The sequence below is a fragment of the Nostoc sp. CCY 9925 genome, assembly GCF_963920935.1.
GTDB lineage: Bacteria > Cyanobacteriota > Cyanobacteriia > Cyanobacteriales > Nostocaceae > Nostoc.
On record NZ_CAWUDO010000007.1, the window covers coordinates 1 to 57,671 of the forward strand.

Genomic DNA, 57,671 nt, shown 5'->3' on the forward strand with positions numbered 1-57,671 from the left:
TCCTCTAGAAATAGAGTTTCTAACACCTCTAAAAAAATGTCCAAAAGGTCAATACCCTAGCTTTCACTTGGTAGCTAAAATTTCTGCTAAATGCATACTTCACTGCTATGAACATTTCCCAGAAAAATCTACCACACAACCAGATCACTGCTAACTCGACATTAATTGAAGTGTCATCCTTCCAAGCACCTCTGGCTAGCATTGACTTTGGCAAGTTGTTTCAACAGTATAACAATCCCCAAGGTTGGATGATGGTAGGTGGAATACTGTTCGTTATACTGTTGTTGCAAATCAGTGGTACTGGTAAAGGAAAAATCACCACTGGTAAAGTCTCCGGTATCAGCGAGAAACTAGCAGCAACTAACCTAGCACTCAAGCAAATCAAGGAGTGTAAACACAATAAAGTTACCCTGTGGTCTGGAACTCCTCGCTATTGGGTAAAAGGTAAATGGCGGGGGTTGCTGGCTAACATACAAACTATGCTTGGTGCTGCACCTACAGTTTGGTTTCCCAATGCCGAAAGGGGAACACTGGTAATAGGTGCGCCTGGGTCTGGTAAAACCTACTCAACCATAGACCGGATGTTAGAAAGTGCGATGCAGCAGGGTTTCCCGATTTTACTCTACGACAAGAAGGGCGACCAGCTACGACTCCATGCACCCCTAGCTGCACGTTATGGCTATAAAGTACGAGTATTTGCCCCCGGTGAACCCTTTAGCGGTGTAATTAATCCTTTGGATTATATGCGTGATGCACGCGATGGGGTAATGGCGGGGGAAATTGGACAAGTGATTAACCGCAATGCTTCCAGTGGTGGTAAAAGTGACGAGTTCTTTGCTAAAGCCGGTGACTTGTTAGCTAAAGCACTTTTACAGTTAGTTAAGGGTTCACCTTACCCAGATATGGCGATGCTTTATGCTGTGCTGCGGTTGCCAAAACTGGTGCAACGTCTTGACCATGCGGTACAGTCCAAAAGGTTGGATGAATGGGTGGCGACTTCGTTTATTCAATTTTTGAGTGCCAAGGATGCAGAGAAGACTATTTCGGGGATTTTGACCACAGCAGCAGGTACTTTCTCATCTTTCATCCAAGCTGATTTGCTGAGGGCATTTATAGGGAAATCTGACATTCCCACTAAGCTTGAAGGTAGAGAGATGGTGGTGTTCAAGCTAGATGATGAACGCCGCAGTGTGGTTGGGCCTCTGCTGGCGGCTGCAATGCACTTGATGATTGTCGGTAATTTAAGCCGTCCCCGCAAAGATCCGTTAATTATTTCTTTGGATGAATTGCCATCAATTAAGCTGGACAGATTACCACAGTGGATTAATGAATATCGTTCCAACGGTGCCTGCTTTATTCTGGGTATCCAAAGTTTAGAGCAACTTTACGATATTTATGGGGATAAAATGGGAAGTGCGATCGCTTCTGCTTGTAGTACTCATGTTTTGTTCAATCCTGGTAATTACAAAACGGCTGAGGATTACTCCAAACGTTACGGTGAGAAGGAAGTGCTGATTAAAAATCGTACCACAGGGCGATCGCTTGGCGGACAAATGAGCCGTTCAATTAGCTGGAGTGAGAATTTGCAAAAGATGCCTGTAATCAGTGCTGACGAAATTTTGAAATTTCCTCAAGGCAAGTGCGTAATTACTAGTCCTGGTTACAGTTCAGAGGGACAAGCTTCTATTCCCTATCCTTTAATTATTCCAGTGTCCAAAGCCGATGAAAAACGAGCGTATGATAGTGAGGCTCTTTGGGATACACAAGTTAAACCTGCTTTAGAAAGTCAGGTGATAATTCCTGATATTAAAACGTTAACACAAGCATTACATGAACGGATTGAGTCAGCCGCGCGAATGTTGCCATTACCAGAAGAAGATGTAGCACCTGCACATGAGTCTAGTAGCAGTGAAACTGATGTTTTAGAAAATTTCCCAACACGAGTTTATCAAACACCCGGATTGCAAGGATAAGAGGCTGGTAGCTTTTAAGAAGCGAAATATTGTTGGATATATTGTTGCTCACAGCGTAGAATGTTCAGGGGGTGTATGTTTTCCTGTTGCTAGTAATTTGAGGATAATCTGCGCTTGGTTGAAGTGGTTAAAGCAAGTGCTATTTCTCAACATTATTTTGCCATACCTCTTTGATAAACTTTTTGAACTCTTCTAGAATCAGAGGTAAATCACTATCAATTTCTTGGGTTTGTTGCCCATTTGTAATTGGACGAAAGAGACGACGACCTCGACTATCAAAACCAATTTTATCCGCAACTGCCATAAAGATTGAGTAATCTTCTGGTACTGGTAAATCTCCACCTTTGCGCTGAAGAATCAAAAAGCTGGTGATAATTCCCAATCCACATTCTACCTGAAAGTTCTCTGTAGGTAACTGAATGGAAGCAATTAGCAAAGCCATGTCTTCTAATAGCCATCGGCGAAAGTGTGATTGGTTAGATGAAGAAAGGATTCCATTAGATACCAAGATACAGACTATTTCACCAGATTGCAATTGATTTAAACACTGTTCTACAAATAAACACTCTTGTTCTGCTTGGGTTTTCAACTTGGATGTAATAACGTAGCTTCCATTTCCGTGTTTTATCCATTTATAAGCCATCTCAAATCTGGCTAGTTCGGAATCGGAAGTGAGATTAATTTTGCAATAGGGAGGATTGGCAAGTGCTACAGTAGGCAAGGAAATCGGCAGAGGAGGATTACTGACACAATTTTGAAATAGTTGTTGCCACTCAGTAATTTTAATTTTTATCAAAATAAACTTCCTTGCAACATATTTTCTGCTTTAGTATTCTCATATTTGATACCATTAATTAGCAAACTATTATTTAACTTTGTTTGACGTGTTGATGGGGGAGTTTCATACTTTAAATTTGGTCGGATAAAAGAAATCCCCTTGCCAGTCAGGGTGTCTCCGATGACTAAATCTCCACCCAAACTAGGAATAGGCAATGCCAAGTAGGGAGCGTAAAGCATGAAGTTTAAACTTGCTATTTTTATTAGTAGTGAATCCCACTCCCAGCCTGTTAAACTGATGGCATAATTTGACATTTCCAATGCTAATCTTCCTGTACCAAGTGCTGGTTCATATATATGAAATGGTGCTATTGCAGCAGAACTGTCAACTGATGCAATAGCCATTGTCCTGGCTGTCCAAGTAGGAGTAGGATAGAATTTAGCTTTTGATTGTCCATAACGATTAGCAGCCAACAAATGACCGAAGTAATCGAAGGGACAAGAAATCAAAAGCTTCAGTTCCAGTTCTTGAATAAGACGATTGCTCGCACCGTTACATCCCTCTGGCTCATGAGGCAATTTAGCAATACTGGGATGCCCTAGAGCATAAAGTAACCAATCAGTGAAATAGGGAATAAATCTGGAAGAACTGCCACATCCACCTTTAGGAATAGATTGCAGACAGCTTGAGAGCATCTGTAAAACTTGAGGATGTCCTAAGTCTAAAAACTCAGTTTGTGGTATTTCTTTAGGTAGCTCTCCAGTTTCCATTGTCCATCGCCATTGCTCCCACCTACCTTGATATTCATCATCTAATTTCAGTAGTTTTGATAATAGCCATCCATGTTCAAAAGTTGATTCGAGTACCATTGGTGTTATCTTTAATAAACATTTGCCAATGGCAGAGGCATTAGCCTCTTAAATCTTGACTTCTGGAATAGCTTCTAAATTGACCATTGACGATAACTCAGGAATGACTATATTTGATTGTGATTTGTTATCTGGAGATTGAGTCAGTAGTTTAATTAACCATTTTTCAGTCTGCATCTGATCCTTTTTATTCCAGCGTACATTTAATCTTTGGGCTGGTTTAACAGGATTTAATGCTAAAATTACGAGTTGTATTTGGTTAGGATTAACTGAGTATTGTCTAGCCGTAGTCCACAACTTTACCCGGTCTTGCCAGCTTAAATGTGGATGGCGTATAGCCCATTCATAAAGCCTGGGAATACCTTGTTTAAATGCTATATTTGTTAATACTTGAATAAAGTGCTTGTCGTCATTAATTGCAAGAGGTGCAATAACTGGATTATCGACTAATAACTTCTTGCGATATTTAAAAATTTCCGGTGCAAGTTCCTGTATTTGATCAACCCACTGAGCAATTTGAGGATAGGCATTTAATAAAGGTTTTACAGTCAGTCCTAAAAATAGTTGTTTCATCACCAAAGAGAAGTTATCTGCAACTATAGAGTCAAAGGCAGAGCGATTTGGATGATATTTTTGACTGGGGAATAGGACTTGTTGCTGTGTTTTAGTAATTTGTTGAATATCGGCAAGATTAATTACTGGCATGGTGGAGAGAATATAACATCTCTCCCATGCAGCGGTAAGCTGCAAATTAATTACTTCGATTAATTATGCTTCAATACAGATATACAGCGTATTGCCGGTTGCAGGAAGTCCAGTTGCAGGAAGTAGAAAATTTAGTTACAAAGCTACGCACCAATTGGGTTTTAATGTTGATAGTTGAAGGCTGATGTAATTAGGCAAGATAGCCAGGGCAAGCGTATGTTTAATAGGAGTAAGTTTTTTGATTGAGATTATTAGAGTTCGTGCTACACCGGGGCAAATTGAGCAGATGCTACAAGAGTTAAAGTTTTATATTAAGGTAGCGGTAGATATTGAACATCGGATTCTGGCTGGGGGAGGTGAAATGCACTTTTACTGTGAACAGGCGTTGCTAGAAGATGGTAGTAAGCAGAGTGATATTTGGGCTGCTAGTTTCAGACCTGATACACAACAGATAATCTATGAGTCTATGGTTAATCTCCGTCCCCGACAGAATCGTTCAATGGAAATCATGGACGTTAAAATTAGAGAACAGGTTGCCGCAATTATTATGGAGTTTCTGGGATGAATAGTGGCTTAACTTATGAGCAAGAAACCTTTGTGCAAGATAGTATCCCTGTTAGATTGGGAAAATTGGCAACTAATTTAGCACGGATAAATCAACTTTTCAGTGACTCTACGCATGAGGATGTGGTCAAAAGCCTGATTAGAGAGACTATGTATTTTCTTGAGTGGATAGCCCCAGATATAGATATTGACAATGCTTTTGAGTTAGCAAACTTAGGAAGGTTTCTCACACGCTGGCTGTTTAAGTGGGAACAAGCCTGGAATGACACAGAAGCTAAAAACCAGATTATTCAAGAACTTGGTATTTGGTCAGATAGTGTTTTGCAAATGTCAAAATTACCTGCTGTACAACAATCCTAACTGATAATGACTCAATCCCAACCTCCATTACCACAACCCAAACTAGAATCTGCTGGTATTACCTCTGACCAGTATTTTGAGTTTACTCCAGAAAAACTAGAACTGAGTAACGGATATTTGGGTTACGGTGGACAAGACCAACTTGGGTTTCATTTGTCTGTTCTCACCAATATGGGATTGTTGACAGCAGTTCGACATACAAATTTGTCGCTGTGGCTAGAAGCACTCAAAGGTGTGGTGAGGGAAAAACTACCGACTGTCAACGCCCAACCAGAACTAGCAGAAGCAATGCTCAATCGATTTAATCGGGCGATCGCAGACTTGGAGGCAGTGATTGAGTATCTGGAACAATAAAATCAGGAATTTGAGCGATGTCTACGACGATGCTGTTGTCAAACATCAAGTGTAGCGATAGGCTACGTCCCGGTGGAGGCGATCGCATCTAACAACAGTAATCCCATTTGCTTCAATAAAGCAGTGTTACCATCAGGGCAACCATGTTGAATTATACACTTGGCACAGCCAGTATCGCAATTGCAATCTAGTGCGATCGCTCTCGCAGCACCAGCAAGTTTTGGCAAATGCTTAAACACAGCTTCAGCCGCACCATTACCACCATCACTGGTATCATAGAAATAGCCTGTGTAATTATTATTTTCCCCTAACTCCTTCACTACTGTAAAATTCACCTGTTTTGGGTCAACTCTAGCCACCAGCTGTAACGCTCTCATAATTTGATGCCCAAAGCTGTGGATAGCAATCAAGGTACTGGAATATTCCCACAACTGTTGATAGCCTGGTGGAATCGGTTCTCCACTGCGGGTTAAATTGGTTCTAGTTTCCAAGGCATTGTGCTGGAGGTATTCCCGCGCACTTGAGTTAATCACTACTTTGACCATTGGTGCTGAAAATTGAGTACGGAAAGGCTGCTCAAACTTTTCTTCTGACAGGGTTTTCACAATTACAGCTTTGCGTGTGAGTTTGCTACAAAGCCGACAACGACGTTCTTTAGGTAGCGGCTCTTTGTAGTTAAGACACCGCTTGTTCAAACAAGTCTGCTCATAGATTTGGGTCATTAAACTGTAACCACTGGTAATGTGTTTAACTTCACCAAAACTAAGTTCCAGGGTTAAGTATTCCTGACAGTCATTAACTTCACTGACTTGAGAAAACAGCAATGGTAACTTCACCGGATCTGTCAGCACTGTTAGGCTACTGGTTTCTGATTCTGTAACTGCAACTGTAAACAGTGAGCTATCTGCTGTCTGTTTTAAAATTGCTTGCTTGCTGTTCAAGTCAAGGGAGATGCACTGATAAGTCAGCATTTGTCCATTGGCATCTTGTCGTTTGTAGATGGCTTGGGGATGGACTTCTCGGTGAGCAATATCTTCTGAGATTTCCTCTAGTTCTTCCCCAGATTCTGCATCTACTAGCTTGATGGTAGTTTGGGATAAGCCACCCCGAAAGTTAACATCTTTATGGGGATAACCCTTTGCCCACAGTCCATTACGACCTTTATTTAGATGCCCTTGGGCTAACAGGAGTTTTGCTACCTCGTAAGCTGCTGTGCCAAAGTAGTGCTTGATTTTATTAGTAGGAATACCAGTTTCTGCGGCTGCACACATTAAATGTTTAGCAGCAAAGATGGGATATTCGTCATTAAAGAATACTTCCTCAGCTTCTGGCGATACCAGCATTTCTGGATGTTCTGCTACATAGCAGTCAATGGGATTGAGAGCATTGGGAAGCAGCACTGTCAATCCAGGCTGAGAACGTCCGGCGCGACCACTGCGTTGCTGGTATGCCATTTTGGAACCAGGCCAGCCACGCAAAATGCAACATTCTAATTCTGGTAGGTCAATTCCGGCTTCTAATGCTTCTGTGGCAATAATCCACTTGATCGTGCCAGACTGGAGTTGGTCAACTACTTCTGCCCGACGCTCAGAAGTAATGCCACTGTAGAATGCGGCTACTTGGTTTGATTTGAGTAATTCTGTTAGTTCCCGCACGCTGCGACGGGAGTTACAAAAGGCGATACCTGATTTACCTTGATTGAGCAAAAATTGAATTATCCGAGCGGTGTCACCAGTCAGATTGTAACTGGGCTGAGTGACAATTATTTGTCTAGATGGTGAAGCGGCTCCACTTTTGCGAATCCAAATCAGGGGTTTGGGGTTGAGTTTAGTTGGTTTCAAACCGGAGATTTTCAGAGCCAGTTGTTTAGGATTACCACAAGTGGCACTCAGGAAGATAAATTGCAGTTTCTTGGAGTCACCGCCGTAATGATCTACTGCTAGTTTAATCCGACGAATCAGCCAGGACATATTTGCGCCATAGCTACCTGAGAGGGTATGAGCTTCGTCAAGCAGTACATAGCGTAATCGCTGATAAAAGTTTGCCCAATGCGCGGATTTCCAGGCTTGCTTGAGTTGAAAGTGGATTAATTCTGGTGTGACACCTAATATATGCGGTTCACTCTTGAGGATTTGTTCTCGTTTTTCTGATTTGACATCTCCAGTGATCATTGCCAGTATAGGTCTGGATTGTGTTGGTATGGTAGAGAGTAGTTCAGAGATTTTGTGGAACTGGTCTAGCGCCAATGCTCGTAGTCCATAAAATGCTAATGCTCGATGTTCTTCATTGATACAACCTTCTAGAATGGCGGGATATGTGCTGAGAGTTTTGCCACTGGCTGTGGGAGAGGTGAGGATTAAACTTTTACCTTGTCTAATTGCTTGTAAGGCTTGAAGTTGGTGAGAGTAAAGTTGGGTAATTCCTAATGATTGAAGTGCTTTAATTAATTTAGTTGGCAGGTCATTAGGGATATTTTTCAGATTAGGTTCTTTGGCGGGAATAGTTTGCTGCCATAGTAAATCTTCACCAATAAATTCAGTAATATCTGTTGGTTCATTAGGATGGTTATTTGAATTGGAATTTTCTGTAATGGGTGTACGAGGTGGTGTCCAAAAGCTTTGTAGCAGGGCATTGTAGTTGGGCGTGGTCATAGTCGTAGTCTTCGCTCACTGCCCTAAAAAATCCCCCATTGGGGGAGTGATACCGAGGTAGGGTAAGTCTTTATTGTCATTTTTACAACTCTGGGTTGTTTTAACCTGGGCATAAGAATATTCAGTACACAGTGTAATATACAAAACTTATCTCACGGTTGATGGTTAACAAATAAATTAGTCTGAACTCCGATTGACATTTTGTCTTACCAAGCGTAAGATTATCTTACCAAACGTAATATAGTGTGCTGCACTATGACCCCAGAAAATGTAAAGGTCAAGCTGATAGAAGTGTTTCAAGAAATGCAGACTGATTGCGGGTATCAAGGGCAACCAATTACGGGAACAACCTGTCCTTTCAATGATTTAGGGTGGTTTGACAGTTATCTATGTCTTGCTGCTATTACTATGCTGTCTACTGAACTGAATGTAGACATTCCAAACGATGTAAACATTTTTCTTTCAGAGGATGGCACGCAGCGACTCACTATCAACGAATCAGTTGATGTAGTTTGTGAAATCGTCAGTAAAGGGAATCAAAAGAGATGACTGAACTAAAAGACAAAAAAGCAATTATCGCTTCTCGCATTCGGGAAGCGCGTAAAATGGCTGGTCTCTCTCAGGCACAAGTAGCTAAAATTCTTGGACTGCATCGACCCTCTGTTTCGGAAATAGAGGCCGGGAACAGAAATGCTTCTGCTGAAGAGATAGCAAAACTTGCAGAAATTTTTGATGTAAGTGTGTCATGGCTATTTGCTGAGGGTGTGGATAAAGTCGATATTCATGACAATAAACTTCAGCTTGCTGCTCGGGAACTCCAAAAGCTGAAACCAGAAGATTTAGACCGACTGTTAATATTACTTGCTTCAATGCGAACAGGGAGAGACAACCTGTGATTAGTAATATTAGTTACTTTGATACCAAGTGTAGGAAAAAATCTGTGGCTAATCAGAAGCAAGAATTGGCTAAACAGGCCATGCGTAAATCAATCGAAATTCGGACAAAAGCTGGTTTAGACCTCAAAAGTCCAATTTGTATCTATAACTTATGCGACAAACTTAACGTTAAAGTTCGATTTGTTGACATCAGTATGGAAGGTATGTATCTAAAAGAAAATGAACCACAAATATTACTTTCCGCGTTACGTCCTTTTACTAGGCGTAACTTTACCTGCGGTCATGAACTCGGACATCACGTTTTTGGACACAGTTCAACCATTGATGAACTGATAAAGGATTCGGAAAAATCTAAACCTTTTTATCCTGACGAGTTTCTGGTTGACTCCTTTGCAGGTTTCTTACTCATGCCGACTTTGGGCGTAAGAAAAGCATTTACTTCTCGTGGCTGGGATATTTCTTCAGCAACACCAGTTCAGATTTTCACAATTGCCTGTAGTTTTGGTGTTGGGTACGAGACTCTGATCAATCACATGACTTATGCGCTAGAAATTATTAATCGCACCAAAGCTGAGTTACTTCTCAAATTTACACCCAAATCTATCCGCCAAGAAGTTATTGGTTTTTCATCAACAGAGCCGTTAATTATTGCTGATAAAGATTGGTCAATGACTACACTTGATGCTGAGGTTGGAAGTTATCTTCTTCTACCAAGCACAGCAGAAGCAACGAATGAAACTATTAATTTCCAAGAAAATCACCCACAAGGTCGTCTCTTTCGAGCTAACCGTCCTGGGATTGTGCGTGTCTACTGTCCTGATGCTGATTGGGCAGTTCTTGTGCGGATTTCTCGTTATCAGTTTGTTGGATTAAGTCAATATCGCCACCTTGAGGAGCTGGAAGATGAGTAATAGTAGGCCTCTCCTTATTGATGAAACAAACCTTTCTTATGCTTGGTGTCGTGCATTCCTGCACATTATCGATCATCCTGGCAATGAAATTTCACCACTAATAATAAGCTTAACAGGCTTTAATAAAGGTATTCCCAACGAAGATCAATCTATTCGAGATGCACTAGATAACTGCCTTAAAAATAACAGCGAACAAAGTATCCACACAGTTGCAAATACAATTTTCCCGGGTTCTTTATGGAGGCATTCTAAATATGACCGGAAAAAATTCTTTGAAACTTACATTGATACTTTACCAAGAATTAAGGCTCTTGCTAAGTCTAAAAATAGACGTGGACTTTATTTTGAAAGGTTAATTGCTTTTGGTTCAGAATCACATCATTTCAACCAACTAGAACACATTATTTCTGAGTACACATCGCGCTCAAATGTTAGAAAAAGTATGCTTCAAGCTTCAATTTTTGATCCTGCACAAGATCATGTTTGTGATCCATACCTTCCTTTTCCTTGTTTGCAACACGTCAGTTTTGTACCTAACAATGAAGACAAAACTCTTGTTATCAATGCTTTCTATGCCACTCAACAGCTTATTAATAAAGCCTACGGTAACTACTTGGGGCTATGCAGATTGGGACATTTTATGGCTCATGAAATGGGATTGATACTTGACCGGATGAACTGCTTTGTAGGTGTAGAAAAATTACAGAAAATTGGTACAAAAACAATTGGTAAGAAATCGCCAATTCTCACTCCAGTTATAGATGCTGCTAGAAATACAACTAGCAAGTGGCAAACATAAAAATAGATAAAATATATCTTTTGTTTGCGTAGATAAGCTTAACAAAAGCTTTTTACGGACAAGAGTCATTCACTAATTTAGGGAAACAGAGATGTTTCTTAAGAGAAATAAAATGGTAACAAAACGTCAGAAACAGTCCAGCGAAAATACTGGACAGGACAAACAATTAAGTCTTGATATTGGCAACAGTGGCGAAAAAGCAATCTCATCACCAGTCATTATTTCACATATTTCACCCATAAAGCCTACAGTTGTATTCAATACTTATTGGCAGTTCGCTGCGGAACGACAAAAGATTTTTTTCAAAAAACTAGAAAATGCACCAATGCCTTGGACTGATGATCCAATTCTTTCTACATACAAGTTTACAAACGCTTATCGTGCAAGTGATCGTACAAGCCAGTATTTAATACGCAATGTTATCTATCGGGATGATCTACCATCTTCAATCAATGAAGTATTCTTTAGAATTATCCTCTTCAAGATTTTTAACAAAATTGAAACTTGGGAGCTTCTAGAAAATAATATTGGTCACATTACTTATGCTGACTATTCATTTGAACGCTACGATAAAATTCTCACAGAAACCATGCAGTCAGGTCAGACCATCTATTCTGCGGCCTATATCATGCCATCGGGTGGTAAAACATTTGGATATACTACAAAACATCGCAATAATCTTAAGTTGATTGAGAAGATGATGGCGGATAATCTGCCACAGAAACTCGCAGAGTCACGAAATATGCACCAGGGTTTCGATTTACTACATAGTTATCCAACTATTGGCGATTTTTTAGCATATCAGTTTATAACTGATGTTAACTATAGCGAGATTACTAACTATAGCGAGATGGCATTTGTCGTTCCTGGTCCTGGTGCGCTTGATGGTATCCGCAAATGTTTTCTTGATTTAGGAGGCTTAAACGAACCAGAAATTATTAAATTTATGGCAGAGCGACAAGAATTAGAATTTGAGAGGTTAGGACTCAATTATCAGTCACTTTGGGGACGTAAACTGCAATTAATTGACTGCCAAAATCTATTTTGTGAGGTAGATAAATATTCTCGGATGAAACACCCTGAAATATCAGGAATATCAGGAAGAACTCGTATAAAGCAAAAGTATTCAGTTAACGTACAACCAATTAGTTATTGGTATCCACCAAAATGGAAAATTAACCAAACTATAGAAGAATATACAAAAATTCAAGCTTCTGGACGATCTAAATCTAATTAGAATCTCAGGGTAAGGAGTGAATGATGGATTTTTATGCATATCAACAACAAGCACTGAAAACAGATCAAGTTCCTGCTAAAAATGGAGATGGAATAGTAGTTCCTCTGCTGGGTTTAGTAGGCGAGGCTGGCTCACTCCTGACTGAATATAAAAAACATCTTCGAGATAAAGATGCCCATAAACTTTTCAAAGATTGTGTTGCGGAAGAGTTAGGAGATTTACTTTGGTATGTTGCTAACGTAGCAAGTAAGTTTGATCTGGATTTAACAGAAATTGCACAAAGTAATTTGAATAAATGTCGTGACCGTTGGGGAAGAAGAGATTTAGCACAAACAGATGGTGAAAATACAGCATACCTATTTGATAATGACTTTCCAGAATACGAGCGTTTTCCACGAAAAATTGAAATAAATATTACTGAAGAAACCGAAGATAACTCAGTAAAAGTGAGAGCATTTATCAATGGTAAACAAATTGGAAATTACCTCACTGATAACTCATATTCCAGTGATGGCTACCGCTTTCATGATGTTTTTCATTTGTCGTATGTTGCCGTTTTAGGTTGGTCGCCAGTTATTCGGAGTAGCCTAAAACTTAAGCGAAAAAGCAATCCCCGCACCGACGAAGTTGAAGATGGCGGTCGGGCAGTAGCTATTGAAGAAGGCATATCAGCACTCGCGTTTAGCTATGCCAAAGATCACGGGTTTTTGGAAGGAATTTCAGAGATAGATGAACAACTATTGAAGATCATTAAAAATATGACTCTCGATTTAGAAGTTTCTATGTGTTCACTTGGTGATTGGGAGAAGGCAATTTGTATGGGCTATGAAGTCTGGCGACAAATAGAGAAAAATCGAGGGGGTATAGTCGTTATTGATATGGATGCAAGTTTTATAGGTTATCAAGCAAAATAAATCTAGAAACAGAGTGATAGGAAAAATATCATGTAAGAGGCTGAGGCTTTGGATTTAGAGATTAAAATAGAGTTAGTAAAGGTAGAGTTTACTTGATTAGGAGGTTCTATGATGACTTTACAAGAAATTATTAATTCTATTGAAAGTTTGCGTACAGAAGAACTGGACTATTTGTTTGAGTTTCTCCGTAAAAAAAAGGAGGAATCTAGAGGGGATAATTTTTGGGAGGGATTACAAAAATTTAGAAGCGTAATCCAAAGCGAGGGGATTATCTTTACTGATGATGATTTCGCTGATTTACGAGAGCGCAGTGTGGTCAGAGAAATTGAACTATGAGCTTGAAATACTTACTTGATACCAATATTCTCAAGAGAGCCAGCACGTCCTATTCCTAAAATGAGAAACGTAACTTATGAAAATTATGTTAGATACTAATATCATTATTAGTGAATTTGGATTTTAGATTTAAATCAAATATACAATCCAAAATCCAAAACTCTCAGTCAACTTTATGTTGATTAAGTTAACTTAAATAACCTGCTAACACTAAGAATTATTAGCAGTAAATCCTTACTTGACGCTCGATGACTCGCTACCGCTCCGCTATCAGCACCTCTCTTAATAGACATCTCCAAATCCAGCACCATAGTCACTGCTTTAGCTAAAGCATTGATGCTTGTATTTGCCACCTCCTGACGCAAATAGTAAATGCGATTAGGATTGCTGATACTGCACAGTTGAGCTAATTCACTATCTTTTTTAATCCCAGAAATGATCGCAGATTTAACCCACAGCCAAGTTCTAAACTGCGTTAGGAGAGTAGCAACAATCACCATTAATGGTTCCGAGCGTGACAGTAAATCATCCAGCAGGTGCAAAACTTGATTGCTTTCTCCTTGGCGAATAGCAGATGCCAGTTGTAGGCTATTCTGAGTCTGACATGGCACTAACTCTTTTACTTCTGCAAGCTCCAGTTGTCTGCCATTATTACCATAGATATACAGTTTGCGTAACTCTGTGGCTGCACGAGTCATATCGTTACCAATTGCTTCTGCTAGATATTCCACTGCATCCTTTGACAGCACCAGCTTGATTTTTTTAGCCTGAGTACTGATCGCCTTCTCAATCAAATCAGTACGCCAAGGTGGTATCAATGGAAACTCAAATAACTTGGCATACTTGACAAGATGTTTGTAAATCTTCAGGCGCTTATCTACATTGGTGGCGACAAACAGCAAAATTGTGAATTCAGGCACTTGAATAAGCTGCTGCAAAGTTGACAACTCAGTATCACCCCACTGCTTGAGGTGGCAATTTTCCACAATCACCAGTTTTTTACCACCAGTCAGGGAACGAGTGCGAGCTACGCTGATAGCTCGGTCAAGCTGATCGGCTGGAAATCGGTGATAGCAAAGTGTGAGCCATTGGGAATCAATCTCTGCTTTGTATTGGTTTAGCTGTTCCTGAATAGCGTGTTGGTCGTCACCTGTCAGCAAGACAATCATGCTTTTACCCTCCCATTACTGCTCTTGTTGGCAGTTTTAATTAACACAGTCATTGGTTGTTGACTTTGGGTAGCTCGTTGCAGCATTTTAGCGATCGCCTCTTTACTACTCTCAAACTTCTTGAGGTAAGCTGGTGTAACCTCTAAAATTGCCTTGTCACCTTGCAATTTAACGAGATGAGCATGAGCCAACAGCTTTTGATTGCTGGGTTTAGCTGTATCCATCACCTGCTGCCAAATTTGAGCCAGGTTAGTAGTTTGGGCTGCAACTGCTGGTAACAATTTGTCATCTACAGGTTTAGCTGTCACCTTATTTGTGGTGTATACTCCAACTGTTGGTAGCAACTTGCCGTCATTTACAGGTTTAGTAGTTAGCGTCTTGGTTGCACTGACAGGAAATAAACTGGGCATCAGGTTCAGTAAGCAAACTTCTAGCCACACAGCAGCATTTACTGTGTACCGCAGATAGTTTTCTGCTTTTTGTAACTCTGTTAGAGACAAGTTAAGCGTCTCGAAATTCCAGTGATTTGCTAAAACCTTGAGTTGAGCATAGCTAACACAACCAGTCAGCAAGGATTGCTCTTTGGGTGCAGACTTGATAATCAGTAAATCTCGGTATGTTTGCAGTAAGTTGGAGAGAATCAATTTGGGCGTTTTACCAGAGTCTACTAGAACTCTTGCTACTTGCAGCAAGTTAAAGGTGTTGTTAGTGGATATTGCCTGTAAAATGGACATTAATTCTGTTTCTGTCACACCACCAGCGATTTCCATCACATGATTGGCAGTGATATCTTCATCTAAAAGACTCACCTGACCCAGTAATTGCAGTGCATCCCGCAATCCACCATCGCCCAGGCGTGCGATCGCTGTTAGTGCCTCATCATCAATAGAGATAGATTCTGCATCTGCTACAATACCGAGGTGCTGCACAATTGCCTGAACAGACAAAGTGCGGAAATTAAACACCTGACAACGGCTGACAATGGTAGGTAACACCTTGTGCAGTTCTGTTGTGCAGAGAATGAAAACAACATGAGATGGCGGTTCTTCAATACACTTAAGTAAAGCATTGAAGGCGTTACCAGTTAGACAATGGCACTCATCGAGAATAAAAATTCGGTAACGTCCTGCAACAGGTGCTAAGGTACTGCGCTCAATTAAAGCACGGGCATCATCTACACCATTATTAGAAGCAGCATCAATTTCACTAACATCTAGGCTATTACTGGTTTCAATTGAACGGCAGGATTGACAAATACCACAAGGTTGGTCAGTTGGTTTTTTACTGTTGAGGCAGTTGAGGGATTTAGCAAATATCCGAGCAGTTGAAGTTTTACCTGTGCCTCTAGAACCTGTAAATAAATAAGCTGGTGCAATTTGCAGGTATTTGACAGCATTAGTCAGAGCAGTTTTGATGTAGGGCTGTCCAACTAATTCGGCTATTGTCTGGGGTCGATATTTTTGATGTAGGGCGACTGTAGACATAGGATTCATTAACCTTAATTTGTCGCCCTTACCCCTGTTAAGGGGGTGTAATTTTGACTCCAAAGTAGGCTGATTTGCTCAATTCCAGTAAGATTTACCAATACCAGAAGTTGAGTACACCTAATTATTTAAAAGTTGAAACAGGTGGAGAAGTTTATGGAATTTACAAGCGAGCTATAGCCATTTTAGAATTCATATCCTTGGCTCATAAAACGCTAAACTTCTCTTTTTTATCTGCCTCCTTAAGCAGTAGCGAATTCTGTTAAACCTCGTTTACTGGGATGATGAAAACCCAAAACAATATCGGCTTGGGGTATTCCGGCTGATAGTAAATCATCAACAACGCATAAATTAGTTGCATCTTCTTCCACCCAAACTTTGCCGTTTTTAATGCAGAGATAGATGATAATATACTGTATCTGCTTTTTGTCATCCCAGCCAAATCGAAACCAAAGATATTGATCTCTTGTTTCATCAAAAGCCAAGCGATCGCTTACTTCAACTTCCGCATCTTTTATAACTTGAGCATTAGTAGTTTCGTAATAATCACTTAATATTTTCTTGATAGCATTGCGGTATTGCTCTAGCTTATCCATTGCCGAATTTCCTCCTTTTGTGTATTTACAACTATTAATAACAGGTTATTTTCATTGATGACTGCTTGTACAGATTTACGTTGAAAAAAGTTCTCGTAGACAACATCATCAACAGCTAAATAAAGCTTATATTCTGGCTCTGTAAGTTGAATGAGTTTCCGATAGACTATGTATTGTCCCAGCGCATTATGAAAATCATACATCAGAGATTTGCCCACAAAGCTCTTGATTTCTACAACAATCTTCTGTCCTTGGCGTTCTGCGGCGATTGGTTTTTCTGCTGCTAGGTCGGCGTAGAGTTCAGCATCCTCATATTTGATAAAGTAAGGATCATCTGTGATAGTCCAACCGTCTTTTATCAATGCGTTCTTGACTTCATTATGGTATATGTCTTTTGCTGGCATGGTGGAACTATTGAGTAATACTCTGATTGTAAAGTGTTTACCATATTGGGTAACAATTAGATTCTAAAACATACTTTTCTATCTTTCCTTCTTGCACCCTGCTTTGCTTCCTTTTTTCTTGATAAAACTGGATAAATGTGGCATTTTGGCGGCAAATAGTTGGATATCTACCGCCAAAATGCACAGTTTCTATTTGTCAAAATCGAGGATTTTCGTTCATATTGTCAGTTTTGTCCAGAATTCCTCAAATCCCTGTCTAAAATAAACAGCACTCGTATCCAAAACACCCTACAAAACTTCAAGTTTTCGATTAACATTTATTAAGCATTTAGAGTGTACAGTGGCAATAAGAATTGACGCATTTCCATTTGCAGTTCTGGATTTGGTCTATCTCCATAAGGAACCAACATGGCAGGATGATCTGATTGTTGCAAGTGCATTTTGATAGCGGAACTAGGAATTGCCTTGGCTGCTTCTACTAAATACTTGAGGTTAAACTGGATATTCAATGACATTTCTGATGGTAGATGAGCAGCAATAACCTGATCACCTTTGCCAAACTCCCGTTCAATTGATAATCGTAACTGCTGCAAACTTCCATCAAATTGTAAATAAATACCTTTCTCTTTTTTATCTGTTAACACAGCTAACCGTTCGAGTGCTTTGACTAAGAATGCTTTTTCTAGGATTACTTCTCGGTCAAAGCTAAATCTTGCCAATAGCTGTTCGCAGTCAGGGTAAGTTCCTTCCAAACATTGACATCTGAGGATAATATCTTGCCAAGCAAAACCCAAGCGATTACTTTGGGCATCATACAACAGATTAATGAATTCGACAGAATCATCCAAGTTACGCGCTAGTTCCTTGAGGACTCGACCGGGAATAGTAAATTGGATTATCTCTTCAGATTCTACTTGTTTGCGGGGTTTTCTACCAATTCCTTGAGTTGAAAGTTCAGTGGTTGCGACTCGATGCCCATCAGTACCAATAAACTTTAACTTCTCCTGTGCAAGTTGGATATGAACTCCGGTCAAGATATATTTATTTTCATCAGTGCTGACAGCATAAATTACACCTTTCAAACCATCTTTGAAAACTTTTGTTGGCAGAGGGATGGAAGTAGCATCAATTGTAGAACTAGGTGGAAATTCTTCAGCACTAATGCCTCTAATTTCATATTTTCCATCAGCATCAGATAAACCCAGAGAGCAGATTTTTGTTTGCTTCTCCTCATCAATAAGCTGTATAATCTGAGTCTGACTACTGAGGGTAATATTACCATTAGGGCAATGCTTAACTATCTCAAATAGCATTTCTACTGGCACAGTAATTTCACCCTTGAGCAAAACTTGAGCTTCAAAACTTGCCTGAATTGTTAATGCTAAATCAGTAACAGTTAAATGTATCTGTTGTGTTTCGATATCTGCAATGATTAGAGCATTAGCAAGAATAGGATGGGTAGGTTTAGCTGGGGTAGCACAACTAACTAAAGAGAGTGCATCGTGAAATTTAGTTTGTGAGCAGATTACCTCCATTCCTGATTTTATAAGTGGTTGAGAGTTTAACTCTGATTTGGCAGAACGTTTATTATTACGCTTATTTGAGATAGGCTCAGTTGAAGTATCAGCATCAGGAGATGTAGGTTTTTTCTTTTTACCTGTAGATATTTCTGGGATATTTGCTAATACTTCATTTTCGCCTTTAGGATTAGCTACACTTGTTTGTTTTGTCTGATTTGCAGGCTTTAACCTTTGTTTCGATGCTGTTTGAGTCATGATAATTTATTTCTGGTTGCGTCATTGTTAGAAAGGTGACTGCGATAGCAGAAAATAAAGGCTGTGAAGCTTTGAATCAGATGCTTTTACTCTGTGAGACATACAGAGTTTTACTGATATATCCCATTTAACCGCTCTCAGGTAAGCCTTTATTCTGATCGTAGCTTTGCGAATATCTGGCTCCGCTCCTGAATTATTTCTACAAATGCCTCCAAAAGTTTTTTCCAATGCTTTTTAAACTGGTAAATTTGCTGTTATTAGCAGATTCTTCCGTAGTGTTATCACCCAGCACAGGATCAGTTTCTAACAAAGAGTTCAGCAGTGATAGTTGATGTTCAACATCTGTCACATCGCGGTATATTCGAGACGGGTCTATTTTCATTCCTAAAGGTGTAGGAACAATTTTTAAATATTGGTTTAATGTCTCTAGATAATTTCTATTGGCAAATTGTCTTTGTGCTACATAAGGGCGCAATATCTCCAGTAATTGGATAGCTCTTTTGATTTCTAGAGAATCAGAAGTACTATCAATTTGAGGTTGGCTTTCTCGGTAGCCTTTCATTTTCTTCTCAGCCACGAGATTGTGGAATTTAGAAACTGCTTGTTGATAATTACCAAAAGAGTGTACTTTTTGCTGAGATTTGTAGCCTACCCTACCCCACTCAACAGTTAGATTACCTTGCTCAACTTTTGCACTCCAGAATTTGTTACTGTTCTGAGCCGCATTTACAAATATTAAGTAAACTTCCATATTTTTGACCTGATTCAGAGTAGACTATTCCCATGTCAAATGAACATCTCAACAACAGATATTCATTTGACAAAAGCTTCAAATCATTACTAATTTGGGAATACCTAATTAGTGCGAAACCTCGAAGTACGAAGACCTTTCTTAGACACCTGCACAGGACTGGAAGCTGGTCGCGCAATCTTTGACCAAGACTGCATCCGCTCAACAGCAGCAGCATCTTGAACAGCTAAAGGGGTGATGTTTTGTTGGCAATTTTCTAAATCAGCCAGTGTGACCTGCTGAGGTCTTGCCTCATCGAAAGCCAGTAGTGCTGCTTCTGATGCCAGGGTTTCCAACTCAGCACCACTAAACTTGTCGGTGCTAGCAGCGATCGCCTCTAAATATTCCTGCGGAACTTCTATACCAAACCGTTCTAAGTGAATCTTGAGAATCTGGCAACGTTCCAACTCAGTAGGCAGGTCAACGAAGAAATTCTCATCAAACCGCCCTTTCCTCTTGAACTCAATAGGCAGCGCTGTTGGGTCATTACAGGTTGCCACCACAAACACCCCTGCCGTACACTCAGACATGAAAGTGAGGATATTTCCTAAAATCCTTTGTGAGACTCCAGAGGTATCACCATTAGCTGAAAGTGCTTTCTCAACCTCATCAATCCACAAGATACAGGGTGCGATCGCTTCAGCAGTCTTGAGTGCGCGGCGGACATTGCCCTCAGATTCTCCAACCAGGCTACCAAGCATTGAGGCAATGTCTAATTGCAGCAGTGGAAGATTGAGTATGGTTGCAATGTTCTTTGCTACTATCGATTTACCCGTCCCTGGTGGCCCTGCCAGTAACACACCTTTAGGTTGGGGTAGATTTAGCGATCGCGCTTCTTGGGAAAATAACCGACTCCGGCGTTGCAACCAATCCCGCAATAAATCCAAACCACCAAAGGGTATGGTCGCCAATTTACCCAATTCAATACCCATCTGAGACAGTAGGCGGGTTTTGTATTCGACAACCAAAGGGATGACCGTAGTATCAATTATTATACCTTTAGAAGTTAATCGCTCCTTAACAGTGAGCCGGAGAAAGTCGCTAATTTCCTCCAAGGTTAGCCCTAATGCTGCTCTTGCCAAGGTTTCTTTATCTTCAGTTGTGAGAGATATAGTAAAAGTTACCTCTTGCTCACTGGCAGATTCTTGCAAGTACAGCAAATATGATTCTAAGTGGTCTTGAATTTGCTCAATGCTGGGCAAAGGAACTTCACAGCAAGGAATTAGCCTCAGCAGGGATTCGTGCAGTTGAATGTTTTGACCTAAAAACACAATTCGCTTTTCAGTCGGTTTGAGGCGATGGTACAAGTTTTTTACTCTGGTGAGGACTTCCCAACTCAATTGCAGAGAGTTTTTACCTACAAAAGGGTGAACATCTCCCAGGATAAAAACCCCATTACCGCCGAAATTGTTGATGTACTCGAACACATATATTAAAGGGTCTATATTAGGAGGCTTTTTATAGGTCTCGACTGATTTGAACACCAGCCCACCGTCGTCAGCAATCAGACATTGCTCCAAGCCAGAAACTCCCAAATTCCAGAAGTACACAGGACTGTTAAGTTTGTCCATTACTTCAGTAGTTAACCACTGAATGATAGTGGCTTCTTCGGGGGACAGAACATCTATTGCCACGATGGGTATTTGAGAGTCAATGGTGGTAATCAGGTTTGATAGTTTCATTGTTGCGAATTTGATCGGGTACGGGAGAAAGTTTTTCGTGAGTGGTAACAAGATGCACGGCTACTTCGTAAACTTCGGCATCGCCGTTAAACACTTCAGCAACTCCAGAAGAATTTGGATGAGCAATGGCAGAAATTAGGGCATTGACTAAAGCGCACAGTCCCTCTGCATTTCCTTTGATAATTACTGGTTCCCGCGCTCCTTTTGAGGGATAAATATGCAGCATCGGATAATCTTCAGGTAGTTCGCTCATAGAAAAATTGTGCGGGGGGATTTTCTTCGTCCCCCCATCGAATATTTATTGGTGCAGTCGTTGTTGATGAGTAATGATGCTACGAAGCTGTTGTTGAGATTCTGGTTTGTAAGTGCGATCGCCCTGCACCACACCCAAAGCTTCCTCAAAGGGTTGTGTTGCTTCTAGGCACGACAATCCCTCAAATCCCTCGGCTTCTATTTTCACTTCGCCTGTAACAGTGTCAAAATGTATCAATATTGCCCGTTCCATAAATTATCTCCGAACTTGTTGAGTTTGCTGGTGTGCTGAAAATGCAAGGCGCAGGGTATGTACCTGACCATTGGTTTGTTCTGTGATGGTGCATTCTCCCAGATGTTCTTGTAACTGGGCTGCTTTAGCGCGAACCATCTCCTTGCCGTAGGCTTGTATTAGGGTGTGAGAAAAGAAGTTTTCTCCTAATCGGGGTACAGTTTCATAGGCATCATGGATCAGTTGATACACCCCTGCCTCCTGATCCCACTTAAACCCGATATCTGCACGGACACTTAAACTACGACCAGGGACAACAATCTCAGCACTTTGTCCTTGGGAGTCGTCGTAATAACCTCTCAAGGATTGTGGTTTTTCATAAACTTGGACGGTAAACTGCAAATCTTGTAGAGCTTGTACTAAACATTCACGGTTAGTTAGTTTTGTAGTGACAGTTGAAAAGTGCGACATTTCCTACCTCTAAATACTGTGGACTAGTAAATTAATGCGAACAGTGGTGATAGACAAGGAAGCAAAAAGTTCCTTCCCTTCTCAGTTCCTTAGCAAGCTTGGGAAGTGTGGGCGTATTGTCTTCCTCTACAACGCCACTTGCTTACTGCTGTGGAAACCCGTCCACCGCAGTGGCTCCCCCACACCTCGTTTTTGATCAACGACGATACAGACACGTTCTCGATTGTTTTTTCTAACGAAGTTTGAGAGACATCGCTGTAGCTCTGGTTAATCCCATGCCTTCATCACTTGCTAATCGTTGAAGATGGCGTTGTTCATCCAGAAGCTTGGAGCAAATTTCATCCATTTTTTCCTGCAACTGAGAACGCCCTTGTGAATCCAGCTTTTTAGCATCCACAGAAGCGTTTTCGAGAACATTTTCTAGATGAGCCATCATTTGTCCAAGGCTGCTACCTGCTTCAAAACTGGCGTTAGCCAAAAGCATTTGGACTTTTTTGAAATGGCGTTCCATCTTCTTCTTGAAGTTGACTGGCTTGCGTCCTGGTTCCCAATTGCTCAAATCTTCGAGCAACTGGGCTGCTAGTTGTTCTCCTCCAGCGATCGCTGATTCCCTCAGTGTTTGTTCTAAATTTCTGTCATACTGTTCGATAAACCGACTTATTTGCCCTAAGCATTCAGCTTGTTTCTCTGACAGTTGTTCACTGATGGCGGGAATAATGACAGGACGACCAATTACTACTTGTAAATAGTCCTCTAATTCCTCTAGACAGGGAAAAGCTTTGGCTAAGTTCTGTTTAACTTCTTGTTGTTGTTCTACAGATAACTGCCAAGCATTGAGTGAGAGAAATTTGTCAATACGTTCTTGATAGTCTGTGTACCCCTTTTCATACTCTTCTTTCAGTTGAGTGCGTAGAACAGGTGCAATATTATCTCGAATTCCGATTAGTTGATTCCAGACCAAGGGCGCTAAGTCTATAGGACAAATCCAATCACCATTGTCATAATTCATCCATTCTTGGACTGAAGCAATTTCTTGCCTTAATTGGTTTGCTGCTTCGTCTAAAGCTTTGAAAACTTTGATGCCCTTTAAACCAACTTCTGAGGTTGTAACCTTCACTAAGTCAGATTCTTGTTCATCTTGAGAATATTTGAGAACATCTGTCCATTTTGGAGCATTACTCTTGGTTGTCTTCTTTAATTGAATCTTGAAACGGATGCGAGTTTTATTCAGCTTAGAGAGATTATATCTTTCAACAACAGCGTCTTTTAGAAAGGTTTCATTTGAATTGGTAATCACTGCTTATACCACATTTACTAGGAATGATAATGTTTTCCCATTCAGTAAAATAAAGCGAAAGCTTTAACTTATAGCCACTAAAGCTGACTTAAATATTATTTAAAAAACTCATTTGCTTAACAAGCCTATATAAAATCGATTTAATTTTTTAAAAGATATTGAGATATAAAGCAGTTTATCCAGATTTATATCTAAAAATATTATTATACAAAATAAACAAAATTATTAGAATTGTTAATCGCTTATTAAAATAGTCATAAGTTTAATCAGACATTATCTATTTTTGGAGTTTGGACAAAAAGGGATGTTCGCGGAAAATTTCCGCGAACAAAAACTTAGGCATCATAAATTACCCCAGTTATTTTTCAAATTGAGTGAAACAGAGTTAAACGCATAAATATCTGATACCGTTGGCGAAATATTTCTGGATCTTCAGTACTTAGTATGCTAAATTAATCTGTTAAAAAGCTGAAAATATTGCTGCACCACAAAAGCAGGCATTGTTTTTAACATTTTAGGTCATTCTTGGGACTTAAGCGTTCTAAACTTGATTTTAAAGTCTAGTTTTGATATTTAACTAATAATTTGGCATAACAAGTACTGAAGAACCATATTTCTTAACGCTGGAAATGTTGTATACTCTCGTGGTAACCCCGCAACGAAAGTTTCCAAAAACCACCTCTTTAATGAATGCGTCAACGGTATAGTCATCTCGGTTCAATGCCGAAATGTTTCTTTTTGCCATTCTTTAAAATTCTTACAGATCATTGACACGCAAGCATTTTAAAAAATTGATATCGGCGATCGCATATCACTAAAATACTGTTTAGTTTGCCCCTCATTTAGCTGCACTATATCTATCCCTAATTATGTAGTCTTTAAATATTTTTAGAGAAACGCTTAAAAAGCTCTGCATATTCTTCAAGTTGAATTTCATCAATATTTGAACCTGTACGCTGATAAAATTTCCCATCGTATGGTATGGGAGCTTCAGCTTTTAAGCAAAAGATAACTACACATTTATCATAATAATTAATTATTTTAATTTCTCTACCTATGGTATCTTTAGCTGTTTGAGGAATAGGTTCTAATTTAATTTGTTGAATTATCCAGCGATAAAAACTATCAAGATTTCCCTGTAATCTGTTTGCTTCATGTTCTATTCCTGTTATCTTGAAATTTTTATAATCCACGGGATTAATATTATATAATTTTTTTATCCTTTGTGCTGTCTGATCATTATCTGCTACTCCAACACAAACATAACCAATTGCATTAGGAGAATGATTTGCCATTGCAGTTAAAGTTTGAATTATTTTACTAAAATTTCCTTGATCAAATTCTCCTCTTTGATTTAGTTGTGTAAAACCTTGTTTAAAGTCATATAAAGTTTGTTCTGTTTTCGATTGAGTGAGTAAAGTTTCAAATTCTGTTAACCATGAATCTTTAGCCGGATCGTTATTATCCCTTTTTTTAAAAAACTTTCTAATGATTCCTTTAACCTTGTCTATATTACGCCTTTTATTTTGATAGCTCCATGTCGGGCCGCTAGTAGTAGTTATATCATTATTAATATTTTTTAAAGATTTTACTAATCCATCATAATTAGCTATTTCCATTTGTTCCTGAAATACTAAATCGTAAAAACTTAAAAATATTATTTGAAAAGGGCGCGGCATATAATTGAGATTATTTAAACTTATTAAATCGCAAAAATTCTTATTAGATTCTTTTAATATTTCACGAAGATGGTTATAAATAATCATAAACTGTTTTTTAATAAATTCGGGTTGCTTTAATACTAATAAAGTTTCTATTCTTTCCTGATTTTCACCATTTTTAAAACCATAATATTCATCTAAGACAGAAGCACTACTTTTGGAAATATCGGGGTGTAGTGTAATATATGCGATAATGTTAGCAACAATTTGTTCATCTTCTGATTGCCTCAGCATTTGTTTTGTTAAAATTTTATTTTTTACCCAAAAGATATCGTCAATTTTAATACCATAGTCAAGTTGTTTATTGGTAATACTAATTTTTTTCATCTCATTAAGAAGAATAATGTCTGAAGCTGATACGTCTGATCTTATTTCGCTTGAAATTACTCTAACTAAATTAGCAAATTTAGAAGTCGCCCCTGCTGAACGCAATTCCTGTTTTGATAAATGTTTACCGTTAGAGTTTATTCTTCTAAATATCTCGTCAACTTTATCATTATCATCGAAGGAATAAACAGAGAGTGGAAGAATATAACTGCCTATTATTTCACAATATTTTCTTTCAAGAACAGGTTCTTTTTGCACTAATATTTCTTGATCTAATCTAGATTTTGATTCCACCATTGTTTGCAAATCGAAATATTTACCTTCAATATCAAATTCTCCTTCAATAAAAGCAGTAATAGCATTTAATCTTTGCATTCCATCTATAATTTCAAATACAGACTTTTTTTCTTTTTCTGTTTCCGCTAATAAGATAATAGGAACTGGAAAACCTTGCAAAATTGAGTCTATAAATGCTCGTTTTTCTTCTATAGTCCAAACCAATTTTCTTTGATATCTTCTATTAGCATAAAATAGATTATTTACATAAAAATTATAAATCCGTTGTATACTTTCGCTTCTTATTGAAAGTTCTCTTTGAACAGGAGATGATTGAATGTTTGCTGTACTCATAATTACTATCCCTTCCTTGCTAATAAGTATTATTGCGAAAAATTTTAAAAAATTAAAATGCCCGTATTATTCCTTTATGAACGATGCCCAGCAGCAATAGCGTAACCGCCCACCATAGGCGATCGCAACCATGAGAGGAAGGATCGCCCTTAAAGACGCAACAGAAACTAAATTTCGGCAGCTATCTTGTCTAATCGGTCATTGGTGTCCTTCGCCAGTTGAAGGCAGCCCATCATTGCTAGAGCCATCATTAATCCGAAGGCACTCCAGTCTTCGAGATTGGTAGAGGTGCAATTATAAGCACCGGAAAAGTTCTTGGGTTTGCTTATCCAGTCTGTATTACCCTAAGCCACATTGTCGCCAACGTGACTCGGCTTCAGAACCGTGCGTGATACTTTCGCATCACACGTGCTATACACAATTATCACCGGATAACTAATATCCGTTGTCTAGCCCGTGAGCTAGAAACATAGTACAAACGATTAAACTCTCTAATCTTGGCCAGTACTGCCTTACTGTCATCTCCTCGTTCTGGATAAAGTCGCTTACTCAAATCTTTACCATCAATACCCGCTTCTAAGAAAGTGCTACCTTGGCTATTGTGAACAGTTAATGCAAAGCAGTTTCTGATGTTAGCAAACTGCTCTGAATGTTTGTAGTACTGCTTCCACAGAAAGGGATTACGCTTGGCACTTTTGAGTAAACGTTTGGTTTCTTGGTCAAATTGTTTTTGCTCATCTTCATGCAGAACATAGATTTGACGCACAATCCCTTCATCTGTCTCTACCTTTAACCTCCAAGTATCATAGTTGTTGTAACGATCGCCAAAGACATCTAAAACAGTAAATTCTGTAGATGTAGAAAGAACCGTAGTTTTACCATCAGGAGCCATCACAGGATCTCTGGTGATTAATCTCTCTCCAGGAATAAAGCGATTGATATTTTCACCATATAAATGTGTGCGAATCTGCTGATTGTAAAAGTCAACTTGAGTATTAGTCCATGACAAAATTCGGAAACAATCTGGGTTTTGAGCAAATTCTTTAGACATCTTTTTGCAGGCATAGCGCAGCAAAGTTTGACGTTTAACCATCAGCGCCCCATTACTTTTATCAGGCAGATATTTGGCATAAGGCTCAAAAGGATACTTGCTCTTGGTAACTGCATAGCGAGAAGCGGTGACAAACTCTAACAAAGGACTACCAGTTCCCTGACGCACAACTTGAGTCAATACTGCTTTATCTGGTACTTGAAAACTAGAGGATTTTCCTTCATTAACTGGATTTAACTGTGCTGGATCGCCCATGAGAATAATTTTGATTTTTGTCCAGGTGGATGATTGGTTAGCAACATCCTCAATCCAGCGCCAGAGTTGTTTGCCAATCATGGAACATTCATCAATAAAGACAACATCAAATAGATTGATGTAAGAAGGCCCTGTTTGGTCAAGTACTTTCTCTTTACCTCTAGTTACCATACCCAGTCCTAACAACTGGTGAATGGTGAAGAATTCTACCCCAGTTACGCCATTTTCTGCCGCCATACGTTGCAGCACACCTACAGCTTTATTAGTGGGTGCAGTCAGTACAACTCGCTTACCCGCAGCGACAAGAACTTTAACTAGTTGGAATACAATAGTTGACTTGCCGGTTCCCGCATAGCCAACCAGCAGAAATAAAGCAGCCATCACAGTTGGCTGTATAAATGTCCACATTGCATCTAAAGCTTTTTGCTGCTGTTGGGTGAGTTGAAATGGAAAAGAACTTGTTGCAGCAAAAGTAGGAAGTGTTTGGATCATCATCGCTTCGCTAATTCCATTAATTGATCCACTCAATGCAGCGATAGCTGTTGGTTTTACTTCTCCGAAAAACAATACTCCTTCTGGTTTGAGGAATATATGTTTCTATATCCATTCGGCATCATCAGAAATCAATATATTAAAAGTTTTGGTATTGCTGAATCATGGGATAATTCCGGACAATTTGGAACAAATATTCAATGGTTTCAACCGCCAATTAATGCCGCATTTATGCAACGCCAAAGTTTTTTAAGATTCAGATGATTTAGTTAAATCTGAAATTGCACATATATATTTTTCCATGAAGGTAAACATCTTCAATCTTAAAATTATTGCTACTCGGAAATCCTACTTGAATTCTTGTGATTACAAATTTTCGCGCATGTCACCATACATTAGACCTAATTACGCATTGCTACGTATTTAAATATACTAAATATTTTATTACACTGAAAATAGTTTTTAGTGTAGGCGTGGCCTGCCGTAGACATCGCTCGTTTTTTATCCGGCCTTACAAAATCCCATCCCGTTGCTCCCATCTCTATGTTATTTATCAAACAAAAATACCTGCCTTACAGGATTGCATTTTTCAGTGTGGGAGTAACCTTGCTAGTAAAGCTGGGACTAGAGCATCTAACCGGAATTACAAATTCTTTCAGCTTGTGGCTGATTGCGATCGCTACAAGTACTTGGTACGGTAGCATCATTTCAGGATTGACATCAGTGTTTTTGGCTGCTTTAGCTAGTCATTACTTTTTTACAAATCCATCTTCTACTCTCGATAGTCTGGAATTTGTATTATTTGTTATCGAGGGTCTATTAATCAGTGCGCTAACTGCTAACTTCCAGTCAAGTAAACAGCAGTCAGATACTGATAAAACAGAAGCCCAAATTAATCTAAAAGATTTATTACAGAGTCAGCGTTCACTTCGACAAGGTGAAGAACTATACCGAACATTAACCCAAAATCTACCCAATGGAGTAGTTTTTCTCTTTGATCGAGATATGCGCTTTATGGGTGCTGAGGGTACAGAACTGCAAATTTTTGGTTTACCAAAAGAAGAGTTCCAAGGTAAAACGCTGCACGAAACTGTTCTCCCTGAGACTTACGAACTGATAGAACCAGCTTACCGTAGTACCTTACAGGGTACTCCAATGTGTATTGAAATTCCTTATAACAATCAAGTTTATCTAGTACAAACTTTTCCAGTTAAAGATGAAAATAGCAAAATTCTGACTGGCTTGGCAATCTTCCAAAACGTTACGAACCGTAAACAAGCAGAAGCAAAAATTATCAAGTTAAACCAAGCTTTAAATCGACGAGTTAAAGAACTACAAACTTTGTTAGAGGTGATTCCAACTGGCATTGGCATTGCAGAAGATCCAGAATGCCGAACTATTCGAGCTAATCCGGCTCTTGCCAAACAGCTGGGCATACCTGTTGACGCAAATGCCTCTCTGAGCGCTCCTAATGATGAACGTCCAACTAACTTTAAAGTTTACCAGGATGGCAGAGAACTAGCTCCAGAAGAACTAGCTATGCAATATGCTACCACTCATGGTGTGGAAATACTGGATTCTGAGATTGAGGTGGTTCGTAATGATGGTGTGAGAATTAATCTCTCGCAGTATGCTGCCCCTTTATTTGATGAAGATGGAAAAGTGCGGGGGTGTGTAAGTGTATTTCTAGATATTACCCAGCGCAACCAGGCAGAAAGAAAATTGCAAGCTGCTAGAGATCAGTTGCAGACTGTATTGGAGGCTGTACCTGGAATTGTATCTTGGGTCAGTTCCGATTTGTGCTATCTAGGTGTCAACAAGCACTTAGCTGATAGTTTTAATTTGTCTCCCGAAGCTTTTGTTGGTCAGGATATTGGTTTTTTAGCTAATGGTAATGGGTTTCGTGAGTTCGTACAAAATTTCTTTGCTGGAGATCAATCTGAAGCATTATATGAGTTGAAATCCATAAGCGCAGATCGTAGCTATTTAATTGTGGCTCAAAAATATGACCAAAACAGAGCTGCATTTTTAATCGGCATTGATATCACCGAACAAAAGCGTGTAGAGGAAGAACTGAGACAAAAGACTGAGGAACTGGCAGAAATAAATCGAGTAAAGGATGAATTCGTTGCTGTCTTGTCTCATGAGTTACGTACTCCCATGCATAATCTCCACGGCTGGGCGCAACTATTGCTAACTGAATCTGAGATGGATGAAGCACTGAAAATTGAGGGACTGGAAACGATTGAGCGGAATGCCCGTCTCCAAGTTCGCTTAATTGACGATTTGTTGGATCTGGCTAGGATGCAGAAGGGCGAGATGAATTTGGAAATCGAACCTGTTGACCTAGCAAGTGTAATTCGGTCAGCAGCAGATACTATTCGATTGTCAGCCCAAACAAAGGGCATTCAAATTCAGTTACATCTTGATACTGGTGTGTCCAAGGTTTTAGGTGATGCCATTCGTTTACAACAAGTGGTTTGGAATTTGCTTTCAAATGCAATCAAGTTTAGTTCCAAGAATGAAAGTGTAGAGGTGAGGTTGGAACAAGTTGAGTCTCAGGCTCAGATTACTGTTATTGATCGAGGGAGGGGCATAGAAGCAGAATTTCTACCATTCGTCTTTGAACGGTTTAGTCAGCGTGACGCTTCAACTACTCGTTCTGCTGGTGGATTAGGGTTAGGACTTGCGATCGCTCTGACAATTGTAGAACTCCACAATGGCAAGATCACAGCAGCCAGTGCGGGATTCGGCAAGGGTTCGACATTCACGGTGAGGCTACCTATCGTAACAATGACAAAGCAGTTGAGTAATGATGAACTAGTAGTAGGAGAATTGCTGTATGGGAATAAGGAAATTGCCCAATTGCAGAACTTGTGCATTCTGGTTGTAGATGACGATGCAGATGCTCGGATGTTAATGCAGACTGTTCTCCAAAGCGCCGGGGCAGATGTATTAGTGGCAGCATCAGTAAAAGAAGCGTTGGCACTTTTAGAACAGCAATCGCCCGCTCTACTGATTAGTGATATCAGTATGCCAGATGAGGATGGCTTTACCTTGATTCGTCAGATTCGCTCCCGTACTATAAAGCAAGGGGGACAAATTCCAGCGATCGCTCTCACTGCATTTGCTGAAGCCAAAAATGAGCAACGTATTTTAAAAGCAGGGTTTCAACTTTTTATTGCCAAGCCAATTGAGCCAATGGAACTTGTGGACAAGATCATTGAGGTATTAAAAACTTGATCAAATGTCAATTCCTTTCTATTTTAACCAGTGCATCACCTCTAGCGTTGCTGTCCTAGTCTGAGTAGGCGGTCATTTAAAGCGATTCTTCCTAATTCAGAAATAACCTCAACTGGAACACCAACAGATGTAGCTGCTTCTGGGATTGTTACTCTGCTATTTCGCAACAGAGATAAAATTTGCTGCACTTTAGGAACAACTGGATCGCTTTTGTTGGTGTAACCCCGATTAATAGCAATTCTCAGCCCGGTTTCAATATCATCTACTCTCGCTCTGCGATTTTTATCTATTAAGAGTGTCTGTTGTCCAGCGATTGCGCTACTTTCAGAAGCTGTTCGGCGTCTACGTGCAGTGCCGAAGCCTATCGGAGACGCTGCGCGTAGCTTGCTTCCCCGTAGGGGTACGGCAACGTCTTCTGGTGCGTCCGCTATGCGTAGCTTGCTTCCCTGTAAGGGTACGACGAACGCATTTGCAATCTGAATACCTACATACCCAGTGTTTCTACGCACTGGAACGATATCGAAGTTGTAGAGTCGTTTTTGTCCCGTTTTGTCTACAGTTTGGACAAGTAAGTTAGTAATGGCAGTGGTGGTAGCCCCTGGAAACTTTAGCGGTTGGATTGGCCTCAGAAAAATCGTTGTAGCGCGTCCGCTTTTTAAATCTGTATCTGTGGTGTAGACCAGTCGTGAAGGGTCTGCTACCAAAATATAGGCGATCGCCTCGTCGGTTTGAGTGAAGCTAATAGGTGTAGCACGTCCTGGAGTAATTTGAACCTGAATTCTGTTGTTTGCAGCTGTATCCCTTTCAATCAAGCGATATGCAGAAATTTGTGCTTGTGCCTGTACAACAGGTATTGTCACCCCAAACAGTATTGTGGTGCTAGCAATAACAAGAGTGGCAAATTGTTTCATACCAATTTTTAATTTTGGACTAGAAGTTTTGACTTATAGGCTGTTCCAGTAATCTCAAATATTAAGTTGTAGAACGTTCAGTTTGTATCTATTCAATAGCCAGGATGCTGTATATGAATTGATTCCAATTTGTTTGAATTTTAAGCATTGGTGAATCAGGGAATGATTTCGTCCAATTTGGAAAGAATTTTCAATGGTTTCAACCGCCAATTCATCCCGCATTTATGCAACGCCGAATTTTAAATTGCTGACTACCCGCACTAAATTGGTATCATCGTTCAACTTTCAAAAAACTATTGACGACAACCGAGACTTCTGTACCTTCAGGTAAAAACTGGATATTTGGACGTTCTAGTAATTCTTGCACTGCTTGGTCAGAGCGTCTAGACAGACGTTCACTGACTGGACTAAAAAAGCCTTCTAGCGCCGCCGCCCAAATCTGAGGATTAGAGTTACTAGTAATAGTACTTTGGTTAAAAGTGCCACTAGAAACAACAGTGCTAGATTGAGTGCGGGGCTGATTCACTATGCTTCCCACCTTACCCAAACTACTGAGTAATCCAACTAATAAATCTTGTTGGGCAATATCTGTCCCCACATCATTCAGCTTTTTAGCAATTAACGGTTGCTGTCCTCGACCGCGAATTAAAAAAGTCTCAGCCGCAATGGTTTCCTGTTTAACTGTGCCTTGGGAGTCAGGGTAAATCAGCGCGATCGCACTAGCAGATACCAAGTTATTCTTTTTACCTACTGCCACTGTTTTCGTTACTAAAACAGTACCAGCCGGGAGTGCCACCGTGCCATCTGTAGCTGTGAGAGGTTTGGTTAACTCGATAGCAAAGCGATCGCTGGGATTATTGCCTCCCTGATCCCAAATCATCGGCATGATAATTCTACCTGTGGCAGATGTACCCAGTGCTACCTCTTTAGTTTCATTGACATTGAGATTGGTTGTAGCTACAGGGGTGCGATTGAGGATACCTACCATTCCTGGAGTCAAGTTATCAGTTTTACTGTCAGTGCTTTTGGAGCCAATTAAAACTGTTTGAATACCAGGGTCTTCGGGAGTGGAAATGGATGCCCTAGCTGTTGGTTTCAAGCCTGTTGGAATTTGAGTGTTAAGAGCAACTTCTGACTGAGTTTCAGCTGCTTTAGAGTTACCGATTTGCGACTGTCCCAGGCTAGCTAGTTGGCTCCACTGCTGGAAAGGATCGACATTCCTTTCAGGCTGTCGTATTGGTGTTGAAGCTTGATAACTAACAGGATTTGGAGAAATATACCGCACTACTGGGGGCGCAGGTTGAGAAATTCTTACAGGAGTTATTGGTGTTATGCGTGATGTAGGAGTTGTGCGCGGTGAAAAAGTCTGAGGAGATGGCGTTGGTTTGGGTTTATTTTGTAGGGTTGGACTTGGGGATTTAGCAGCAACAGGTTCCACTTTAAGTTGTTGCCGTTGGTCTTGAAACGCTAATCTGCTTTTGAGTTCGGCAGATTCATCTAAAACTGGTTCGCCTTTTGGAGATGTAGTAGGAGTTTGGACTACTTGTTTGACAGGAGGTTTCGGTTGGAGAAATCCAAACCAGATCAGTGCTACAGAGCCAATAACCATTCCCACTAAGGCAACTACTGAACCTAGTCGAACACTAGGTTTTTCTGCTAACGGTCGCTCTACTGCTCCTTCTGCATCTTGTTTCAAGCGATATTCTTCGGAAATGAGGTGATTTGCGGTAGGGTTATAACCTGCCAACAACTGCTCCTCTTCAGGGCTGATATCATCATCAGCAACCAAAGTGGCTTGGGTAGAGCGATGATTGCCGTTAGTACTGTTGAATTCCGGCGAAGAATCAGCAGAGTTTTTGTTTAGGTAGTCAAATTCATGATTTTGATTTGAATTGGTCATAATTCTACCTTTTTCCTTTAGCGTCGTTGCTGAGAATTGAACTCAACCATCTTGGTAATTTGCAGTCCAGACGATCGCACTTCATAAATTTTCTGTTCTACCATAGGGGCATCTTTACCTAAAGGAGATCGGGGAATCTCCACTGCTTGGACGGTAAAGGTGCGGTTAAAAGGAATACGCTCATCTCTACCAGTAGTTCGGTCAATTAAGATACGGGTAGCAATCATGTCTATTTCCCATTCCCCAGGTCGTACTGCTCTTGGTTCTGACAGATAGGAAATAATAGTGGTACTACGCAGCTGACCTGAAAAGAAGTTAGTGGGAACTAATTCGGCAATCTTCGGTAGAGAAGCTTTGGCAAATTCCGGTTCTAGTAGCAGGGAAGCAAACCAAGTATTTGTGGGAATCCGCCCATTTCTACCAACTTGAATGCCTTGGTCTGGTTGATTAGTGCCAGTGAGTTTGTCATTCCAGTTAAATGTTAGAGTTGTCCAGTCACTAACTACTTTTTGAATTACAGCTGGATAACGCCAGTTGCGGTCTTGCTCGGAAATGTAGATTGTCTCACCATTTACCAACTGGGCAAAGGTCGTCTTGCGATCGGCGATTTTATTGACCCTGAAAGCGGTGAATAGAGTCAACAAAAATATCAGACCGTTAAATGCAGTTAGGCAGATAAAGCAAACAGCTAGAAGGTTTTTGGCTTCTGGAAGCAATGGAGCTTGAAGTCGTTTAATTTGCAGAGTCATACCAAATTGGCATAAGTAGTATTGTTTGAAAATCCACCGAACAGCCTTGTGTTAAAGGTTTTTAATCCATCTTGGAAAGTTATGATGCCTGTCTTGAAAATAGGGACTAGGGATTGGGGACTGGGGACTGGGAACTAGGAACGAGGGTAGGTTAATTTTCATGCCATCGTTGTGTGATTCATCACATGACCGTTTAGCTTGAAAATAGGGAATAGGGGAATAAGGATTTTCATCCATTGATTGTGGGATTTTCCCGTGATTGACTGTCTTGAAAAGTGACGCTCCTCCGTCGCTTTAAGGTACCCCTGCGGGGAAGCAAGCTAGCATCTCGTAGAGAAGTTAGTTATGCCGCAGGCTTTACGCTGCGCTAACGGAGAGGCGGAAGTCGGCGCACCCTGCGGGATCTTGCTACAGACTTTCCGCAAAATCCAAAATCTAAAATCCAAAATTGGTATTACCCCCTACGGAGTAGAGCAATACTGGTAGCAGTTCCAATGGCACTGCTAAAAATATCGATTAAACCTTTGACATTGGCAGAAATGCCGTTATAGATTGCCATTCCCCCACCTCCAGCTATCAATACCGCCAAAACTGGTGCAAAGATGCTCAGGAAACATAAAAATGCTACATCAGATGCTAATTCAGCACCAGACTTCACCAGCACGACGGCTGCTAAACCTACTAAAATGTTGTAACCAAGTTGAACGCCAAACAAGGAAATAAACCCTGTCAGCCACGCCCAAATAGGACGACCTTGTAATGGCAGCAAAGATAAACCAACTGCGATCGGTGCAAATAATGCCGTTAGCAACAGAGCAGCTTCCAAAATATTTACAAAGCCCCATTGCAGGGCATACAGGATAAAACGAATGATGGGGATGGCAGTATCTCGAAACACACTACCTGGATCATTGGTAAACTGAACAGCAGTACCAATTTGACCAGGTAAAGTTCTATTCCAGAGAAAACTACCAAAATCTCGTAGTGGTTGGAGTGGAGATTTAGCTTGCTCTTCAGCTTTGGTAACAATTGCCTGTGCCTGGGCTTGCTTTGAGTTCCAGCACTCAACTAACTCTGTACCGACTTTTCCTTGACATTCGCTATAGAGGTTTTCTAGCTGTTGTCTAGCGATACTGCTAATTGCCACATTGGTAATAGCATCTCGAAATGTTAGTTCACCAACTTGAAGCTGAAGAACGCTTTGCACTTGGTTGTAAGCGAAGCCTCGGATAACAGTAATTGTCTTGGCCAGCATATTGCCGTTGGCCCCCAAGAAAATCATAATCACGAAGGGCCAAACAAAGATTGATGCCAGTTCTGACCATGATTGCTTTTCAATGATTTCCTTACCAGTGGTTAGTGCCACAAATAAGATGCTGGCGGCTCCCAAGGTGATGCCCAATTTAATCAAGCCAATCCATAATGCCGAACCGAGCGGATCTAAAGTAACTAGCCAGACGGTATTCCACGACTCAACTGTAGCGCGAGAAAGTTCTAAAGAACTGGAGATAATTTCTAGGGCATCGGATTCTCCGCCTGTTACTGGAAATGATTGAGCAATAATGTGGATCATGAGTGTCGAAAGCGTTAGCGATCGCAGCTAAAATTGACAGGATTTATGGATAAGAAATGAGTTTGCGGAGCGTCCCATAAAGCCTGCGGCATAGCTTTGCTTGGGGCACAGCCTCTCGTAGAGAAGGGAAGACACGAAGAAATGGAAGGTTTTGCGTAAGTGATAATTGATTTACAATGTCTAATTAATTACTTAGAGCTAGTAGATCACGCAATACGGTTCGGTTAAGGTTAAAATTCTTTGTGAAAGTCAAATTTTTTAACGAACCACAGAGGCGCAGAGAAGCCAGTGCGTTGCGGGGGTTCCAAGAGTTGTAGCAACTGGCGCGACACCGAGAGAAGAAAGAAATGCTTAACCCAAGCGTATTGGTACATCACGGCATAAATAAACCAACCATAGCCCTACTCTTAAAACTTTTTTGACTTTTGACTTCCGCCTTACGGTACTAGCTCTAAGATTCCAATTCCTAGCTACTGCTTGTCAGAACCAAGGGTAATGCCACCAGGCATGATCAATAACCCCGCCTGTTGAGTGGCAGCATTACCGGCGGCAACACTCTTACGGCGATCGGCAGTATTGATGGCTGAAAGTTCCTTGGCTGTTTGAGCGGTTAAGGTGTTACTCAATGCCCTGTCAATGCGTGCTTGCTGGGCTTCAATAAGCATCCGCTCGTTGACGCGACTGCTAAGGGCAGTCTGTTGGGATAGGTTTTGCAAAATCTGTTGGGTGACATCTAAACTTTGGGATTCCTCACCCAAGCTGACGCTTTCTTGAGTATCTTGTTGAGTAGCTTGCTTAATTTGAGCCATCTGACTTTGGGCTGTTTGGCTCAAAGTAGCCTGATTAGCGATCTCTGTGGCAACTGTTCTAGTAGCATATTTACCAAGGTCTTCACGGATACCATAAGAGCTTTGACCATTGGTTTTGTTCTCCAAAGTTTCAGACAGCACGGCACCAGGATCGTTGTTGGCTGAACCGTTCATGATTCCTGCCAAAACTTTGTTTAAATCTGGAATTTGAATTGCACCCAAGGCAGAATTGAGCAAATTGCCAAGAGGATTAAATAGGTCATTTTGAGCGAAATTTTTGACATCTCCCACAAAATCACTGATTTGAGATGCTGTGTCTGAGGTGAAAATACTACTACCAGTAGTTTTATTACTAACAGCAGCAGCTACCGGATCTCGACCGTTGTCTTGAGTGCGAGCAAGGGCTGGACTGGCGATAGAACCAAGTTCAAAAATTAAAATCAGTGCTATCAATCTGATAAAGGTAAGTTTAGATTTCATGATTCACCTTCCTTAATGCAGTTTTTAGATATATCAACTTGCAATCAGGCTACTTTCAGCCTGTTGGCCATCGTTATTCTCTTGGCGATCGCCTTCTTGTTGCAGAGATGCTCCGCTTTGGTGGGGCCTGTCCGCAGGACTTACGGTTGGGCGTAGCCAATCGCGCAATGCTGTGGTTTGATGTATCTCTTGACCAATATGCTTAAAGCCTCTGTTTTCCTTCAAAGCCGGAATGTAAGCATCTGTAAACGCTCTCAGTCCTAACAGATTGCCTTTAGCGGTATCTGGATACTGAGCCATCACCCGTTCTCGTGCTTCCCGTTCATCTTGGTTATTGGCAACACTGGCCAACATCATTTCGCCAGGGTAAAAGCGGGTACGCCAGAATCTACCACCTGTTTCTACTAGCCAACAAGAATAAAGGTCGCTGGTACGGGGCAAAAATGCTTCAGTCGCATTTTGACTGATAATATTGAAGGGATAGCCCAGATACTGTTGGAAAGAAGCAATACCGCTACTGGTAATACGTCCGGTAATCCGATAGGTCATGTTCTGCATAATTTGAGCGCCTGTCGAACACTCGCAAATGGTATCCGGGTCTTGGGACATCAGCAGAACAGCAATGCCTTCTTTCCTTCCCGTGGCACAGGTTTCGCCTATAATCTGGGCAAAGCCATCTTTACGTAACAATACGGATAGCTCATCGCCAATAAACAAACTCTGAGGATGGGATAAGGCATTACGGATACAGGCACTATGGGCGTTAATTGCCATCAAGTAAGCATCCTGTTCGTTACTCAATCCACTGAGGGCAAAGAATTTAATCGCCGGTAACGGGGAAAAAGTGCTGGGACGAGCGATCGCTTTCCCCAACCTAGATGCCAGTAAAGCGCTAACCTGATTCTGGATTTGGTTGAGTGCCTGTCGGTCAATCTCTTCAAAGGATCTGAGATTAAGGCGCTCTCTAGTGCAGAACTTAACGAAATCTGGTAGCGTGGGTATCTGCTGCCATTCTGGTGAAAGCCAGCCCATCTCAAAGGCTTGGTTATAGCGAGTAATAATTTCTGCGTCTTTTAAAAATACGTCCAAAGCTTTGACTAGCAAGGCATCAACCCGTTGAGCTAAATGGGGGTTTGTGACTTTACCCATTGCGATCGCTGTTAATGCTTTGCGAATAAAGTCCTTCCAAGATTCCATGCGCCGTTCCCGTTCTGACTTGTCGAACCGCCGCAAATCTGGCGGTTCCAGTAGGTTACTGCTGCCACTGGAAATATCGTAATATGCTCCTTGTTCGCCCAAAAGCTCAATCGCCGTCTTGAAAGTGCTGTTACCACTAGCAGAGATATCCATACCAACAACGGGAATATTGTTCGCTAATGCCTCTAGAGCAAAGCGCCATCCCAAAACGCTCTTTCCTGAGCCGGAAGTACCTGTAATTAGCGCGCGTCCAATCTGTTGGTGAAATAAGTCAACATAAATAGGCTTGCCACCACGACTGGTAAGGAATTCCACACCTTGTTTATCGATGTCCTTGGGGACAGTTAGGGGCATGATTCCAGCTACAGTATGGGTATCTAAAGTTATTCTGCGTTCGCTGAGATTGCCTCCGTGCAGCAACCATTTGCAGGTAATTGGCAGGGTTTGCAGCCAAATTTCCCAAGCAATATTACGCTCTCGAATGACTTTGGCAGTCTCAAAACTGTTAGCTAACAAGTTGCAGGCGTGGGTTAACTCTTGGGCACTGTGACGATAAACTAGAAATACAGGCGCACAGTGCAATGCTTTCGTGCCTTCATAAAGTCGTCGTTGGGCTTCAAAGGATTCCTCCTGTTTGATTTCCGCTCCAACGTCCCGTCCCTGTCCTTTGGTTATGGCTAAAGTGCGGGCTGTTTTGGATTGTTTTGCTTGACGCGCTAGGTTGTCTTGGATGAAGAAGTCATTGCTGCGGCTAATTTCAATCCAAGCTTCTGTATCGTGGACGTAGCTGGAAGCAAGGATTTTCCAGACCCACTTTAGCTGCTCTTGGGCATTAGACCAACCGACGGGGGGATCTGTTACGACCATGACTCCACAAACCTTGCTTTTACCTGTGAGGTAAACTCGGTCATTATCTCCCCGATGTTCGGGACAAGCGGAACGTCCCTGTTGTCCTTCAATCAGTAATGTACAGATGTGTTTATCGGTGGTTAGGGTTTCTGTTAACTCCAGTCCCGTCTCAGTTTCCTTCAGTGTAATGACTTGGGGAATAGGAGGTGCTGCACCCTCATTAAATCGATTCCAAAGCCACTGCCACAAATCTGTAGCATTGCAAGGTGTTACTTCTAAGCCAATTTTGGTATTGAGCAGCAATTCCCACTGAATGAATCCTTGCTGAAACCCTTGCAGTAAAAGCTTTTTGAAAAACTCCTCTTGGTAAATGCGTTTGTTCCCTGTAATCAGTTCAACTGCCCAAGAGCCGAATTTTCTACATTTTTCAATCAGTCCACCTACAAAATCCTTTTGCTGTGAACCAGCTTCATCATCGCTCGTCCAAGTACAGAAGGCAATTTGATTCCAGATTTGCCGAGAACCAGCTTCCTTGAGTTGTTCTACCCGCAATTGCTCGTTGCGAAGCAGCACAGAAACTGGTTTCAAGTGGCAATTGTCTGCTAAGGCAGTAAGCGGGGTTTGGCGTTTATGGGGTACTTCCTTGGTAGAGCCTGTCTGTAGGGGATATGACTCAGTATCATCACTATAACAGCCTGTACAAAAAGTAATTTTTTCACCGGGAGGTAGTTCTTTCAAACCCTCTTCGATAGAGTGGGCAAATTCGCTGACTTCATTTTCATGGAGTATGTCATGCAGTCCAGCAATACGAAACCCAAACACGAGTTGATACTGAGAGTTGCCTTTATCCAATAACAGGGCAGCCACTTCACGATCATCTTTCTTAATTTCTGCAATACAGCAGATGTTTACCTCATTTTGGAAAGGCATGAGCTTACTTTTGCCTCCATATTGATTCGGTACAATCAGTGGCTTGAATCGGATTTGTACTTGCGAGTCTGCGTAACGCCGACGCACCCACCAGGGTCGATATTCGGGAATCGGTGAGATGTAAATGCTGTTACTATTGCACCACTCTGTTCCCGGTGGATTACGCCATCGATCTAAAAACTGATGGGGCTGTTTGCCTGTAAGAATCCACCAGCTGATAATTAGCCAGAATGAGGTGGCAAAGAACCAACCCATACCCAGACTGAGTAAACCATTGGTGAGAACATAGCAAACTACAATGATGGCAATCCAAGGAAGTAGCTGTTCAGCCGGAATTGGCCCAATGCTGGCTTGTTTGCCCAGAATCCGATTTACTTTTATGAATTCTCGATTGTCTTGTGCCATATTTGTATAATTCTCTGGTGCTGCATTAGTAGTCAGTCAACCAAGAAGTGACAAGTGAAGATAAGGGGGAGAATAGGACTTTTCTTCTTGTCATAAACCTCTCAAAGTTGTCTAGATCAACTATGCTCATCCCCCACTGATGAATTCTGACGAATGTTTTCTGACTTCTGAATTCTTATTTAACGGGTATAAAATTCAAGTTGGGTTTAGTTTATGGCTGTTGTTCCTGTGCCATTACCAACAAATATAAAAGTGATGACATCAATGGCAATAACGATGGAGAATGCTAAACCAACTTGAGTAACAATCGGTCGCCAGTCGTTACCTTGCTGTGCTTGGTTATAGGCAAATAGAGAAGCAGCAGCAACCAGCAGCAAGAATGCACCTCGGATGAGGTTGAATGTTAAACCAACAACGTTGGCATCCAAAGTGCTAGTGGAACCGCCTCCGGCTTGGGAACTTTGTTGGGCTAAATTGTTGAAGAAGCTTTCCAACCCGCTTAAGAAAATAGCTTGGGCTGGAGTTGTAAAAGTATCGAGTAAAGCGGTAACAGTGATAATGGCGGCAACAATATGCCAAAAGCGAATTTTTCTACCTAAATACTTTTCTAAAATTGGTACTGTCCGAATTACATACCCAATACTCAAGAAAACAATAGTGGCACATCCCAAAATAGTGACGAATATGGGTTTGGTCGCTAACAAATAAATTCCAATCGCAAGACATAGTAAAATGAAAAATAAGTCTGTGCGGTTGATTTTCAGGTTTCTCAAGTTGGTTGAAAATTTCCGAGATGACAGCAGTTTTAACTGAGAAATGTGAGATTTTGTGTTGTTCATTTTTTTGTTCTCGTTTGTAGAATTAAACTTGCATTTCTGGTTTGCTGGCTTTTCTTTGAGTTTGTTTCTGGCGTTGCCTTGCAGTATTTTTATCAGTCTGGGCTTGGGTAGAGCGAGTTGATTGCTGATTGTCCAGTAGCGTTTCTATCTCACGCAGGGGGATGCTGCACTGCAAAATCTCTGGGGGCTGCCCTGGTACTAAAACGGCATCAAGCACTTGTTCATCGTTACGATTAGGGTTAAATCCTTGAAGTAGCCGTGTATCATTGGGCAGTTTTACTACTTCAAACTCGTACTTGACTTTGCCCTTTTCAGTCCAGGTGAATGTCGGTTCATCGTTGCTGTTAAATCGGTTAGGTAGTTGTTCTTGAAATTTTTGAATTAATGCTTGGGTACTGGCTTTGAGAGCGTATTCTTCTTTCGACTGTGGCAGTTTGCAGATGCCAGTCTTTTCATCAGGACTGAGATTGTCTTGTGCGATCGCCCACTGTCCCTGAGTGCGAGTACCAGCAAAGAGTGTTTCACCTTGGGTATTTTCTAAGGCGATGGCTACCTGCTTGTCCTGTGGCTCTACCCATAAAGTTTTGTTACTGGAAATGGCGATACCTGCTTGGGGTGATTGGTCAAATAACTCACCAGCAACTTTGGCAAACCCCACTAAAGCATCGGCACAGGCAGCTTGTTGTTGCTGTGCTTGGCGTTTCGTTAGATGTTCTAAAATGTCAACATCTGCTGGTGGCTGGTTAGCAGAGTTAGGTTGAACAATATCTGCATCAGTTTCTGACTCGACAACAGTAGAATTATTTTGTGGTGCTGCCATCTGTTTTTCCAATCGGCTAATTACCATTTCTAAACGGTCAAGTCGCTTGGAAAGAACTTTCAAGTAGGCTTCAATTTGGTCAAGCTGTTCGCTGACGCTGGCATCCTTATTTAATTCAAATGGTTGAGATTGGTATTTGGGGTCTAGTTGGGAACCAAGATTATCTACTTTCGAGCCGATTTTGGTAGCAGCTACAGCCAGTGGATTGTCTGCGGCTGATTCTTCAGATACAGTTTGAAAATCTTGAGACTTTTGAGACTCTGGTGAGTCCGGTTTTGCTTCTTGCAAGCGACTGGCTATGTTATCTACGCGGTCATTCTGCTGTTGCAGTTCTTTGAGAATTCGTTCAAGCCGCTTTTCATCAGCCTCGGCTGCTAGCTGTTCCAAAACACCTTGTCCTACCGCAATTCCCAGAGATGCCAGTTGACCGGTTAAGCCTGCCAAATTCACCCCATTCACTTCTCGTCCATTGGTGGCAGCTGTGGCACTTAAACGCGAAGCTTCGTCTAGAGGCTCTCTGGATTTGGAGTTTTTGGCAGCAGTTTTATTGGTCTTAGCTCTGTCCTGAGTTTTAGCTTGTGTTTTAGGTTGGGACTTACTTTGGGTTTTAGTTGAAGTTTTGGCTTGAGTTTTAGTTTGGGCTGCGCTAACACGACTAACAGATGGCTCGTCTTCTTCACCTAAGTCGTCTAGGTCGTCTAGTTTAGTGTTGAAATCATCATTTAATAGATCGTCTAGTTCGTCGTTTGTATCATCTATTTCTTCATTTTCTTCATCTAAATCGAGCAGGTCATCTTCTAATTCATCATCGAGATCGTCTAGTTCTGTTTCAGCAAAACCGCAAATTTCAGCAATGTTAGAAGGGGTGAAGTAGTTTTCATCTTTGCTGGTAATTCCTTCGAGGTTTTTAATCAGGTATTTGCCACTGGTTCTGTGGTTCGGATCATTGGTGAGGTAGAAGCGATAGCCTCTAATCTCGTCATCATCCCCACCTCCTACACAGAGTTCTACTGTGATGGGGGCTTTACCCGATTCCTGGCTGTAGTTTTCTACATAGGCTTTAAAGTCTTCGTGGGACTGGATAGAATCATCCTGAATTGAGGATGCGATCGCTTTATCCAATGTGTTTTCAATATGGCGGAGTTTGCGGCGATCTGTCAGGTTTTCCCATGAGCGATTTTGAGAATTTTGTCTTTGCTTAGGTTTGGTCAGTGTTTTGGTAGCCATAGGTACTCAAAGCTGATTGCCTTAAGAGTTAACCTAACAAGACTTTACCTGGAAACAGCTAGACCAAATGGCGATTTATTGATTGTCCAGTTGGCTAATAGACTCTGGGCATAAGGGGGAATTCTATTACACCTCTCCTATTGCCATAGCGAACTGAGAATGACTAGACTAGTATTATTTATATATAACTAATTTTTTAATCTTTGCAGACCTTTATCCAGAAAAATAGTATCTAAATCAATTTTTTTTCAACTAGCGTAAGTAAATTAATGGAAATTTTTCAGCACTTTAAAAATAATCTTGTTTTAAATTCTGAGCAAATATTACTTAAGGAAGTTAAAGGTCAAAAAATTTCTCCCAGGGATACCGCTCAATTTATCAGTCATTTAAATTTGTTACTCACTTACTTCTGCCGTCACCCACAGAGAATTATTAAAGAAATAGAAAACCTAAAGGAAGATGGTTTAAGAGCGATAATTTCCAATTTACATAAACTTGCTAATGGCAACGAAAAAGTTTGGCATGGCAATATAGGTGAGGCCATCGCTACTGCTTATGTTTTAAGTTGTACAAATTATAGGGTTCCAGTTTTCAAGCTTAGACTCTCTCCTAATAGAAAAATGTCTATGCATGGAGACGATTTATTAGGTTTTGAATTTACTAAAGAGGGCAATCCAAAAGCATTACTTGTCCTGGAAGCAAAAAATTATCAATCTACTCCTAGTCAGGCAGTAAAAAAAGCAACTGAAGACTTACTAGCAGTAAAAAATACTTCCCCGACTCTCTTCGATTTTATTATTAATCAACTCTATGAAAGAAATGACTATAATAAAGCTAGGTTGATAGAAAATTTTCTAAATGAATATAATTATATTTATGTTACTGAATATATTGCTTTTGTAATTACCGAAGAAAAATTTTGGAAAGATACTCATTTTAAAGGAGTATGTAATCATCCTGCAACACCTCTAAAAATCATTCCTTTTTTAATACCTAACTGGAAAATACATCAGGAAAGTCTAGCCCATTACTCTCAGGTCATGGATAGTAATCAGGAGTTAATTACACCTGTAGTTGAGGGAAAAGATGTTATAGAAGAAGTTAACCGTCTTTTAGATAATCTAGTTTTTAAAAATCATCAAAGTCAGCTTGCATCTGCGGCATTATCTTCCGATTTAAAAATTATTGGCAGAGAAAAAATTAAATATGAATTCGAGCAATTCAAGTTAGAGAATGCAGCTAAATATTTAACATATTCGGCTTTTAGAGTGATGCAAGAATTCCCCTCTCAATCTGAAGATATTTTAAAAGAGGCAGCAACCCTATATGAGAGACTGGCAATTTGGAAACTTGAAAATAACAATATAGAGGGGGCAATTAAGCATATAATTGATGGAGCTATTTTATATAGTATTGCAGGATATAATGCTAACGCCAAAGTTTTAATGGAAAAAATTATTAATCGAGAAGATATACCTCTTCATATCGTCCAAGATAATTCTTACATATTTTTAAGTTATTTCATTTCAGGGAAGTTAGCAAAACTACAGGATGCCTTAGCAAAATTTTTCTTTGAATTTAAAAATGATACAGCATCTTCTGTGTCTGCAACAGAAGAAGAATGGATGGAATTAGTTACAGATAAAATTACTATTACTGGCACTTGGTTAATTGCTAGATCATTTGCGAACACACTACAGTTTTTAAGGACAGGAGAAGATTCTCTTTTAGAAAAAATTGAATATTACTTTAAAGCTGCTGCCAATCAGTTCACAATCATTAGTGATTATAGTTCTTATAACTTGGCAAATTCTCTAAGTATTTACTTTAACAAGTTAAGACAAAGCTATACTCAAAAAATAATCGTATCCAATTTAGAAAAAATAGATAATGACTGGAAAATTTACCTACGTTTAATTAGTACACTTGGTAGATTTCCAATGATGACTTTATGGAAATCTCAAAAAAAAGCATTAAGTGAAGGAATACTAGGAGATAAATCATTAATAATATCAATGCCCACAAGCGCAGGTAAAACTAAAACCGTAGAATTAGCTATTTATAAATCACTCAAAGATAACCCCGATAAAATTTGTATTTACGTAGTTCCTTCCAGGGCTTTAGCGTCAGAAGTTGAAGAGAGTCTCTCAAAGAGTTTATCAAAATTAGGTATTGGAGTATCTATTTTGTATGGAGGATATGAATTTAGTCCTTTTGAAGAAGATATTATTCAAGATAATCAAGTATTTGTTCTAACTCCTGAAAAATTAGACCTGATCATTAGAAACAATGAAAAGTTTAAAAATAAACTATCTTTAATAATAATTGATGAAGTACACGATGCTGCTTCTGCTAACAAAAGAAGCTTCCGAACGGAGTTAATTTTTAGTAGATTATTTTATATTGCTGAGAAAAACCAAGTAAGAATTATTTGCTTATCTGCGGTAATAGACAATCCTTCTGATTTTGCTAAATGGATATCCGGTGATGAAAATAATAAAATTGAAATCGAATGGAGACCTACTAACCAAAGATTTGGTTTGTTTGAGTGGCATAGTTTTTCTAAAAATCTACTTAGTGCTAGAGTAAAATATCAGCCTTTGGATAACAAATACCCGTCTGAAGATTTTTATGTTCCATTACGTTTCAAGTGGAATAAGCAAGAATTTAGTGATACCAGAAAAATTGCAGTCGTATCCAAATTAGCAAGTTATTATTCGCAAACTGGGCCTACACTTGTATTTACTACTACAAAAGAACTGGTTGAATCAATATCAGATAAGTTACTAGATTTTAATAATTTATTAAACTCATCCGAAATCAATTCTTTAGCTTTATCAAATCGAGAAAAATTAGCAAGAGCCTGTGAAGCTATCCTTGGTTCTGGTCACAAGTTAGCTAGAGCTATTAGAGCAGGTTTTGGCTATCATCATGGTGAATTACCTCGAAGTGTAAGAAGAATTGTTGAAAATGGTGTAAAAAATAATATTCTTTTACTAATAATATGTACTACAACACTGTCTCAAGGAGTTAATCTCCCTATAAAAAATGTAATTGTTCATTCCTCTCCTTACAATAAGTTATCAACCTCTCAAATCTGTAACGCAATTGGAAGAGCAGGTCGAGCAGGTTTTGAAACTGAAGGTCACATAATTTTTTGTAATTCAGATGATATGCAAAAGTTTTTAAACGAAAATAGAAGGGAAAAAGCCCAAAGTTTTATTTTATCCGGTATGAAAACACTTATTGATTTTAGATTATCTTCTCTTGAAACTGTCGATAATTTTCTTGAAGAATGGGCATTATGTTCTACATCTCAGTTTAGGAAAGAAGGAGGTGATTATAGTGAATGGGGGACAATAAAGAAAAATAATGCAAATAAGAACAAAGAGGAAATTTTATCTACTTTGGATTCTCAATTGTTAGCATGGCTATTTGAAACAGTTATCGATGAAGTTTCAGATGAAGTAATAACTAATATCTTTAATAAAATGTTATTTTCTGTTCAAAATCTTGATACATTCCAGGTAATAGAATGTTTTAAAACAGGAATTAAGAATCGAATAATAGCAGTCAAAAATAAAATAACTGAAATTCCGAAGAGAAAGCTATTTAATACTACAGGATTATCTATTAATAGTAATGAAATTATCAGTGTGTATGCTCAAAAGTTGAGAGATACAATTAATGACTACATGGATATTGAGACATTACCTGTTAATTTTTGGAAGGAAACATTTAATATCTTTCAAACTATCCCTGAGTTATCCGACTTAGGGAAGGATAAAAACAAGGTTAAAATATTATTAGATTGGATACAAGGAAAAACTTATAAAGAAATAGCAGACACCTATTTCGACAGCAATATTGAAAAAGCTGTAAAAAGAATTGAGAGTATGGTTTATACTCTACCTTGGGGCCTGAATTCACTAATTCAACATTTAAGGTTTTACTTGGGCGATAATAATTTACCCCCAATTTTTATAAATCTAGTATCTTTTGCTTCTAATGGTGTATCGAATCTTGCTGCTGTCTATGCTATTAACTTAGGGATACATGATAGAGAAATTGCTATTTTAATAGGTGAAGCATACCGTACTGACAATAAAACTCTGGAGTTCAAACTTTTTAAAGAATGGATACTGGAATTAAATTTAGAACAATGGAATAGCTTTTTCATCGAAAAAAATATTGATGATTACAGGATTTTGGATTGTTTCAATAAAGTACAATCTAAACAAACATCACTTATTAATCAAAAAGAAATATTAGAATTTTCTGTTGTTGGCAATCAATTTACTAATAGTATAAAGTTTGACAAATTAATTATTGTTAAATATGAAAATGAATTTTATTTAAGCACGTATGACTATGAAGAAAATTGGAAATTAATGGGGGAAAATATTGAAAGGCTGACCGAATTAGATAGGCAAATGAATGATTTAGTAGTTGATAACATTAATCAGGAAAGGGAAATTGTTACTATTAGGATATACTAATTATCAGACCTGAATTTTGACCGTTGTCCGCACAATGGGATTAGATGAACGGAAGGAAGTTATGGAAATTGTGATCATTTGGTAACAGGAAGGTGCAGAAGCCGAACGAATAAAAGTCATTTCGGGGCTTTTGAAGTTACGATTTGGTAATTAATTTAGATGCTGATTTAAAAGGCATTATTCCTGCTTTGTTACAGTTGTCATCGGATGAATATATAGATTCACTCTTGCAGGCTGACCGTAAGGAATTATTATCGCGGTTTCAAAGGTAATCGTAATTTGAGAACAAGGGGTGTACTATTTAGTACATTTACAGAATCTTCTTTGCAACTTCAGTTCAACTCTATATCCTGACTGCTAACATGGTGTCCATTGTTTGATAAATCATGTTTTCTGTGAAGTAATCGCTCTCTCTCTAAAATCATCGCTTCTAGCTCACTGGCACGTTCTTCTGATAGTGGAAATATCTCCTCACACGTCTGTAGATTACCTCGACAAATTGTCCGCTTACTCTCATTTCGGACAATAAAATCACCACTGGGTTGCACATAAGCAGTCCAATGGCTACCAATTTTAAACTGCTCAATTTCATTACTTGCAGATTGATTGGCTTGTCGCTGTTCGTAGGTAGTAGCGATCGCCCCCACCAAATTATCAAACATTTCTTTACGCCAGAGTTCACGGTGAATGGTTCGGAATTGCCCAGCAGTATCTAACTTTGGTTCTGATTCCGGTAATGAAACTTCTGGCAAATTGATTGACTCAGGATTAACTTTGAGGATAATACTAGAGCCATCTGGTTGCAAAGTAGCTGCAAATGTAGCGCCAATGGGCAGTTTCGGACTGTCAGGAGCAAAAGTGCCTAAATTCTTACCATCAATCTGTAATATCGGTGTACCGTTGTAACGATAATGCTCTGGGTGTGATTCGGGTAACTCAAAAACTCCCACTTCCAAAGTAACACTGCGCTTTTTCCATTGCTTACTAGCAAAGTTTTCATTGGCAAAGTGATTGTATTTGATACCCAACACTTTAATTTCATCAAACTGAAAATCCTGAAGCTGTTGACATACTTCCTCTGTAAACAGGTTATATGCCAAAGCACCAACACCTGAATCCTGACGTGATGTTGCCCAACTATGATCTGCTGGCGGGATAATTCTCAAATCCTTCGGAATATTAAGTTCATCTAAATCGTTAATGTTTTCGCCAAATTTAGCTGCTAATTTATCAACTACTTTGGGGGATAAGTCTTTCAAAGCAAATTCAATCAGAGGTAATTGAGGATGAATCGTGGCATCAAATTTAATTCCCTTTTGTTCTAAAGATTCTTTCCATTTAATAGCACCTGCACCGAAAGGAATACTCAAAACATAAATATCCTGTGGTAATGCAACGCTTGGCAGTTCATAATCGTGCTGAAACGAAAACGTAATTTCCATTTGTTCTGCCAGCTTTAAACAGTCTTTGCGATGCCGATCTAATTCTGGACGGGTGTGTTGTGTGTGCCACAATGCCGCTGCCCCTTCTCTGCGAGACGCTACGCATTGACTGAGCCTGTCCGCAGGATTTACAAACCTCTCTTCTGGACTGGTGAATAATTCATCAATTTCCGCCCGATAGCTTTCGTAGAGCTTCCCTAGTTCCTCATTAAAGGCTTCCCTGTCATCTCCCACCCGTTCCTTAATTTCGTCTCTAGCTTGCTGAAACCTTGTTTTCAGTTCTTCTGCCCATTCCAAGGCATCTACAGATAGCGTCTCTTTAGGAAACAGGTAGCGAAACTCATGCCTATCTCTGCTGCGAATGCGTGTTGGTTCCCACACAGGATTGACTACAACTCTTGCAATGACGTTAATTGAGCCGGGAGCATCCGCAGGCATGGCAAAGGAGCGATAAAGCCGTTCATCTTTCTTAAAGTCAAAAAAGTAACTGGGGTGAGACTCTGACCATTTTTTGGCATCGGCGAGTAAATTTTCCCCACCTATTTCCTTAATATCTTCCAATCTTTCTGCACTTTTGGGCGAATCTACCTCAACCTGAAGTGCCTGAAATAGCCGGTTTAGCAGCTTCCTTTGTCGTCTACCAAATCGCTCCACATTCTCACCGTCTTTGGGCATCGATGACTGTACACGCCCAATGTTTGTTGCTACCAGCCCTACTTTATTTTGACTGCTGGCAGCAGCAATCTCTGCTAAATTTTTGTATTTTAAGTTGCCTTCTTCGTCTGTAATTTCCGTATACGCCAGCTTAGGGCGTTGTTTAACTGGCTCAAATCGTCCCGGTTCACCTGCGCGGAGAGTTTCTTGAGCAATATTAGGCAGTTTACTAGCAGAACTGACCATTAATTGGTCGCCGTCAAAATCGGCTTGGTGGTATTCCTCGGCATCCTTGGGGTGAATCCAAACTACGTTGCGAGTTTTCTTTAATTCTGGGTCGTGGATGTTACTGTAGAGGCGGATGTTGTCTGAATTGACGATGGGGTAACGGGTGAGAATGACATCTCCTTGCGGTAGATGGGGTACACAAATTGTGCCACGAGTTAGGCGATCGCATGGCATTGCCATACCCGAGTTATGGTTGTATCCTCCCTTAATCGCTAAGTCACGCCATTGATTGGCTATGTAATCGGTGGCAAACTTGCGGAATTTGGGTGTTTCAATCAATTGACCATATTTATCGCTGCGTAATAAGGAAATCCAGCGAGATTCCTGTGCTTGATTGTTAGCATTACCCTCAATTTCGTTAAAAGCTTCTTCTGACTGCTCTTGCTGCGATCGCTGTTGTTTGTCATATTGTTGAATGATGTATTTTGCTAACACCAAGGGATTGCGCTGCAACTCGGCAAGTTCTCTAGCTTTTTCTTCGGTGGGTTTGCTCAAATCTTGTTTGATTGCTTCTTCTGAGTACCAAATGGTAAACTGCCAACTATTATCGTAGCTGGTAGCCTTGGCGTTACCTCGATTACCGATTACCGCTTGGGGAAACTCATAGTCACCACAGGGTATTAAGTTTTTGAGTTCTGACTTTTTAATGCCTTTAATTGAGGAACGATCCATAATAATGTCGTAGCCTTTAGCATCAGTCAAATTGGCATCGGGCAGGAAAGTACCTTTGGACAAGAAACTGGTTTTTGGGCACTGACAATTATCTGATTCAGCCCAATTACTCCTCCAGGCAAACCGAAATTGGAATGGACAATTGCCTTCTCCTCCCAATTGTTTGGCAAGTTGGGGCGAAATCTTGCCGTGACAGTCTCCTGTTTTATAATGAACATACTGTGGATCTTCAAAGTCCACAATTTTCACTCGCAGTCCTGTAAAAGTTTCTGAGCCTTTGTAGCAATTGCTAACTAGTAAAGAACCATAGCGACAGGCAGTATCCGGTTCTGTAGCGAATAAGCGTCTAATTTTTTTATGCAGTGAACCATCAGCAAAGTAATAACTATTGCCAGAACTGAAAGCTAACTTGCGTCGGATTCCATCCTGAAAGGTTCTTTGTCTTAAATGGTTGGCATCTGGATTTTTACTGTCAATTTTAACCAGTAGTAGAGATTGTAAATCTTCTGCTTCAAACATCTGTTCGAGCAGAGAATTTTTAATGATTTCTGGTTCAGATAAATATCTTCCCTTACCATTGTTATACGACCCATCAAAGATAGGTATACTCAAACCAGAACCTTCTAAGACTCTAGTGGTTAAATCCATTACCAATCATCTATTAGACAGCTTATCTAGCAAGCATGAGACTCCAATATTCACCTTGGCACGAAATTACACTCGATAAAATCATCCAAGTGGATAATTTACTGATTTCATGGCAGACGGTATCTTATACGGTATTAGCTCTGCTAGCAGACTTCCAAGAAAGTTAAATAGCTGGACAGTGCTTTTAATCGTATTATCATTTTTCCACTGTGTTAATCAAGCTACACAATTTTGAAGCTACCACTAGATTTTATGAATAAAAGAATTCAACGGCTAGAAGATGGTTTATTAGTAATGCTTTATGACGATGACCCAGATTCGCCAGGAGATGAGTTGATCGTTCCTTCTGATAATGTATCCCAAGATGAGCATTACCCCGAATATGCTCATCTCAAACCTGGTGAAAGCATAATAATTAAGAAAAATCCTATCAAACCTACATCAGGTTATTATTATCCAAGTGGATATGAAGATTTAGATGAATTTCTCAATAGCGATCCTGGGGCAATTGATAGACTAGGTGATGAAAGTTCAACTACTCGTGGTTGGCGTCCACCTGAACCAGATGAATCTTGGTAAAACTTTCCTTAAGAGGCACGCATTAATAAGTTACCTTTTTGAATAACTGAAAACCTTCATTATCAGTTTTTTTGATACAGTAGCTAAGTTATTTCGCTGCAAATTATTAAGCTCGATTTCCCAAATTTTTTATGCTGATAACATTTTTGAATAAGCTGTTTGCATGGGTAAATAAACTGTAAAAATACTGCCTTTCCCTACAGTCGATGAAACAGAGATATTCCCTTGATGGGCTTCAACAATTTGACGGGACAAATATAATCCTAAACCGTTCCCTCGACGTTGATGCTTGCCCTGTCGAAAGCGATCAAATAAGAGTAATTGTTCTTCTGGATTCATGCCAATACCTGTATCCTCTACTTCAATCGTTACCCCTTGAACAGTGGAATTGAGGCGAACTTCTACTGACCCAGCATCGCTGAAGCGAATGGCATTACCAACTAAGTTAGTGATAAGTCGGCGTAGTTCCAGGCGATCGCCTTTAACTCTAACTAAAGAAGCTTCAGTACCCTTTGTCAAGACAGCTTTGAGAGTTAAATGTTTAACATCAGCCAAAGGCATTAGTTCTTGCACTACTTGCTGACATAATTCCCACAGGTCAACCACAAAGAAATCCAAAGTTTTGCCTCCAGCTTCATACTGGTAAACTTCTAACAAGGTATCGACCATTGACAACAAAGTTTGGTTACTCTGAGCCATTTGTTCTAAAGATTCACGCATTGCTGATAAGGTATTACCAAAAACACCTCTTTGCAGCAACTTTAGGAATTGGTCAGCAGCTATCAACGGAGTTCGCAGATCGTGAGTGAGGCGGGTCACAAAATCTTCCCGTCGCTGACTAAGGAACAGTTGTTCGTCCATACTGTGTTTCAGTCTCAACAAAGCCCGCACCCTGGCCAGTAATTCCTTCTTATCTACCGGCTTGCAAATAAATTCATCTGCACCTGCATCTAAACCTTTGACGACACTTGATTTTTCAGAACCTGTCACCAGCAAAATTGGGATAAAAGGTAAGTTTGAATTGTGCTTAATTTGGCGGGTAACTTCGTAGCCATCCATATCCGGCATCACCACATCTAGCAGTACCAAATCGGGAGGAGATTCAGCAATTTTTAGCAATGCTTCAGCACCACTGTCGGCTATGATCACGTTGTATCCCTTCAGCTTTAAAGTGACTTGCAGCAAGCGGAGGCTGTCAGCTGAGTCATCCACCAGCAGAATTCTTTGGTTTCTTTGTTCTGAAGTTATATTCCAAGATAAAGTGTTCTTCATAAAACGCCTTTAATAAACCTAATCCCTTCCGAGTAGAGAAATAGAGTAGTCAAGCTAAATTTCGTTGGGAAAAGTGTAATTTCAAGCGCCATGCTGACCACTACACGGCGATGAACATTCATCAGAATTTTTTGAAATTCAAGGCATTGGTCAATATAATTACTAATTCGTAATACTCGCCTCCAACGAGAAGCAAGCTACGTAATTGGTAATTAAGAAACTGGTTATAGTCTCCCATCTCTACAGGTCACAACCTTATGATTGAGGTCTAAATTTCCATGCATAACGGAATTACGAATTGTTAATCTGGCTATGTTATGTGTAAGAGCCAAGGTTCTCGCTTAGAAATAAGCTACATCCTCCTCTAAGTGTGATGTGGACACAAGTCAGAATAAACTGTATTGGTTTCAGTTTAACTTCAGTGCTTTTATATTTTTTTATACTTTAGGAAGATTTTTTCAGAGAATTTTCAGATTAAACGATGTCCATTTTGAACACTGGAGCTTTTTCAACAGCCAGTTGAGATATGTGGCCTTTGATATATGAACTTTTCAACCAATACTGTAAAAACTACTGGTTTCAACCTGGATGAGGTTTAATAACATTGAAATGCCACTTTCCATCTCAATAGCCACATTTTGGCTGAATAGCTAAAATTTTTCGTCCAATGGAGTAATCCTTTCCTTGAAACCATATTCGACAGTTAAAAAAGTATAGTTACCAAGCTGCTGAGGTAAATGATGGTAGATATTCGAGTAGCAATTATTGAAGACCATAGCTTAACGCGGATTGGGATGCGTAGTTCTCTCAACGAGCAAGAAGGTATTCAAGTCGTGGGTGATGAAGCTACAGCGTCCAATGGGTTGAAACTGCTCCAAAGTACAAAACCAGACATAGCAATCATCGATATTGGCTTGCCGGATAGGGACGGAATATGGCTGGTGCAGCAGTTTCGGGAATCTTTAGTGTCGGAAACAGCAGCACAGACTAAAGTCATGATGCTCACTTCCTTTGCCAAAGAGCAGATGGTACTGGCAGCGTTTGCAGCTGGGGCAGACTCTTACTGTGTGAAGACAATTAAGTTCGAGTTGTTGTTGGAAGCGCTGCATATCACCCATGAAGGTCAGTCTTGGATTGATCCAGCGATCGCTCGTATCGTTCTCAAGCATACTCGTCAAGGAGCGGCGGCTATGGTGAAACCGAATGCTACTCAGACGGTGACGATCTCTGCAATTGATCCAGAGCAAGCAAGCATTCTACAAGCAGATCCATTGACAAATAGGGAACTGCAAGTCTTGGAGTTAATTGTCCAAGGCTATAGCAATAACGAGATTGCCCAGAAACTCTATCTGAGCTTGGGAAGTGTAAAAGTATATGTGCGTGGGGTTTTGAACAAGCTTTGTGCAAGCGATCGCACTCAAGCAGCTGTATTAGCGTTGCGGGCTGGTTTGCTTAATTGAAGTCACTGTACAGAAGCAACTGTACAGTGCTTGGTTGTTAACTTGAGAGGGGAGCGATGTCTACGACGGTCACTGAGGATTTGTGTAAAAATAACCTGAACAATTTTTGTGTGAAAGCTAGATTTAGCAAGCTATTCCAAATAAATTTTGTACAACTTATTTTTCATGATGCCTGAGCTTTGTCGTACCCTTCGGGATCTTGCTACGCGGAGCGTCTCGTAGAGAAGTGCGGGCTACGCCTACGCGCAGGATTGACCCAGGAGAATCGCCTGCATAATACTGACTTGCGTTGTATACAGGGATTTTCCGCTACCACTCTCTAAGTCGAAATAAGTAGCAAACCGTCGTAGTTTCCCCGTCGTCAGTTGCAACAAATAATCAAATGCTTCCGCAGCAACTCGCTGGTTAATGCTCAAGGACTGGCTATTGAGCAAGGCCATTTGTTCACAGGACAAGTTGTTGTCTGCCAACTCTTCTGGTTGTGAAACCAGTAAGTCAGGTTGCTGTACAATTGGCGCAGGTAAGCGAAAGCAGCCTAAAGCCTCGAAATCATAGTCATTGGGGTTAGTAGACAGATGAGAACCTAATAGTACTTGACCACTACGTTTGGAGTTACCGCAATCCAAATGCCAAATGTGAGGCGCAGAGCGATGAGTGTTGTGCTGAAGTACTTGGGTAATTGACTCTCTGGCTTTGGCATTGTCCACACAGGCAGTGACGATAATCAGGCTATTGTAACTGGGGACAATCCATTCGGGTTGGAAAGGTTGAGCGATCGCTGTAACTTCCATCTTCCAAGCCAGGGAGTAGCGCAGTGCCAGAGTTTTGGCTTTGTTGAGTCCGATTTCTGCATCACAGAAGCACTGGCGTAAAACGTTAGCTGACTCAACACGATCCGGGTCAACAAAGTAGAGTTTCACCTGTTTACCTTGCTGAGAAAGAACTCTACCTAACCGAACCAAAGAAGGAGCCAACCAAGAACCAGTACCGCCGCACCCAACTAGCCACAGTTCTATCTTCGAGTAGTTGACAGTCACGACAGGAGAAGCATTTGCCAAATCAAGATTTAGCTCCATAGTACGATTGGTTAAAGTTGATATAGGTATCGGTGAGGGAACAGACATTTGCTAAATTGAAATTCACCTCCATAGCTTCTCCATTACATTTACAGGCGGTACATCGGTACTGTAAAATTTGCAGCCAGATGAAAGTGAGACATCAACCATAAAAAAGTCTGGATCAATGTCAAACACTGCTCTAGCAGATACATCCCAACAGTGGCGAAACAGTCCAACCCGTATTTTAATCTCTGGTTTCAGGGTATTAACTCTACCTAGTACTCCATAGATGCGAAAGCCAGATTCGTCAGCATTATCGGTGGTAGAGAAAAAGGCAGGTAAGGAACCGTGGGAATGGATGTCTACAGCCGCTTTCTGGTGGGAAGAGTCACTGCCAGAATGAGTTGGCTGGCAGCTAGTTGGAGTTTGAATTTGCTCTGGGACTTGTAAATCCCAGCCTGCATCAGTACAGTGGAGGTGAAAGAGAATTTCATGAAATTGATTGCCAGCTTGATAACTCGACCGCCACATTTCCAGTAGTAGCGGTTTGGGAATTAAGGGAGTGACTTTGAGATAAGGTGTTAGGTAAGGTAGCCCTTTGATAGTTTGGGAACACAAGCAAATAGGCATTAATACCTCTATGCCAGGACGAATGGCTCTAGCAAAGATGCCATTTCCGGCATAAAGGTACTCTAGTCCACTACTGGTGTGTGTTGGCAGAGATGAATTTGTGACAATTTTGTAACCAATAATACCTTCAAGCAATGGGTTCATCGAGGATTTCCTGTACAAGCATAGCGACACTTTTTTGATTGCCGATAGGCACAAGGTCAGATACAGGATAGGTTGCACGTCTACATCTTTTGTGCAGTTTTAGAAGTTGCTGGCGAACATCCTTGCGGTATTTTTGTGATTTACTTATTGTTAAGTGGTTGGTGAAAATACTGGAAATAAACAAATTCCAAGCATGGTTAATTGATAGACTATTAGCAGCAGGTGGTTCGTTCACTCCCCAACACACCTGTCCAGAACTGTAGACATTGGGTAGTGGCACATGAAAGGCTGATGCTTGAGGAGTAAACTCCTGTTCTTGAATTGCCCAAACCCAATATTTTAATCCTTTGCCCACAAACACCATTGCAGGTAGCGGAACGGTTAAAGATCCAAGTTCATCGCAGTTAATTGTATAAGT

General features: G+C 40.3%; 47 protein-coding genes and 1 pseudogene (1 of these 48 running past the window's edge). 17 read left to right on the forward strand and 31 right to left on the reverse strand.

The window, feature by feature from the left end; genetic code table 11:
- Positions 1-107 precede the first annotated feature (107 nt).
- Positions 108-1,973 (forward strand): type IV secretory system conjugative DNA transfer family protein, encoded by a 1,866-nt coding sequence (locus ACM0OY_RS05560; RefSeq protein WP_414567901.1) that lies wholly within the window; start codon positions 108-110, stop codon positions 1,971-1,973.
- A gap of 139 nt (positions 1,974-2,112) precedes the next feature.
- Here the strand turns inward: ACM0OY_RS05560 and ACM0OY_RS05565 are convergent, their stop codons facing one another.
- From ACM0OY_RS05565 to ACM0OY_RS05575, 3 genes are read right to left on the reverse strand one after another with little or no spacing between them, the layout of a single operon-like run.
- A complete protein-coding gene (locus tag ACM0OY_RS05565) occupies positions 2,113-2,769 on the reverse strand; it encodes an N-6 DNA methylase (RefSeq protein ID WP_414567902.1) in 657 nt (218 codons plus the stop codon).
- Positions 2,766-3,620, reverse strand: coding sequence for a hypothetical protein (locus ACM0OY_RS05570; RefSeq protein WP_414567903.1), 855 nt, complete (start codon positions 3,618-3,620; stop codon positions 2,766-2,768). The genes ACM0OY_RS05565 and ACM0OY_RS05570 overlap by 4 nt, the downstream gene beginning before the upstream one ends.
- Positions 3,621-3,668: 48 nt before the next feature.
- Entirely contained in the window at positions 3,669-4,370 is a 702-nt protein-coding gene (locus tag ACM0OY_RS05575; protein WP_414567904.1) for a hypothetical protein, read from the reverse strand.
- Positions 4,371-4,563: 193 nt separating this feature from the next.
- Here ACM0OY_RS05575 and ACM0OY_RS05580 point away from each other — a divergent pair, with 193 nt between their 5' ends.
- From ACM0OY_RS05580 to ACM0OY_RS05590, 3 genes are read left to right on the forward strand one after another with little or no spacing between them, the layout of a single operon-like run.
- A complete protein-coding gene (locus tag ACM0OY_RS05580; RefSeq protein WP_084177611.1) occupies positions 4,564-4,890 on the forward strand; it encodes a DUF5674 family protein in 327 nt (108 codons plus the stop codon).
- On the forward strand, positions 4,887-5,249 hold the full coding sequence (locus ACM0OY_RS05585) for a hypothetical protein (RefSeq protein WP_414567905.1): 363 nt from the start codon (positions 4,887-4,889) through the stop codon (positions 5,247-5,249). Before ACM0OY_RS05580 ends, ACM0OY_RS05585 begins: the two co-directional genes overlap by 4 nt.
- Positions 5,250-5,255: 6 nt before the next feature.
- Entirely contained in the window at positions 5,256-5,603 is a 348-nt protein-coding gene (locus ACM0OY_RS05590) for a hypothetical protein (protein ID WP_414567906.1), read from the forward strand.
- Between the two features lie 62 nt (positions 5,604-5,665).
- Here the strand turns inward: ACM0OY_RS05590 and ACM0OY_RS05595 are convergent, their stop codons facing one another.
- Positions 5,666-8,254, reverse strand: coding sequence for a DEAD/DEAH box helicase (locus tag ACM0OY_RS05595; RefSeq protein ID WP_414567907.1), 2,589 nt, complete (start codon positions 8,252-8,254; stop codon positions 5,666-5,668).
- A 255-nt stretch (positions 8,255-8,509) separates the two neighbouring features.
- Between ACM0OY_RS05595 and ACM0OY_RS05600 the strand changes: the two genes are divergently transcribed.
- From ACM0OY_RS05600 to ACM0OY_RS05630, 7 genes are all read left to right on the forward strand, one after another.
- Positions 8,510-8,803: a hypothetical protein gene (locus ACM0OY_RS05600; RefSeq protein WP_162398227.1), complete on the forward strand. Its 294-nt coding sequence runs from the start codon at positions 8,510-8,512 to the stop codon at positions 8,801-8,803.
- A complete protein-coding gene (locus ACM0OY_RS05605) occupies positions 8,800-9,150 on the forward strand; it encodes a helix-turn-helix domain-containing protein (protein ID WP_162398228.1) in 351 nt (116 codons plus the stop codon). Before ACM0OY_RS05600 ends, ACM0OY_RS05605 begins: the two co-directional genes overlap by 4 nt.
- 44 nt (positions 9,151-9,194) lie before the next feature.
- Positions 9,195-10,061 (forward strand): ImmA/IrrE family metallo-endopeptidase, encoded by an 867-nt coding sequence (locus ACM0OY_RS05610; protein WP_414567908.1) that lies wholly within the window; start codon positions 9,195-9,197, stop codon positions 10,059-10,061.
- The gene (locus tag ACM0OY_RS05615; protein ID WP_190633711.1) at positions 10,054-10,860 is read left to right on the forward strand and encodes a thymidylate synthase; all 807 of its coding nucleotides are present in this window, start codon (positions 10,054-10,056) and stop codon (positions 10,858-10,860) included. Before ACM0OY_RS05610 ends, ACM0OY_RS05615 begins: the two co-directional genes overlap by 8 nt.
- Before the next feature lie 112 nt (positions 10,861-10,972).
- Entirely contained in the window at positions 10,973-12,097 is a 1,125-nt protein-coding gene (locus ACM0OY_RS05620) for a nucleotide kinase domain-containing protein (protein ID WP_162398230.1), read from the forward strand.
- A 23-nt stretch (positions 12,098-12,120) separates the two neighbouring features.
- The gene (locus ACM0OY_RS05625; RefSeq protein WP_190633709.1) at positions 12,121-13,011 is read left to right on the forward strand and encodes a nucleoside triphosphate pyrophosphohydrolase family protein; all 891 of its coding nucleotides are present in this window, start codon (positions 12,121-12,123) and stop codon (positions 13,009-13,011) included.
- A gap of 111 nt (positions 13,012-13,122) precedes the next feature.
- Positions 13,123-13,347 (forward strand): hypothetical protein, encoded by a 225-nt coding sequence (locus ACM0OY_RS05630; RefSeq protein ID WP_190633708.1) that lies wholly within the window; start codon positions 13,123-13,125, stop codon positions 13,345-13,347.
- 182 nt (positions 13,348-13,529) lie between these two features.
- Here the strand turns inward: ACM0OY_RS05630 and holA are convergent, their stop codons facing one another.
- The 14 genes and pseudogenes from holA to ACM0OY_RS05700 form a co-directional block, all read right to left on the reverse strand.
- Complete coding sequence (gene holA, locus ACM0OY_RS05635) at positions 13,530-14,516, reverse strand: DNA polymerase III subunit delta (RefSeq protein WP_414567909.1); 987 nt, start codon at positions 14,514-14,516, stop codon at positions 13,530-13,532.
- Complete coding sequence (gene dnaX / locus ACM0OY_RS05640; RefSeq protein WP_414567910.1) at positions 14,513-16,000, reverse strand: DNA polymerase III subunit gamma/tau; 1,488 nt, start codon at positions 15,998-16,000, stop codon at positions 14,513-14,515. Before dnaX ends, holA begins: the two co-directional genes overlap by 4 nt.
- Positions 16,001-16,242: 242 nt before the next feature.
- Positions 16,243-16,596, reverse strand: a complete 354-nt coding sequence (locus tag ACM0OY_RS05645; protein ID WP_179075910.1) for a XisI protein — start codon at positions 16,594-16,596, stop codon at positions 16,243-16,245.
- Positions 16,584-17,000 (reverse strand): XisH family protein, encoded by a 417-nt coding sequence (locus ACM0OY_RS05650; RefSeq protein WP_179075911.1) that lies wholly within the window; start codon positions 16,998-17,000, stop codon positions 16,584-16,586. The genes ACM0OY_RS05645 and ACM0OY_RS05650 overlap by 13 nt, the downstream gene beginning before the upstream one ends.
- A gap of 320 nt (positions 17,001-17,320) precedes the next feature.
- Entirely contained in the window at positions 17,321-18,775 is a 1,455-nt protein-coding gene (gene dnaN / locus ACM0OY_RS05655; RefSeq protein WP_414567911.1) for a DNA polymerase III subunit beta, read from the reverse strand.
- A 199-nt stretch (positions 18,776-18,974) separates the two neighbouring features.
- Positions 18,975-19,526 (reverse strand): WGR domain-containing protein, encoded by a 552-nt coding sequence (locus ACM0OY_RS05660; protein WP_414567912.1) that lies wholly within the window; start codon positions 19,524-19,526, stop codon positions 18,975-18,977.
- 104 nt (positions 19,527-19,630) lie between these two features.
- A complete protein-coding gene (locus ACM0OY_RS05665) occupies positions 19,631-21,247 on the reverse strand; it encodes an AAA family ATPase (RefSeq protein WP_414567913.1) in 1,617 nt (538 codons plus the stop codon).
- Positions 21,216-21,500 (reverse strand): hypothetical protein, encoded by a 285-nt coding sequence (locus ACM0OY_RS05670; protein ID WP_414567914.1) that lies wholly within the window; start codon positions 21,498-21,500, stop codon positions 21,216-21,218. Before ACM0OY_RS05670 ends, ACM0OY_RS05665 begins: the two co-directional genes overlap by 32 nt.
- Before the next feature lie 45 nt (positions 21,501-21,545).
- Entirely contained in the window at positions 21,546-21,752 is a 207-nt protein-coding gene (locus tag ACM0OY_RS05675) for a DUF2997 domain-containing protein (protein ID WP_162398240.1), read from the reverse strand.
- Between the two features lie 3 nt (positions 21,753-21,755).
- A complete protein-coding gene (locus ACM0OY_RS05680; protein ID WP_414567915.1) occupies positions 21,756-22,202 on the reverse strand; it encodes a DUF1257 domain-containing protein in 447 nt (148 codons plus the stop codon).
- Between the two features lie 232 nt (positions 22,203-22,434).
- Positions 22,435-23,499: a hypothetical protein gene (locus ACM0OY_RS05685; RefSeq protein WP_414567916.1), complete on the reverse strand. Its 1,065-nt coding sequence runs from the start codon at positions 23,497-23,499 to the stop codon at positions 22,435-22,437.
- A gap of 878 nt (positions 23,500-24,377) precedes the next feature.
- A complete protein-coding gene (locus ACM0OY_RS05690; protein WP_414567917.1) occupies positions 24,378-26,177 on the reverse strand; it encodes a DUF262 domain-containing protein in 1,800 nt (599 codons plus the stop codon).
- Positions 26,178-26,401: 224 nt separating this feature from the next.
- A pseudogene (locus ACM0OY_RS05695) lies at positions 26,402-26,521 on the reverse strand (ribonucleoside-triphosphate reductase); the annotation flags it as partial.
- An 80-nt stretch (positions 26,522-26,601) separates the two neighbouring features.
- Entirely contained in the window at positions 26,602-28,050 is a 1,449-nt protein-coding gene (locus ACM0OY_RS05700; protein WP_414567918.1) for an ATP-dependent DNA helicase, read from the reverse strand.
- 24 nt (positions 28,051-28,074) lie between these two features.
- On the opposite strand from ACM0OY_RS05700, the gene ACM0OY_RS05705 reads away from it, so the two are divergent.
- The gene (locus ACM0OY_RS05705) at positions 28,075-28,239 is read left to right on the forward strand and encodes a hypothetical protein (protein ID WP_414567919.1); all 165 of its coding nucleotides are present in this window, start codon (positions 28,075-28,077) and stop codon (positions 28,237-28,239) included.
- A gap of 279 nt (positions 28,240-28,518) precedes the next feature.
- The gene (locus ACM0OY_RS05710) at positions 28,519-31,218 is read left to right on the forward strand and encodes an ATP-binding protein (RefSeq protein WP_414567920.1); all 2,700 of its coding nucleotides are present in this window, start codon (positions 28,519-28,521) and stop codon (positions 31,216-31,218) included.
- Positions 31,219-31,259: 41 nt separating this feature from the next.
- Here the strand turns inward: ACM0OY_RS05710 and ACM0OY_RS05715 are convergent, their stop codons facing one another.
- The 8 genes from ACM0OY_RS05715 to ACM0OY_RS05750 all read right to left on the reverse strand — a co-directional run bounded on the left by ACM0OY_RS05715 (position 31,260) and on the right by ACM0OY_RS05750 (position 43,907).
- On the reverse strand, positions 31,260-32,129 hold the full coding sequence (locus ACM0OY_RS05715) for a hypothetical protein (protein ID WP_414567921.1): 870 nt from the start codon (positions 32,127-32,129) through the stop codon (positions 31,260-31,262).
- Between the two features lie 271 nt (positions 32,130-32,400).
- Positions 32,401-34,029 (reverse strand): hypothetical protein, encoded by a 1,629-nt coding sequence (locus ACM0OY_RS05720; protein WP_414567922.1) that lies wholly within the window; start codon positions 34,027-34,029, stop codon positions 32,401-32,403.
- A gap of 17 nt (positions 34,030-34,046) precedes the next feature.
- Complete coding sequence (locus ACM0OY_RS05725; protein WP_414567923.1) at positions 34,047-34,778, reverse strand: hypothetical protein; 732 nt, start codon at positions 34,776-34,778, stop codon at positions 34,047-34,049.
- A gap of 454 nt (positions 34,779-35,232) precedes the next feature.
- On the reverse strand, positions 35,233-36,351 hold the full coding sequence (locus ACM0OY_RS05730; protein ID WP_414567924.1) for a hypothetical protein: 1,119 nt from the start codon (positions 36,349-36,351) through the stop codon (positions 35,233-35,235).
- Positions 36,352-36,821: 470 nt separating this feature from the next.
- Positions 36,822-37,640 carry a hypothetical protein gene (locus ACM0OY_RS05735; RefSeq protein WP_414567925.1) on the reverse strand — a complete coding sequence of 273 codons (819 nt, stop codon included), beginning with the start codon at positions 37,638-37,640 and terminating at the stop codon, positions 36,822-36,824.
- A 33-nt stretch (positions 37,641-37,673) separates the two neighbouring features.
- Entirely contained in the window at positions 37,674-41,021 is a 3,348-nt protein-coding gene (locus ACM0OY_RS05740; RefSeq protein WP_414567926.1) for a hypothetical protein, read from the reverse strand.
- 206 nt (positions 41,022-41,227) lie between these two features.
- Positions 41,228-41,860: a hypothetical protein gene (locus tag ACM0OY_RS05745; protein ID WP_414567927.1), complete on the reverse strand. Its 633-nt coding sequence runs from the start codon at positions 41,858-41,860 to the stop codon at positions 41,228-41,230.
- A 22-nt stretch (positions 41,861-41,882) separates the two neighbouring features.
- Positions 41,883-43,907 carry a hypothetical protein gene (locus ACM0OY_RS05750; RefSeq protein WP_414567928.1) on the reverse strand — a complete coding sequence of 675 codons (2,025 nt, stop codon included), beginning with the start codon at positions 43,905-43,907 and terminating at the stop codon, positions 41,883-41,885.
- 269 nt (positions 43,908-44,176) lie between these two features.
- Between ACM0OY_RS05750 and ACM0OY_RS05755 the strand changes: the two genes are divergently transcribed.
- Positions 44,177-48,406, forward strand: a complete 4,230-nt coding sequence (locus ACM0OY_RS05755) for a Hachiman antiphage defense system protein HamA (protein WP_414567929.1) — start codon at positions 44,177-44,179, stop codon at positions 48,404-48,406.
- Positions 48,407-48,738: 332 nt separating this feature from the next.
- Here the strand turns inward: ACM0OY_RS05755 and ACM0OY_RS05760 are convergent, their stop codons facing one another.
- Positions 48,739-52,110: a hypothetical protein gene (locus tag ACM0OY_RS05760; RefSeq protein ID WP_414567930.1), complete on the reverse strand. Its 3,372-nt coding sequence runs from the start codon at positions 52,108-52,110 to the stop codon at positions 48,739-48,741.
- A gap of 35 nt (positions 52,111-52,145) precedes the next feature.
- Here ACM0OY_RS05760 and ACM0OY_RS05765 point away from each other — a divergent pair, with 35 nt between their 5' ends.
- Complete coding sequence (locus ACM0OY_RS05765; protein ID WP_414567931.1) at positions 52,146-52,277, forward strand: hypothetical protein; 132 nt, start codon at positions 52,146-52,148, stop codon at positions 52,275-52,277.
- Positions 52,278-52,362: 85 nt separating this feature from the next.
- A complete protein-coding gene (locus ACM0OY_RS05770; protein ID WP_414567932.1) occupies positions 52,363-52,689 on the forward strand; it encodes a hypothetical protein in 327 nt (108 codons plus the stop codon).
- A 129-nt stretch (positions 52,690-52,818) separates the two neighbouring features.
- On the opposite strand, the gene ACM0OY_RS05775 is transcribed toward ACM0OY_RS05770, so the two are convergent.
- Positions 52,819-53,961 (reverse strand): ATP-binding protein, encoded by a 1,143-nt coding sequence (locus ACM0OY_RS05775; RefSeq protein WP_414567933.1) that lies wholly within the window; start codon positions 53,959-53,961, stop codon positions 52,819-52,821.
- A 740-nt stretch (positions 53,962-54,701) separates the two neighbouring features.
- On the opposite strand from ACM0OY_RS05775, the gene ACM0OY_RS05780 reads away from it, so the two are divergent.
- Positions 54,702-55,421, forward strand: a complete 720-nt coding sequence (locus ACM0OY_RS05780; protein WP_414567934.1) for a response regulator — start codon at positions 54,702-54,704, stop codon at positions 55,419-55,421.
- Between the two features lie 239 nt (positions 55,422-55,660).
- Here ACM0OY_RS05780 and ACM0OY_RS05785 read toward each other — a convergent pair whose 3' ends face one another.
- The 3 genes in view from ACM0OY_RS05785 to ACM0OY_RS05795 are tightly spaced (at most 15 nt apart) and all read right to left on the reverse strand, a layout consistent with a single transcriptional unit that may run on beyond the window.
- Complete coding sequence (locus ACM0OY_RS05785) at positions 55,661-56,545, reverse strand: ThiF family adenylyltransferase (RefSeq protein WP_414567935.1); 885 nt, start codon at positions 56,543-56,545, stop codon at positions 55,661-55,663.
- Positions 56,546-56,560: 15 nt separating this feature from the next.
- Positions 56,561-57,253 (reverse strand): hypothetical protein, encoded by a 693-nt coding sequence (locus ACM0OY_RS05790; protein ID WP_414567936.1) that lies wholly within the window; start codon positions 57,251-57,253, stop codon positions 56,561-56,563.
- On the reverse strand, positions 57,237-57,671 hold the 3' portion of the coding sequence (locus tag ACM0OY_RS05795; RefSeq protein ID WP_414567937.1) for a hypothetical protein. 324 nt of this gene lie beyond the right edge of the window; only the last 435 of its 759 coding nucleotides appear in the window; its start codon lies beyond the right edge, outside the window — the gene reads right to left on this strand; its stop codon occupies positions 57,237-57,239. The genes ACM0OY_RS05790 and ACM0OY_RS05795 overlap by 17 nt, the downstream gene beginning before the upstream one ends.

What these genes read in the sequence shown, in the direction of transcription:
- ACM0OY_RS05665 (WP_414567913.1), bottom strand. Translation starts at nt 21,247, where the DNA reads ATGAAACTATCAAACCTGATTACCACCATTGACTCTCAAATACCCATC.
- ACM0OY_RS05780 (WP_414567934.1), top strand. Translation starts at nt 54,702, where the DNA reads ATGGTAGATATTCGAGTAGCAATTATTGAAGACCATAGCTTAACGCGG.
- ACM0OY_RS05790 (WP_414567936.1), bottom strand. Translation starts at nt 57,253, where the DNA reads ATGAACCCATTGCTTGAAGGTATTATTGGTTACAAAATTGTCACAAAT.
- ACM0OY_RS05605 (WP_162398228.1), top strand. Translation starts at nt 8,800, where the DNA reads ATGACTGAACTAAAAGACAAAAAAGCAATTATCGCTTCTCGCATTCGG.
- ACM0OY_RS05615 (WP_190633711.1), top strand. Translation starts at nt 10,054, where the DNA reads ATGAGTAATAGTAGGCCTCTCCTTATTGATGAAACAAACCTTTCTTAT.
- ACM0OY_RS05650 (WP_179075911.1), bottom strand. Translation starts at nt 17,000, where the DNA reads ATGCCAGCAAAAGACATATACCATAATGAAGTCAAGAACGCATTGATA.
- ACM0OY_RS05560 (WP_414567901.1), top strand. Translation starts at nt 108, where the DNA reads ATGAACATTTCCCAGAAAAATCTACCACACAACCAGATCACTGCTAAC.
- ACM0OY_RS05625 (WP_190633709.1), top strand. Translation starts at nt 12,121, where the DNA reads ATGGATTTTTATGCATATCAACAACAAGCACTGAAAACAGATCAAGTT.
- ACM0OY_RS05740 (WP_414567926.1), bottom strand. Translation starts at nt 41,021, where the DNA reads ATGGCACAAGACAATCGAGAATTCATAAAAGTAAATCGGATTCTGGGC.
- ACM0OY_RS05645 (WP_179075910.1), bottom strand. Translation starts at nt 16,596, where the DNA reads ATGGATAAGCTAGAGCAATACCGCAATGCTATCAAGAAAATATTAAGT.
- ACM0OY_RS05600 (WP_162398227.1), top strand. Translation starts at nt 8,510, where the DNA reads ATGACCCCAGAAAATGTAAAGGTCAAGCTGATAGAAGTGTTTCAAGAA.
- ACM0OY_RS05705 (WP_414567919.1), top strand. Translation starts at nt 28,075, where the DNA reads ATGTTTCTATATCCATTCGGCATCATCAGAAATCAATATATTAAAAGT.
- ACM0OY_RS05750 (WP_414567928.1), bottom strand. Translation starts at nt 43,907, where the DNA reads ATGGCTACCAAAACACTGACCAAACCTAAGCAAAGACAAAATTCTCAA.
- ACM0OY_RS05670 (WP_414567914.1), bottom strand. Translation starts at nt 21,500, where the DNA reads ATGAGCGAACTACCTGAAGATTATCCGATGCTGCATATTTATCCCTCA.
- ACM0OY_RS05675 (WP_162398240.1), bottom strand. Translation starts at nt 21,752, where the DNA reads ATGGAACGGGCAATATTGATACATTTTGACACTGTTACAGGCGAAGTG.
- ACM0OY_RS05720 (WP_414567922.1), bottom strand. Translation starts at nt 34,029, where the DNA reads ATGACCAATTCAAATCAAAATCATGAATTTGACTACCTAAACAAAAAC.
- holA (WP_414567909.1), bottom strand. Translation starts at nt 14,516, where the DNA reads ATGATTGTCTTGCTGACAGGTGACGACCAACACGCTATTCAGGAACAG.
- ACM0OY_RS05570 (WP_414567903.1), bottom strand. Translation starts at nt 3,620, where the DNA reads ATGGTACTCGAATCAACTTTTGAACATGGATGGCTATTATCAAAACTA.
- ACM0OY_RS05690 (WP_414567917.1), bottom strand. Translation starts at nt 26,177, where the DNA reads ATGAGTACAGCAAACATTCAATCATCTCCTGTTCAAAGAGAACTTTCA.
- ACM0OY_RS05745 (WP_414567927.1), bottom strand. Translation starts at nt 41,860, where the DNA reads ATGAACAACACAAAATCTCACATTTCTCAGTTAAAACTGCTGTCATCT.
- ACM0OY_RS05765 (WP_414567931.1), top strand. Translation starts at nt 52,146, where the DNA reads ATGAGACTCCAATATTCACCTTGGCACGAAATTACACTCGATAAAATC.
- ACM0OY_RS05760 (WP_414567930.1), bottom strand. Translation starts at nt 52,110, where the DNA reads ATGGATTTAACCACTAGAGTCTTAGAAGGTTCTGGTTTGAGTATACCT.
- ACM0OY_RS05710 (WP_414567920.1), top strand. Translation starts at nt 28,519, where the DNA reads ATGTTATTTATCAAACAAAAATACCTGCCTTACAGGATTGCATTTTTC.
- dnaX (WP_414567910.1), bottom strand. Translation starts at nt 16,000, where the DNA reads ATGTCTACAGTCGCCCTACATCAAAAATATCGACCCCAGACAATAGCC.
- ACM0OY_RS05755 (WP_414567929.1), top strand. Translation starts at nt 44,177, where the DNA reads ATGGAAATTTTTCAGCACTTTAAAAATAATCTTGTTTTAAATTCTGAG.
- ACM0OY_RS05735 (WP_414567925.1), bottom strand. Translation starts at nt 37,640, where the DNA reads ATGAAATCTAAACTTACCTTTATCAGATTGATAGCACTGATTTTAATT.
- ACM0OY_RS05725 (WP_414567923.1), bottom strand. Translation starts at nt 34,778, where the DNA reads ATGACTCTGCAAATTAAACGACTTCAAGCTCCATTGCTTCCAGAAGCC.
- ACM0OY_RS05660 (WP_414567912.1), bottom strand. Translation starts at nt 19,526, where the DNA reads ATGGAAGTTTACTTAATATTTGTAAATGCGGCTCAGAACAGTAACAAA.
- ACM0OY_RS05770 (WP_414567932.1), top strand. Translation starts at nt 52,363, where the DNA reads ATGAATAAAAGAATTCAACGGCTAGAAGATGGTTTATTAGTAATGCTT.
- ACM0OY_RS05590 (WP_414567906.1), top strand. Translation starts at nt 5,256, where the DNA reads ATGACTCAATCCCAACCTCCATTACCACAACCCAAACTAGAATCTGCT.
- ACM0OY_RS05630 (WP_190633708.1), top strand. Translation starts at nt 13,123, where the DNA reads ATGACTTTACAAGAAATTATTAATTCTATTGAAAGTTTGCGTACAGAA.
- ACM0OY_RS05585 (WP_414567905.1), top strand. Translation starts at nt 4,887, where the DNA reads ATGAATAGTGGCTTAACTTATGAGCAAGAAACCTTTGTGCAAGATAGT.
- ACM0OY_RS05715 (WP_414567921.1), bottom strand. Translation starts at nt 32,129, where the DNA reads ATGAAACAATTTGCCACTCTTGTTATTGCTAGCACCACAATACTGTTT.
- ACM0OY_RS05620 (WP_162398230.1), top strand. Translation starts at nt 10,973, where the DNA reads ATGGTAACAAAACGTCAGAAACAGTCCAGCGAAAATACTGGACAGGAC.
- ACM0OY_RS05775 (WP_414567933.1), bottom strand. Translation starts at nt 53,961, where the DNA reads ATGAAGAACACTTTATCTTGGAATATAACTTCAGAACAAAGAAACCAA.
- ACM0OY_RS05785 (WP_414567935.1), bottom strand. Translation starts at nt 56,545, where the DNA reads ATGTCTGTTCCCTCACCGATACCTATATCAACTTTAACCAATCGTACT.
- ACM0OY_RS05730 (WP_414567924.1), bottom strand. Translation starts at nt 36,351, where the DNA reads ATGATCCACATTATTGCTCAATCATTTCCAGTAACAGGCGGAGAATCC.
- ACM0OY_RS05595 (WP_414567907.1), bottom strand. Translation starts at nt 8,254, where the DNA reads ATGACCACGCCCAACTACAATGCCCTGCTACAAAGCTTTTGGACACCA.
- ACM0OY_RS05680 (WP_414567915.1), bottom strand. Translation starts at nt 22,202, where the DNA reads ATGTCGCACTTTTCAACTGTCACTACAAAACTAACTAACCGTGAATGT.
- dnaN (WP_414567911.1), bottom strand. Translation starts at nt 18,775, where the DNA reads ATGACTCAAACAGCATCGAAACAAAGGTTAAAGCCTGCAAATCAGACA.